At 41.5% G+C, this 55,320-nt stretch carries 45 protein-coding genes and 1 pseudogene; 18 read left to right on the top strand and 28 right to left on the bottom strand.

Annotation, left to right across the window (positions count from 1 at the left end):
- Positions 1 to 276 precede the first annotated feature (276 nt).
- On the top strand, positions 277 to 771 hold the full coding sequence (locus tag H6F92_RS11065) for a hypothetical protein (RefSeq protein WP_190357870.1): 495 nt from the start codon (positions 277 to 279) through the stop codon (positions 769 to 771).
- Positions 772 to 1,302: 531 nt separating this feature from the next.
- Here H6F92_RS11065 and H6F92_RS11060 read toward each other — a convergent pair.
- Both H6F92_RS11060 and H6F92_RS11055 read right to left on the bottom strand, forming a co-directional pair.
- Positions 1,303 to 1,764 (bottom strand): hypothetical protein, encoded by a 462-nt coding sequence (locus H6F92_RS11060; RefSeq protein WP_190357869.1) that lies wholly within the window; start codon positions 1,762 to 1,764, stop codon positions 1,303 to 1,305.
- A 511-nt stretch (positions 1,765 to 2,275) separates the two neighbouring features.
- Positions 2,276 to 3,244 carry a helix-turn-helix domain-containing protein gene (locus H6F92_RS11055; RefSeq protein WP_190357868.1) on the bottom strand — a complete coding sequence of 323 codons (969 nt, stop codon included), beginning with the start codon at positions 3,242 to 3,244 and terminating at the stop codon, positions 2,276 to 2,278.
- A 430-nt stretch (positions 3,245 to 3,674) separates the two neighbouring features.
- Between H6F92_RS11055 and H6F92_RS11050 the strand changes: the two genes are divergently transcribed.
- From H6F92_RS11050 to H6F92_RS11030, 6 genes and pseudogenes are all read left to right on the top strand, one after another.
- A complete protein-coding gene (locus tag H6F92_RS11050) occupies positions 3,675 to 4,337 on the top strand; it encodes a potassium channel family protein (protein ID WP_190357867.1) in 663 nt (220 codons plus the stop codon).
- 32 nt (positions 4,338 to 4,369) lie between these two features.
- Positions 4,370 to 5,146 (top strand): DUF2092 domain-containing protein, encoded by a 777-nt coding sequence (locus tag H6F92_RS11045; protein WP_190357866.1) that lies wholly within the window; start codon positions 4,370 to 4,372, stop codon positions 5,144 to 5,146.
- A gap of 91 nt (positions 5,147 to 5,237) precedes the next feature.
- Entirely contained in the window at positions 5,238 to 5,480 is a 243-nt protein-coding gene (locus H6F92_RS11040) for an AbrB/MazE/SpoVT family DNA-binding domain-containing protein (protein ID WP_002760402.1), read from the top strand.
- Complete coding sequence (locus H6F92_RS11035; RefSeq protein WP_043995641.1) at positions 5,477 to 5,809, top strand: type II toxin-antitoxin system PemK/MazF family toxin; 333 nt, start codon at positions 5,477 to 5,479, stop codon at positions 5,807 to 5,809. The genes H6F92_RS11040 and H6F92_RS11035 overlap by 4 nt, the downstream gene beginning before the upstream one ends.
- Positions 5,810 to 5,865: 56 nt before the next feature.
- Positions 5,866 to 5,995 (top strand): annotated as a pseudogene (locus tag H6F92_RS27190) (YgiT-type zinc finger protein); the annotation flags it as partial.
- Positions 5,992 to 6,885, top strand: a complete 894-nt coding sequence (locus H6F92_RS11030; protein ID WP_190357865.1) for a DUF6515 family protein — start codon at positions 5,992 to 5,994, stop codon at positions 6,883 to 6,885. The pseudogene H6F92_RS27190 and the gene H6F92_RS11030, both read left to right, overlap by 4 nt.
- Here H6F92_RS11030 and H6F92_RS11025 read toward each other — a convergent pair.
- Positions 6,882 to 9,944 (bottom strand): DEAD/DEAH box helicase, encoded by a 3,063-nt coding sequence (locus H6F92_RS11025; RefSeq protein WP_190357864.1) that lies wholly within the window; start codon positions 9,942 to 9,944, stop codon positions 6,882 to 6,884. The genes H6F92_RS11030 and H6F92_RS11025 overlap by 4 nt on opposite strands.
- A 200-nt stretch (positions 9,945 to 10,144) precedes the next feature.
- On the opposite strand from H6F92_RS11025, the gene H6F92_RS11020 reads away from it, so the two are divergent.
- Positions 10,145 to 10,933 carry a pentapeptide repeat-containing protein gene (locus tag H6F92_RS11020; RefSeq protein WP_190357863.1) on the top strand — a complete coding sequence of 263 codons (789 nt, stop codon included), beginning with the start codon at positions 10,145 to 10,147 and terminating at the stop codon, positions 10,931 to 10,933.
- Here the strand turns inward: H6F92_RS11020 and H6F92_RS11015 are convergent.
- Together H6F92_RS11015 and H6F92_RS11010 are read right to left on the bottom strand one after the other, a co-directional pair.
- Complete coding sequence (locus tag H6F92_RS11015; RefSeq protein WP_242030097.1) at positions 10,930 to 11,301, bottom strand: ArsR/SmtB family transcription factor; 372 nt, start codon at positions 11,299 to 11,301, stop codon at positions 10,930 to 10,932. The genes H6F92_RS11020 and H6F92_RS11015 overlap by 4 nt on opposite strands.
- Before the next feature lie 98 nt (positions 11,302 to 11,399).
- Positions 11,400 to 11,570, bottom strand: coding sequence for a metallothionein (locus H6F92_RS11010; protein ID WP_190357862.1), 171 nt, complete (start codon positions 11,568 to 11,570; stop codon positions 11,400 to 11,402).
- Between the two features lie 465 nt (positions 11,571 to 12,035).
- On the opposite strand from H6F92_RS11010, the gene H6F92_RS11005 reads away from it, so the two are divergent.
- The gene (locus H6F92_RS11005) at positions 12,036 to 12,680 is read left to right on the top strand and encodes a Uma2 family endonuclease (protein ID WP_190357861.1); all 645 of its coding nucleotides are present in this window, start codon (positions 12,036 to 12,038) and stop codon (positions 12,678 to 12,680) included.
- Between the two features lie 87 nt (positions 12,681 to 12,767).
- Here the strand turns inward: H6F92_RS11005 and H6F92_RS11000 are convergent, their stop codons facing one another.
- Positions 12,768 to 13,340, bottom strand: a complete 573-nt coding sequence (locus H6F92_RS11000) for a DUF2808 domain-containing protein (protein ID WP_190357860.1) — start codon at positions 13,338 to 13,340, stop codon at positions 12,768 to 12,770.
- Between the two features lie 143 nt (positions 13,341 to 13,483).
- Here H6F92_RS11000 and recF point away from each other — a divergent pair, with 143 nt between their 5' ends.
- Positions 13,484 to 14,611: a DNA replication/repair protein RecF gene (gene recF / locus H6F92_RS10995; protein ID WP_190357859.1), complete on the top strand. Its 1,128-nt coding sequence runs from the start codon at positions 13,484 to 13,486 to the stop codon at positions 14,609 to 14,611.
- Positions 14,612 to 14,955: 344 nt separating this feature from the next.
- The gene (locus tag H6F92_RS10990; RefSeq protein WP_190357858.1) at positions 14,956 to 15,126 is read left to right on the top strand and encodes a hypothetical protein; all 171 of its coding nucleotides are present in this window, start codon (positions 14,956 to 14,958) and stop codon (positions 15,124 to 15,126) included.
- Between the two features lie 541 nt (positions 15,127 to 15,667).
- On the opposite strand, the gene rpiA is transcribed toward H6F92_RS10990, so the two are convergent.
- The 3 genes from rpiA to H6F92_RS10975 all read right to left on the bottom strand — a co-directional run bounded on the left by rpiA (position 15,668) and on the right by H6F92_RS10975 (position 18,309).
- Positions 15,668 to 16,378 carry a ribose-5-phosphate isomerase RpiA gene (gene rpiA / locus H6F92_RS10985; RefSeq protein WP_190357857.1) on the bottom strand — a complete coding sequence of 237 codons (711 nt, stop codon included), beginning with the start codon at positions 16,376 to 16,378 and terminating at the stop codon, positions 15,668 to 15,670.
- 72 nt (positions 16,379 to 16,450) lie between these two features.
- Positions 16,451 to 16,978: an RNA recognition motif domain-containing protein gene (locus H6F92_RS10980; RefSeq protein WP_190357856.1), complete on the bottom strand. Its 528-nt coding sequence runs from the start codon at positions 16,976 to 16,978 to the stop codon at positions 16,451 to 16,453.
- A 44-nt stretch (positions 16,979 to 17,022) separates the two neighbouring features.
- Positions 17,023 to 18,309, bottom strand: coding sequence for an RNA-guided endonuclease InsQ/TnpB family protein (locus H6F92_RS10975; protein WP_190357855.1), 1,287 nt, complete (start codon positions 18,307 to 18,309; stop codon positions 17,023 to 17,025).
- Positions 18,310 to 19,018: 709 nt separating this feature from the next.
- Here H6F92_RS10975 and H6F92_RS10970 point away from each other — a divergent pair.
- Positions 19,019 to 19,219 (top strand): NblA/ycf18 family protein, encoded by a 201-nt coding sequence (locus H6F92_RS10970; protein WP_002739006.1) that lies wholly within the window; start codon positions 19,019 to 19,021, stop codon positions 19,217 to 19,219.
- A gap of 133 nt (positions 19,220 to 19,352) precedes the next feature.
- The gene (locus H6F92_RS10965) at positions 19,353 to 20,234 is read left to right on the top strand and encodes a universal stress protein (protein ID WP_190357854.1); all 882 of its coding nucleotides are present in this window, start codon (positions 19,353 to 19,355) and stop codon (positions 20,232 to 20,234) included.
- A gap of 352 nt (positions 20,235 to 20,586) precedes the next feature.
- Here H6F92_RS10965 and arsC read toward each other — a convergent pair whose 3' ends face one another.
- From arsC to H6F92_RS10945, 4 genes are all read right to left on the bottom strand, one after another.
- Complete coding sequence (gene arsC, locus H6F92_RS10960) at positions 20,587 to 20,985, bottom strand: arsenate reductase, glutathione/glutaredoxin type (RefSeq protein WP_190357853.1); 399 nt, start codon at positions 20,983 to 20,985, stop codon at positions 20,587 to 20,589.
- A 23-nt stretch (positions 20,986 to 21,008) separates the two neighbouring features.
- A complete protein-coding gene (gene arsH / locus H6F92_RS10955) occupies positions 21,009 to 21,656 on the bottom strand; it encodes an arsenical resistance protein ArsH (RefSeq protein WP_190357852.1) in 648 nt (215 codons plus the stop codon).
- A gap of 9 nt (positions 21,657 to 21,665) precedes the next feature.
- Positions 21,666 to 22,811, bottom strand: coding sequence for an ACR3 family arsenite efflux transporter (gene arsB / locus H6F92_RS10950; protein WP_190357851.1), 1,146 nt, complete (start codon positions 22,809 to 22,811; stop codon positions 21,666 to 21,668).
- A 125-nt stretch (positions 22,812 to 22,936) separates the two neighbouring features.
- Positions 22,937 to 23,275: an ArsR/SmtB family transcription factor gene (locus H6F92_RS10945; RefSeq protein ID WP_002737698.1), complete on the bottom strand. Its 339-nt coding sequence runs from the start codon at positions 23,273 to 23,275 to the stop codon at positions 22,937 to 22,939.
- A gap of 175 nt (positions 23,276 to 23,450) precedes the next feature.
- Between H6F92_RS10945 and psb30 the strand changes: the two genes are divergently transcribed.
- Positions 23,451 to 23,570 (top strand): photosystem II reaction center protein Ycf12/Psb30, encoded by a 120-nt coding sequence (gene psb30, locus H6F92_RS10940; RefSeq protein ID WP_002736367.1) that lies wholly within the window; start codon positions 23,451 to 23,453, stop codon positions 23,568 to 23,570.
- Positions 23,571 to 24,063: 493 nt separating this feature from the next.
- Here the strand turns inward: psb30 and H6F92_RS10935 are convergent, their stop codons facing one another.
- The 5 genes from H6F92_RS10935 to H6F92_RS10915 all read right to left on the bottom strand — a co-directional run bounded on the left by H6F92_RS10935 (position 24,064) and on the right by H6F92_RS10915 (position 30,360).
- Positions 24,064 to 25,368 (bottom strand): ABC transporter substrate-binding protein, encoded by a 1,305-nt coding sequence (locus H6F92_RS10935; protein WP_190357850.1) that lies wholly within the window; start codon positions 25,366 to 25,368, stop codon positions 24,064 to 24,066.
- A 497-nt stretch (positions 25,369 to 25,865) separates the two neighbouring features.
- A complete protein-coding gene (gene ctpA / locus H6F92_RS10930; protein ID WP_190357849.1) occupies positions 25,866 to 27,104 on the bottom strand; it encodes a carboxyl-terminal processing protease CtpA in 1,239 nt (412 codons plus the stop codon).
- A gap of 191 nt (positions 27,105 to 27,295) precedes the next feature.
- A complete protein-coding gene (fba, locus tag H6F92_RS10925) occupies positions 27,296 to 28,375 on the bottom strand; it encodes a class II fructose-bisphosphate aldolase (protein ID WP_002744497.1) in 1,080 nt (359 codons plus the stop codon).
- 132 nt (positions 28,376 to 28,507) lie between these two features.
- A complete protein-coding gene (locus H6F92_RS10920) occupies positions 28,508 to 29,635 on the bottom strand; it encodes an aldo/keto reductase (protein ID WP_190357848.1) in 1,128 nt (375 codons plus the stop codon).
- Positions 29,636 to 29,859: 224 nt separating this feature from the next.
- Positions 29,860 to 30,360 (bottom strand): bifunctional nuclease family protein, encoded by a 501-nt coding sequence (locus H6F92_RS10915; protein WP_190357847.1) that lies wholly within the window; start codon positions 30,358 to 30,360, stop codon positions 29,860 to 29,862.
- A gap of 745 nt (positions 30,361 to 31,105) precedes the next feature.
- Here H6F92_RS10915 and rpsD point away from each other — a divergent pair.
- Positions 31,106 to 31,714, top strand: a complete 609-nt coding sequence (gene rpsD, locus H6F92_RS10910; RefSeq protein WP_002737433.1) for a 30S ribosomal protein S4 — start codon at positions 31,106 to 31,108, stop codon at positions 31,712 to 31,714.
- Positions 31,715 to 31,924: 210 nt separating this feature from the next.
- On the opposite strand, the gene H6F92_RS10905 is transcribed toward rpsD, so the two are convergent.
- From H6F92_RS10905 to H6F92_RS10865, 8 genes are all read right to left on the bottom strand, one after another.
- Complete coding sequence (locus tag H6F92_RS10905; RefSeq protein ID WP_190357846.1) at positions 31,925 to 33,769, bottom strand: hypothetical protein; 1,845 nt, start codon at positions 33,767 to 33,769, stop codon at positions 31,925 to 31,927.
- 21 nt (positions 33,770 to 33,790) lie between these two features.
- A complete protein-coding gene (locus H6F92_RS10900; RefSeq protein ID WP_190357845.1) occupies positions 33,791 to 38,314 on the bottom strand; it encodes a DUF6603 domain-containing protein in 4,524 nt (1,507 codons plus the stop codon).
- Between the two features lie 92 nt (positions 38,315 to 38,406).
- The gene (locus H6F92_RS10895; protein ID WP_190357844.1) at positions 38,407 to 41,592 is read right to left on the bottom strand and encodes a hypothetical protein; all 3,186 of its coding nucleotides are present in this window, start codon (positions 41,590 to 41,592) and stop codon (positions 38,407 to 38,409) included.
- A 169-nt stretch (positions 41,593 to 41,761) separates the two neighbouring features.
- Positions 41,762 to 42,052 (bottom strand): Uma2 family endonuclease, encoded by a 291-nt coding sequence (locus H6F92_RS10890; protein ID WP_265795841.1) that lies wholly within the window; start codon positions 42,050 to 42,052, stop codon positions 41,762 to 41,764.
- A 19-nt stretch (positions 42,053 to 42,071) separates the two neighbouring features.
- The gene (locus tag H6F92_RS10885) at positions 42,072 to 42,278 is read right to left on the bottom strand and encodes a DUF5615 family PIN-like protein (protein WP_199308189.1); all 207 of its coding nucleotides are present in this window, start codon (positions 42,276 to 42,278) and stop codon (positions 42,072 to 42,074) included.
- A gap of 51 nt (positions 42,279 to 42,329) precedes the next feature.
- The gene (locus H6F92_RS10880) at positions 42,330 to 42,671 is read right to left on the bottom strand and encodes a DUF433 domain-containing protein (RefSeq protein ID WP_190357843.1); all 342 of its coding nucleotides are present in this window, start codon (positions 42,669 to 42,671) and stop codon (positions 42,330 to 42,332) included.
- A 544-nt stretch (positions 42,672 to 43,215) separates the two neighbouring features.
- Positions 43,216 to 45,711, bottom strand: a complete 2,496-nt coding sequence (locus H6F92_RS10870; RefSeq protein ID WP_190357842.1) for a LamG-like jellyroll fold domain-containing protein — start codon at positions 45,709 to 45,711, stop codon at positions 43,216 to 43,218.
- 49 nt (positions 45,712 to 45,760) lie between these two features.
- A complete protein-coding gene (locus tag H6F92_RS10865; RefSeq protein ID WP_242030094.1) occupies positions 45,761 to 49,621 on the bottom strand; it encodes a hypothetical protein in 3,861 nt (1,286 codons plus the stop codon).
- A 604-nt stretch (positions 49,622 to 50,225) separates the two neighbouring features.
- On the opposite strand from H6F92_RS10865, the gene H6F92_RS10860 reads away from it, so the two are divergent.
- Positions 50,226 to 50,678 carry a DUF29 domain-containing protein gene (locus H6F92_RS10860; RefSeq protein WP_190357841.1) on the top strand — a complete coding sequence of 151 codons (453 nt, stop codon included), beginning with the start codon at positions 50,226 to 50,228 and terminating at the stop codon, positions 50,676 to 50,678.
- Positions 50,679 to 50,807: 129 nt separating this feature from the next.
- Here the strand turns inward: H6F92_RS10860 and larC are convergent, their stop codons facing one another.
- A complete protein-coding gene (gene larC, locus H6F92_RS10855) occupies positions 50,808 to 52,064 on the bottom strand; it encodes a nickel pincer cofactor biosynthesis protein LarC (RefSeq protein WP_190357840.1) in 1,257 nt (418 codons plus the stop codon).
- Here larC and H6F92_RS10850 point away from each other — a divergent pair.
- Together H6F92_RS10850 and H6F92_RS10845 are read left to right on the top strand one after the other, a co-directional pair.
- Positions 52,041 to 52,682, top strand: coding sequence for an L-threonylcarbamoyladenylate synthase (locus H6F92_RS10850; RefSeq protein WP_190357839.1), 642 nt, complete (start codon positions 52,041 to 52,043; stop codon positions 52,680 to 52,682). The two genes, larC and H6F92_RS10850, sit on opposite strands and share 24 nt — an antisense overlap.
- Positions 52,683 to 53,064: 382 nt before the next feature.
- Positions 53,065 to 53,475, top strand: coding sequence for an Hsp20/alpha crystallin family protein (locus H6F92_RS10845; protein WP_190357838.1), 411 nt, complete (start codon positions 53,065 to 53,067; stop codon positions 53,473 to 53,475).
- A 58-nt stretch (positions 53,476 to 53,533) separates the two neighbouring features.
- On the opposite strand, the gene hpf is transcribed toward H6F92_RS10845, so the two are convergent.
- Complete coding sequence (hpf, locus tag H6F92_RS10840) at positions 53,534 to 54,133, bottom strand: ribosome hibernation-promoting factor, HPF/YfiA family (RefSeq protein WP_190357837.1); 600 nt, start codon at positions 54,131 to 54,133, stop codon at positions 53,534 to 53,536.
- Positions 54,134 to 55,320: the final 1,187 nt, after the last annotated feature.

The following is a 55,320-nucleotide window of genomic DNA, read 5'->3' as shown; positions in this document are numbered from 1 at the left end:
TAATCCATAATTTTGCTAATAAACATAGCAAAATTATAGATGATTTCCTGACCTAAGATCACATTTTATTCTTTTTTCCACTTCAATCTAAGAATTGAGAAAAAAGCAAAACCCTCCATTATACCATAAAAAAATTATGCAAGAGGTCTATTATTTAAAACTAAATATTTATATACCTTATCTCCCTATCAAAGAACTCTATTTGTTGATACTGATACCTTTTTTATCAGTGATATCGAATCGGGTTTCGCTATCTTAGATTACTTTGATATATCCATGACTCTAGATCCCCCCGATACTCACTATCCTACTCTATCCTCTGGGGATAAAATTGACTGTAAACCCGTGAATACTGGAGTTATCTTTTTTAAGAAAAATGAAGTAAATAATTATCTTTTTCAAGAGTGGGTGAGGATTTATTCTGAAAAGTTATCTCAAAATCCTTATCTGCGAGAAAGCGATCAAACCTCATGTACGGAAGCCTTAATGTCCTCCCCTTCAAGATTCTATCCTTTATCCACTGAATGGAACACCAGATTTTGCTTTATTAATACTCTTCAAGAACCTGTAAAAATACTGCACGCATACTCTAGTAACATTGAAAAAATCGCTGCTCTTGTTAATTCAGAGCCTAATAAACTAAGAGCCTGGATACCTTATCTAAGGAGATGTATTGTCCATCGCCCTTACACTTGGAGACACAGACTTGGAAAAATTAGAGATGAAATGGTGAAAGGGTGGAGTTCAGTTACCAAAGTAATCAGTAACTAAGGTAGGTTTAGACAGATTGGTCGTTTCTTTTTTAAAAAATCTGCTTGAAGTCTGAATAACTACCAAAAATTTAATCGAGTCGCCATCCTCACTCTTCTCCTGTCATCGAAGTTCGGCGTTGTGGGAATATTGGTGGCAAGAAAGCGTTAAATATCCGTGAGTGGGAATGTCTTTTTTGTGGGACTTTCCATTCAAAAGCTACCTCGACCTTTAGCCCTGGGGGAAAACTTTCCTGTCGGCCAGTGATCGCCTTTTTGATCGCCTCTCCAGAGGGTTATCAATAAGAGCGATCGCTATTTAGAGCTGGCTGAATAATGGTAAAACCCTTTGAAAATAAGGCTTTTGACCTGTTAAAATCCGATGTTAGTGCTAGAAAATCGGATTGGAACCCTCAAAAACCTTGCATTATTCTCCTTGTAGTACATCGCTTGGTACAAAAACCAAGGGCAACAAAGCCTGAAACGACCGGCTACTGACGACCGACGACCGACGACCGGCTACTACCCCCAGGAAAAACTTTTTCAGCAGACCCTATTTACAGGCCATTACCGCGATCGTGTAGGCGTTATTATTCGCTCCGTTAATATTAAAATTAATCTGATAGGGCTGTCTACCCGTGGGTGATTGGAAGGGTAAAGAATAGGTTTCACCCCGTTTCATTTCGACATTTTTCTGGAAGGCACTATTGACTGAATTATCGGCATATTTGAGATTGATCGTCACTCCGTATTTGCCATCGTTTTCGGGAACCATTACCCCCTTAAAAGACGCAAATTTCACCCCCGAGGGAACGGCGAAATCGGTGTTAAAGTTATTCTTTCCTATGGCATCGATCTGTTTGCGGATCTGGGTCTGATTAGTGGCTACTTCCTTGAGGTACTGACAGTTTTTCGGAAGTTCGGTAGCCTTATCTTTAGTAGCGGCAACAACCCCGATCGAGGTCAGTCCCAGGATTAAAACGACCGAGAGAAGGCTGAAAGTTTTTGTCAACATGATAGTTCTTCCCGTTAACTTTTTCTAATACCATTTTTCTTTATTCTTGGCAGGTATCTTACCCCCCCTTGCCCCCCCGACGTCGGGGGGGTTGGGGGGGTGGGGGGTTAGGGCGATTAACCATCTCTGTCATTACTTATGAAAAATGGTATAAAATTGGCTCTTCGGGGACGATTAAAGATAATTAAGCCTTAATTGTCCCGCCCTGACTTTTTCCGTGACCAACGTAGGTTGATTCATGAATCAACAGTTCTCACTAATTCAATTCGGGGCGCGGGACTTGGTCATGATCGCTCGCAGTGGAGCGAGTTCTCCTGTTTCTTCTGGGGTTAATTTTTGTGCGTCAACCCGTGAGATTTTCAGGGAATTGCTCCTCGTTTTTACTCTCCGAACCAAACACAAACCCCGCTCACATACCCAAGAAAGCTAGAATTCAATATTTACTACTAATATTTAACTTTGGCAGGCTCAGAGAAACTATCAAAATTCGGCAAATCTAACTTTTATTTTATTAAGAATTATCTCGCAAAGTTGCCGACGGACACTCACCGAACATTTTCTTATAATCTTTGGCAAATTGACCCATGTGCCAGAATCCCCACTGTAGGGCGATCGCACTAACGGTAATTCCTTTACCCGCAGAGGCTTTTAGTTGTCGTCGTACCCCGTTAAGACGTTGAATTTTGAGATAAGTCGCAGGTCCCAGGCCAAAACATTCCTGAAAACCGTAACGGAGGGTACGTTCACTAATGTGCAGTTCTTGACAGAGATCGAGGATCGAGAGGGGGCGATCGAGATTGTCCAGTAAGATCTCCTCTGCTCGCTTAATGTAGGGATATCGTATGGAAGGGCGCAGCGGCGGATCATTTTGATGGGAATCGAGTACATCTAGAACCAGAGAGATAAAATCCTCTCGGATCAGCGATTGCATAGCTGGCTGTAGAATTGTCTGGGATTGTCTCCAGAAAAGCTCAAAAATATATCTTAAATGAGAGCGGAATCGTCTCAGGACAGTCGGCTCTGGTTGAATTGCAAGGGTTGAATCCGTAATTAAAGATGCTACCCCGGGCCGATCGGTTTGTTCGGCCCGGGAAAACAGAGAATCGATATCGATAGTAACCAGAGCGAGGGGGAAGTTTCCCGAGCGAAGCATATCGATTCCTCTGGAACTTTTCTGCAAGAGAGCGGAATTCGACGACAAGGAATACCCGTGCCACTTGAACACCTGGGGTGTGGACAAGGGTATGCCGACGGTGATTGTGCCGGGAGGAGAATCCCCTTGAGAACGAATTCCTCGATTGTAAATCGGTCGGGCGAATTGTATGCCCCCGACTTGAGCTACGAACAGTTCCCCCTCGAAAGTTCCCGCCTCGATCGGTCGATGAATCATATCCCAACGAAAAGCTCTCATCTGCGACCCTAGTTCATCGATATCGTGAAAAGGAATAGTCTTGATCAGGGGCTGTAAATTGATATCCATTTTGTCTGATTTAGGATAGCGTAATTATTAAAAATTATTAAGTATTATTAAGAGTTATTCTCTTGTCAATAGGCATTATACCTCACCAATCTTAATTGTAGAGTTTTTTGGCTTTTATGGGTTAATAACGTCAGACTCTGACTTTTTTCTTTGATTGAAAGAAATAGGGGTTTCTCGTTATCCGCAATATTTTTTCAAATTTATGGTCAATTCTTAATAAAAAAATTACCGAAAAGTTCTATCTATAAGTCTAAGTTTGCCATTTTTTGATAGCGATCGCTCTTGCCAAGCTTCTATAATAGTCTTCTAGAGGCTAATAGATACAAACTCGCTGTTTATTCAAGCAAGAAAATTCAGAAAGAAGATAGGAGATAAATACCCTTAAAATTGATTAGCAGGAGGAGATATTACCAATTAAAGGTTCGCTGCTATGAAATTCCGTCAATTGACGCGGGCAACAGAAAATAAATACAATCGGCTGCTGGCAAATCTAGTCTTGCTCTACATTATTTACCCATTTTTAGTATATCTACCCCTGGGAGATTGGCTGATTTTCTTTTTCTTCTCCCTCTCCCTGATCATCGCCGTCTATCAGATTGACCGCAGTAAATTGGCTTTAAGATGTAATATCGGTCTGTTTGTAATTGCCCTCCTCCTGCGAGCATTCGGCACGATTATCCCTCTTTATAGCGATTTAACCGGTTGGTTCGATCTGTCTAGTACATTAATTTCTCTCGCTTTTATTAGTTTATGCGTGTACTCGATTTTACGAGAATTAATTCTCGCCGAACAGGTAACATCCGATATCATCAAAGGGGGAATTTGTGTCTATTTTCTCCTAGGATTTTTCTGGGCATCCGCTTATAGTATTGTTCAGATTTTCGACCCCGATGCCTTTAGCTCCGCCGCTAAAACCGTCAACCAGGCGGATATAATTCATTTCAGTTTTACTACCCTGGCCACGGTTGGCTACGGTGATATAGTTCCTACCAGTAAAATCGCTAGAGTTCTGGCCAATTTAGAAGGAATGACTGGAGTTCTCTATCCCGCCGTTTTTATCGCTCGTTTAGTCAGTTTACACAATGGTCGTTAACCAAAACAATCCATCGCCTTGGAGAATATTAGATGATTATGCGTCGCTTTATCCCGATTCTTTCTTTACTTTTGCCTTGGGTCACTGCCGCAGGAGTCTTGGCGGAAATACCGACTCTATCCCAGGAAATCCGCCCAAAAACGGCGGAACAGGTGATCGAGCAACTCTGTGCTAATTTAACCAAACAGCGATCGTTCACCGTCAATATGGATGTCACCTATGACGATGTACTCGACTCCGGGGCGAAAGTTCAGTACAGCGCCTATCAAAACATCTGGGTAGAGAAACCCGATCGCCTGCGCTCGGACTACACTGGAGATGAACGAGTTACCCGCTTTTTTTACGATGGTAAAACCTTCACCCTTGCGGATCTGGAACGGGATCTATACGTTACAAAACCGGCGCCGAATACTCTAGATGAAGCCTTAGACCAAGTAGAGCAAAGGTACGGGATCAGCATTCCCATGTCAAATCTGGCAGCGAACGATCCCTGTGCAGAGCTAATGGCCGATGTCAAGCAAATTATTTTTATCGGCAACGACATGGTCAACCGCGAACCGATGTATCACCTGCTGCTGATCGGTAGCGATCGCGATTATCAAATCTGGGTCACGCAGGATGCCACCCCCCTACTGAGGAAAGCGATTATTACCTATAAAACTCTACCCGGTTCACCCCAGTACACGGCAATATTATCCGATTGGAATTTTAAGCCTAGTACACCCGCCGATACTTTCACTTTCCAACCGGGGTCAGAATCGATCCCTATCGAACTTCTACCCCCTAGGGATAATCAATCCCAGCCGTAAAGCCCGTTCATCAAATGCGATCGCTCGTCGGTATTCCCCTAAATCAGCGTTTTGATATACTTTGAATATCTAACGAATTCGAGGTGGGATCATGAAGTCGCAGATTGGACGCTGGGGTAATTCTTTAGCGATTCGGATTCCCAAGTATGCGGTGGAGGCACTGAACCTCAATCCTAAGGACGTTGTTGAATGTTCTGTGGAAAACGGAAAGCTAGTAATTGAGCTAATTCAAGCCTTGCCTGAGTTAAGCCTCGAAGAACTACTGGCTGAGGTTGTTGAATCACCGGAGCCGGAAGTGGATTGGGGACGGCCAATGGGAGAGGAGGTTTGGTGACATACATTCCAGAACGTGGAGATTTCCTGCGGTTGAGCTTCGACCCACAAATTGGACATGAGCAAATGGGTAATCGTCCAGCACTGGTGGTAAGCCATATTGATTTTAATCGCAAGATTGGTTTTGCCTTTGTCTGTCCGGTGAGCAATACGCAACGCCAGAACCCTTTCTACGTCAAGATTCCAGATGGAGAGGCAGTGACAGGAGTTATCATGGTAGATCAGCTGCGATCGTTGGACTTCCGAGCGAGAAAAGCGAGCTTTATCGGCAAGTGTCCAGAACAGTTGCTCCAGGATGTTCTCAGAAGAATTAAGCCGATTCTGTTCTGACAGGGACATTCTCAAAAGTCCCAGAAGAGCGATATTAATTATGAACCCAACCCAGATTTATTATAGAAAATGTTCCCGCCAGAGTTTGTGTAGAAACAGGAGAGCGTTTTTTTTGCACCAGAAACCGTCGAACGCTTGCAGAAAATAATCTGGGAAGATAAAAAAATCAAGGAGTCTGGGCTATGAAAAGATCTTTACGTCAAAACTTATGTGTTCTTGCCGCCCTCCTCTTGGGTACAAGTTTACTGGTAACGGATTATGTGGACGCTCGCGGTGGCGGTGGTGGCGGTAGTCGTGGCGGTGGTGGTGGTAGTCGTGGGGGTGGTGGAGCTTCCCCACGGGTCAACCGCAGTAGTGATCTGCAAAACCGAGGGAATTTTAGTAATCGTTCCCAACCCTCTAGAGATTTTTCTGGAAGACAGGGTGAACGGCAAACCAGTCAACAAAACCGTCAAGGGGAACGCAGCGCAAGACAGGGAGAACGGCAAACCAGTCAACAAAACCGTCAAGGGGAACGCAGCGCAAGACAGGGGGAACGGCAAACCAGTCAACAAAACCGTCAAGGGGAACGCACGGAAAGACAGGGGGAACGTCAAGGGGAACGCAGCGAAAGAACCGATATCCGTCAAGGGGAACGCACGGAAAGACAGGGGGAACGGCAGCAGCAGGTTAGCGATCGCCAACAGAACCGTCAGAACTTTGTTGACGATAATCGCAACGGTTACTGGCGTGGTGGCGGTTGGTACGGTGGCGGTTATTACGTCCCCCCGGGTTGGGGTTGGGTGGGTTTGACCACCGGCTTAGTCATCGGTTCAGCGATCGCCACTCTCCCCCCCTACTACAATACCGTCTATGTGGGTTCTACTTCCTACATTTACTCGGACGGCATCTATCTTCAACCTAGCGGCAGTTCCTACACGGTGGTGGCCCCTCCCATCGGCGCAATTGTCACCTATATCCCAGACGGCTGCACCACAATTACGGCTGACAATACGCTTTATTACAATTGCAGCGGTATCTACTATCAGCCTCTGTTTGAGAATGGTTCCACGGTTTATCAGGTGGTTCGCTTCTAATCGGTTTCTTCTTCATCAATAATTGCCGATCGATCTAATAATAATAAATCTCGCAGGCGATCGGTATCTAATTCGGTTAACCAATTTTCCCCAGCATCTACGGTTTGTTCCGCTAATTGTTTTTTGCTTTCGATCATCTCATTAATGCGTTCCTCTAGGGTTCCCGTACAGATGAATTTATGTACCTGAACATTGCGTTTTTGTCCGATGCGAAAAGCGCGATCGGTGGCCTGATTTTCTACGGCCGGATTCCACCAACGATCGATATGAAAAACGTGATTAGCGCGGGTTAAATTTAATCCTGTTCCCCCTGCTTTCAGGGAGAGAATAAAAATCTTTGGTCCTTGGGGATCATTTTGAAAGCGCTCGATCATTTCTACCCGATCTTTTGTTTTGGTAGAACCAGAGAGAAATAATATTTCCTCGGTTAATTTTTTCTGGAGATGGGTTTGTAGGAGTTTTCCCCACTCAGCAAATTGTGTAAAAATTAAAGCTCGATCGCCTTCTGCTATCACTTCCTCTACCATGGCTTCTAAGCGTAATAATTTACCCGATCTTTGACTGGTTTCTAAACTATTTTCTTTCAAAAAATGAGCGGGATGATTACAAATTTGTTTGAGTTGCATTAGTAAGGTTAAAATTAATCCATGTCTCTGAATTCCTTGGGTTTCTTCAATTTTTTGGAGCGTTTTCTCGACTAATTGTTGATAAAGTTGTCCCTGTTCTTTCGATAAACCACACAGGACATTCATTTCCTGTTTTTCTGGTAAATCTTCAATAATAGTTTTATCGGTTTTTAATCTCCTTAAAATAAAAGGACGGACAAGAGAACGCAAATTATGCAGGGATTCTTGATCGCCGTATTTTTCAATGGGAATAGCAAAACGACGCTGAAAAAAGGCTTGAGTTCCTAAAAAATTGGGATTGAGAAAATCCAAAATTGACCATAATTCTGTCAGGCGATTTTCTACGGGAGTTCCCGTTAAGGCAATGCGAAATCCTGCGGGTATTTTTCGCACTGCTTGGGATTGTTTAGCCGTAGAATTCTTAATATTTTGAGCTTCATCTAAAACTAAACCTTGCCATTGTACTGCTTCTAAACTGGACAGATCGCGATAGATTAAAGGATAACTGGTAATAACAACCGATTGATTTTTTACCGCTTGAGCAAAAGCTTGACCTTTTAATCTTTTTTCGCCATGATGCACAAAAACAGCCAGGATGGGAGCGAATTTTCTTAACTCATGTTCCCAGTTATTAACCACGGAAGTGGGAGCAACCACTAACACGGGATTAACTAACATATCCTCTTCTTTTAATGCTAGTAAAAAAGCGATTAATTGCGGGGTTTTTCCTAAACCCATATCATCGGCTAAACAAGCACCTAAACCCCACTTTTCTAGGAAAGCTAACCAACTAACTCCCTTGAGTTGATAGGGACGTAATTCTCCCCGAAATTCCCGCGGTGGGTTGATTAATTGAATCCCTTGATTGTTATTTAAATTATCAATTAATTCCTTTAATGCTCCCTCCGCTTGGAAATTGACTACCGGCAGTTTAGCAATTAGATTATTATCTCCTGAACTCAAGCGCAGAGCATCTTCCACCGAGAGATTCAGGGGAGTGATGGTATTATTTAAAATTGCCTGAGCTGCTTTAACATCGCTAGGTTGTAGGATTAACCATTTGCCCCCCACTTCCACCACTGGCGATTTTTTCTCTAATAACCTATCAAAATCTTTGTTCGATATTTCCTGTTCCCCTACCACTAATTTAAGCTGAAAGTTTAATAAACTGGTTAAACTTAATCTTTCTCCTTTTTTGGGAGTTACACTGGCAGCAATCTTAATTCCTAATCTTTGTTCATTACTACCAGCAGTTAAACCCGTTGGCAAAATTACCCCTAATCCCTGCTCTTGCAATTGCCAAGCGATCGAGCGAATAAACTGATAAACTTCGATCGAATCAAGAGAACATTCCTCTGGGTGTCTTTGCTCTAAACTAATTCTAATCGGTTCGTACAATCGCGATGCTAATCCCAATCCTTTTAAGAGAATTTCCTGGGGATTATTGACAACTCTTTGATAACTATGATAACTTTCTTTCCCCTCTAACCAAATCAACTTGGCACTAATGAGAAATTCGGGATCATCTAACGCTTGTAAATAATAGGTGAGTTTCCACGCTGTTCCTAGACTGGGAGGTTGTAAACATAAACAGACACGGTATTGATTCTCGATTAATTGGCGATTATTGCCATTAACTAAACTTTCTTGGATAGGAAACACCCAGTTATTATAAGCATTTTCTAGACGCTGTAAATTCTTGGCTTCTAAGGCAATCTCATGATGATCACCGCTTAAAGATTGTAGCCAGGGTTTCACCATCAATGAGGGGGAAATATTAACAGTACTATCTATCTTTTGTCGCAAACGAGCATCGACAATATTTTTTAAGCAATCGAGAATAATTGTTTGTGGTTCGCTATTTTCTTGATAGGCAAGACAGACTGGGGGGATGGTTTGGATAAACTTAGCTAAACGAGTGCGATCGATGGTACTATCCAGCAGGGGATACCAGCAACTTTCACCCTGATTTATTCCCGCTAAAAATTTCCCCCTTGCTAATAAATCTAAACTCCAACGGTGCAAATACAGCCAAAATCGTAGATCATTGCCGATAAATTCGGCCTTAGCTAGGGGTAATTTCTCCCATAACCGCACTATCATTCCCGCAGAAAAAGTTAATCCCGATACCTGCCATGGTTGCCAAGACAAGGATTTAGCTGTGGGTTCGAGAATTTGCCCCGACAGCAGCGGTAAAAAATATTTTTTCCTTGGGGGGGAATAACTAGGTAAACTGAGCTTGATTGATTCTGGAGAATAGCGGTCAAGCTGAGGAGAAAATTTCTGGATAAATTGGGCTAATGCCCCAGATTCTAGACAAAAAGGATGATTTTCCTTTGTTTCACTTAATTCCTTCCCTTGCCACTGTTCACCCCAAAGAAAAAAAACACTATCCTGCGAACGAATCAGCCAATTACCGTGTAGAGTAGTCATTATAAGATAGGGAAATTCCTCTAAAAAACCTGCTGTTGAAAAGGTAACAAACTACGATTTTGTCGCTTTTTCTGACGTTAAGAGCCTCTATCTTCTATTTTAGTTGACAAGGGCTGATTTCTCAAGCAGAATCTAGTTCAGCGATTAGCCCCGATCAAATGGGTATTATCAGTAATAATAAATAGAGTTATTTTTAAACTATGTACAAATTGATCGCCCTAACCCTCGTCCTCAGTCTTCCCCTTAACTTGTCCCTAGTTGGTCAGACGGAAGATTTAAACCACCTACAGCAATTATTATCCACCCGAAAATGTCCCCAATGCGATCTGAGCGGTTCGGGGTTAGTGCAATCGAATCTAGTCGGGGCAAAATTAAATGGGGCCAATCTCGTCGGGGCCAATCTTAGTCAAGCTAATTTAAGTGGGGCGGATCTGAGTGGGGCAAATTTAACTGGAGCCTCTCTTTTTGGTGCTAATCTGACTGCAGCCAACTTAAGCGGGGCAATCTTGACGGGTGCGGATTTAAGAGGCGCTTATCTCAACAATGCTAACCTCGACAACACCAAACTAGACACTGCATACGTGCAGGGTGCGGTGGGAATTCCCAGTAGTGCCGGTACTCCTGAACTATTCTACGGACTAGGAATGGTGGAGGGAAAACAGGGACGCACCAGCGCTGCTATAGAAAATTTTAATAAGGCCTTGACAATCAACCCAGAATATGCTCCAGCTTATCTGGCCCGGGCCATGGCTCACTATCGTCTGGGACAAAATGCTCTAGCGGCCCAGGACGCTCAAATGGCTTCGACTCTCTTTGAACGACAAGGTAATACCCCCGGTTACGAAGCGGCAGAGAATTTTATTAAAGGCATGGAAATCGCCCTAAAACCGCGAGAACAAGGTGGTGGCAACGCTCAATTAGACCAAATGGTGCAGGGGATTGGTTCTCTGCTCTTACAGTTTGTTTTACCCGCTTTGGGACTGTTTTAGTCCTCGTCCGCTGGCTCTTCCAAATGTTCCGAGACCGCGTAATAAAGGTCAAGAACATGATGATCGGCAAGGCGATAAAAGACTCTCCGTCCCTGTTTTTGGTATTTAACTAATCTTAAGGCTCTTAGGGTTCTTAACTGGTGCGATACGGCCGATTCACTCATCCCTAAGTCGTCGGCTAAGTCACAAACACATAATTCTTGTTTGGCTAAAAGCGACAGTATTCTGAGGCGGTTGGCATCCCCCAAAAGGCTGAAAAATTCGGCCATTTTTTGGGCTTTTTCTAGTTCTAATCCCTGCAAGTGCTGGAATTTCCCCCCTTGGTGATGGGATTCCCCACAAACCGGTGCTATTTTCTCTAGGGCCATATTTTTTCCTGATCGGTTATTAAGGGAAAGTTGAGAAAGGGAGGTATCGATCGAATCTTCCATGCCGATACTTGTCCCCTTCTCCCCAATAACTAAATTTAAACGCAACCACAGCCCTTATGTCCACAGCCTTTCTCGTTCTCGTTAACGTGACCATTGGCACAAGCTTGGGAACAGTAGTATTGATCGTTTTTTTTGATGGCATCGGCGATCGATACTACACACAAACAGGATTCACAAGCACATTTCATCATGGTGACAGCGATCATGGTTACTACCTCTGAACTTCTTTACTGACTTTAGTATAACACCTGAACAGATGTTCATGGATTGAATAAAGTTAAATTTTTCTAAAACTCAGACGGGAAAGTTGAGGCCGTTATCTCATACTAAATCCAGTTATTAAAGGCTGATTATCTATTTCTCCTCTTGCCCCTTGCATGAGTAGAAAACGGGTTTCTCCGAGAAACCCGTTTTCTGTGCGTTACTCAACGGATTTGGTATCAAGGGTAAGGTGGGAAGTTCTCCTTGATCAGTGATCAGATTTGAGTTTTCAGTTTGCATATAGAGCTTTTCACGTTACTGAGGTATCGACAAGTTTTACCAACAAAGAGTTTAAGCCCCTTGCCCATGCCTCATTCTGATGAAAACGGCTATATAATATAATCTAAGGTAGAAAAAAGTTAAATACTGACTAAACCGCCCAATTATAACAACTGAGCCGACAAATTCTGATGTTATTAGCATTAAAACAACTAACTGTTACTCCAGGCGATCGCCTGTTGTTAACTTCACTCACTTGGCAAGATTATGAAACAATTCTTGACGAATTGGGAGATCGACGGTCAATTCGTCTATCTTATAGTCAGGGAACTTTAGAAGCAATGACTCCTCTTTTTATTCATGAAAATACCAAAGTTTTAATCGGGGATTTGGTTAAAGTTCTCCTAGATGAATTAGGGTTAGACTATGAACCCGCCGGATCAACAACCTTTAAAAATCAACAAATGGATCAAGGAATAGAACCAGATGAGTCTTTTTATATCGAAAATTGTGCTGCTGTCAGGGGAAAAAAGCGCCTTGATTTGGCCATTGATCCCCCTCCCGATTTAGCAATTGAAATTGATATTACTAAGCGAACCCGATTTAATAATTATGAGCGATTGGGTGTTCCTGAATTGTGGCGATATAATGGAGAGAGACTGGAAATCAGTGTTTTGCAAGGATCAGAATATGTTGAATCTTCCCAAAGCCGAATATTTTCTCAATTTAATCTAATAGAAAAAATTCCAGAAACGCTACAAAATAGTCAAAAAATCGGTAGTGCCATGGCATTAAAACAATTCCGAATTTGGGTCAAGCAAACGCTTAATCCTTGACCTCAAATGGACAACGAAGTCAGGGAACTGAGGTTTCCTACTGTCTTTTTACTGCTCACTGCTCACTGTTTTTAGACGCAGAACAGCCTACCAACGATCGCCAGCATCGTAAATTGTTAAACGTCCGACTCCTAGAGCTAATCCGGGAGAATTGTCCCCGGGGGGATAAGCAGTAATTCCAAACTGATAGACACCACCATAATCGGGATTTCGTACTGGTTTCAGACCGATGGAAACGGTATTACCGGGGGGGACAGGAGGATCAAAAATGACCGTAATCGTCTGAGTATTGGGGTCAAAAGTAGTGGATTTTAGGGTTAATTTTTCGCCTCGCTGATTGCGATCGCCAAGAAAAGCAAAGGTTTGATCAACAAAAAAAGCAATAGTTTGAATATTAGGTTGCTGTTGTATAGTTACTTTGCCCAAGGGCGCCCCGAGAGACGGCGGCAGAGCGATGGTAAGATAGTATTTTGCTCCCCAAGCACGCACGGATTGGAAAGTAGCGAAGAAATTAACCAGAGTGGGAGAACTCTCAAAAAATATTCTGCCGTCGGGAAATTGTCCTGCGAGAGAGACAGAAGCATCAAAAGCGAGTATAGCAATCAAAGCCAGCTTATAGAGACTTTCAATCTGTTTTAAAGGCAAAAAAGGAATTTTCAAAGTAAAAGCTACTATAGAATATTGATTGTCAAGGGGAATTATAGCAAATTCACTTAACCCTCAACCGCTGCCATTATCAGTGATCAGTTATCAGTTATCAGTTGTTTTCTCCCCACACCCCAACACTTAACCCCCAACTTGCAATGTATCTCGAACACCTGCACCTTCACAGTTTTAGAAATTATGCCGAACAGTTGCTAAAATTCGAGTCCCAAAAAACAATATTATTGGGCAATAATGCTCAGGGAAAATCCAATTTACTAGAAGCGATCGAACTTTTGGCCACTCTCAAGAGCCATCGAGTCAGCAAGGATCGGGATCTGGTGCTAGAATCGGACTCGGAGGCGAGAATTTTTGCTAGGGTTAATCGTCTTTATGGGGCATCAGAATTAAGTTTAATTCTCCGTTCTTCTGGTCGTCGCACCGTGATCCGTGACCGTCAACCTCTGCGCCGTCATCTCGATTTTTTGGGCGTGATTAATGCGGTACAATTTTCTAGTCTCGATCTGGATTTAGTGCGCGGTGGTCCGGAAGCTCGCCGAGATTGGTTAGATACTTTATTAATTCAATTAGAACCCCTATACGTTCATATTTTACAGCAATATAATCAGGTTTTACGACAAAGAAATGCCCTCTTAAAAGAGATTCGTAAACAGGAATTAGAGGGAAAAGTTTATGGGGATTTATCCCAGCTAAAACTCTGGGATTTACAACTAGCAGAAACTGGTTCAAGAGTAACGAGAAGAAGGGCGCGAGTCCTGCAAAGATTAATTCCTTTAGCCCAAAAATGGCACGAAAGTATTAGCGGAAAAACGGAATTTTTAGAATTACAATATGTTCCCAATGTGCCTTGGCTAGAAGATGATGTCAATGGGGTACAAAGGGCTTTTTTAGATAAGATTGAAACCCGTCGTCTGGCAGAGAAACAGCTAGGGACATCGGTAGTCGGTCCCCACCGGGATGAAGTGGATTTTTTAATTAACCAAAACCCCGCTAAATCCTACGGTTCCCAAGGACAACAAAGAACCTTAGTTTTAGCCTTGAAATTAGCGGAATTACAGTTATTAGAGCAGATTATCGGGGAACCTCCCCTACTACTCCTCGATGATGTTTTAGCGGAATTAGATATCGAGCGACAAAATCAATTATTAGATGCGATCGAAGACCGTTTTCAAACTTTAATTACCACGACTCATCTCAGTTCTTTTGAGTCTCGCTGGTTGCAATCTTCCCAGATATTTTCTGTCAAAAAGGGACAGATTTTTTATTAGCCTATAGCCACCAGCCTCCAGCCCTATTCAGTTATCAGTTATCAGGTTTTTTCTCCCTATCTCTCCACTCTCTAGTCACCTCAGCAGTCTAGCATAAAGCGACTTGTTCGGTAAAAAGAAACAAAACCCTTAGTCCCCAATTCTGCCAGTTACTAAAGGAAAAGGCTTCTGCTAATCAGTTTGAGGGGGTTTAGGTCATCCATTGCTGTCAATCCTGGTCTTCCTGATTGCTGGCTAAATTATTGCCGTTAGAAAGTCGGTATAGCTCCTTAACCGATTGGCGGGAAAGGACGATAATTGTGAAGACCCCGAGAATGGTACCCAACGGGATGAATAAGCAGAGGATGCAAGCTATCACAAAAGAAAACCAGTATTTCTCGTGGCGGCTGAGAAATCTACCCGAAAGAATCGTAGAAATCGCTAAAGCTGCTCCTAGCAGTGTTATTGTTAAACCTTTTAGAAAGTCTAATAGAACTCGGATGGGTAACTCTTCCGACGGCATTGGGTATGGTTGAGGGAAAGCCATTATAAAAAATTGAAGCAAGAAAAGGCAAGAGAAAAAAAGAATTAAAAAAAGAGGGCCAGCACCAATTATTCCTCCCACAATGTAGTGAGATATTGACAATAATCTTAGGTATTGTCTGTCATTATTTCTGTTCATATAGGTAATTAATCATAGAAATCTACACAACATCATATCGAAGCTGAAAATTTTTTTGGTCAGGGAATTTACTGGAATAGAAATGATTTTAATTCTCCCATAGTTTCTCGATAAAACTGAATTAGCAACGAATATATCCACTTCAGCTATCGAACTATTTTTATTAGTATAGATGAGAAAAGCAGACCGTGATTGGGTTGTCGCTTTTGGGGATATCTCGTGTAGTCATCCTGATATCAACTCCCTTCCCAAGCTTTAGGGAATTCTGATTGACTCGATTCCCACTAACGATGTGTCCGGTAAAACCTAGCTTATTTTGCTCCTTGTCTGTACACACCCATAATAATAAAACAGGCCTGCGGCCTGTTTCACTGTTAGATTAAGAATAATTAATCCTACCTAATCTCGCGGACTACTGGCTTACCGTCGATAATTTCACCGACGAGAATCAGATCAGCAACCCCGACAAATAAACCATTTTCTAAAACCCCCGGTATATTATTAATAGTTCTTTCCAAATCAGCCGGATCATCGATACTATCAAATTTAACATCGATAACTAAATTGCCTTGATCTGTCACCACGGGGCCAGCTTTTTTCACTCCCATGCGGAGAGAAGGTTTACCACCGAGTGCCTCCAATTTTCGCATCACCGGAGTCATGGCCATGGGTAACACTTCCACCGGCAAAAGAAAAGTCGATCCCAACTTATCTACCAGCTTATTGCCATCCACCACCACGACAAAAATATCGGCGAGACTATCGACAATTTTCTCCTGAGTATGGGCAGCACCGCCACCCTTAATCAGGTTTTTCTGGGGATCCACCTCATCGGCCCCATCGATAGCGATATCCATCTTTGCGATGACATCGAGGGTAGTGAGGGGAATTCCGTACTTCCTAGCCAAAACTTGCGCTTGAAAAGAAGTAGGAACCCCGACAATATTGCTGATTTCCCCGCTTTGCAGTCTAGCGCCCAGATACTCGATCGCATAGGCCGTCGTTGAACCAGTTCCCAATCCCACGACCGAATTAGATTGAACTAGATTAGCGGCGGCCTTACCGACCTCCTGTTTCATGATAATGATCGGATCGATTGCTGTCATGATGCACATTCCTAAAAGCGATGTTTTGAACCTCTTAGTTATCGGCTATCCCTTGCCCTCTTGTCAATGGAATTAGGGATTAGTGGCCTGAGCTGCTAACATTTCCTTGAGTTTAGCCAATTCATTGGCCCAACGGGGATCTGGCTGTAAAGCGTCACCATCACCGGTAACTTTCGGGGTACTGCTGCTACCCCGGTCAGCCTTGCGTTTTTTGCCGCCGCCGCCGCCACCACTGGATTTGCGCGGTGCTGCCGTCGTCGGTTTCGGAGTCGGTCTTTCGACTTTTTCCGGGGTTTCTACGCTGGCCTCCGGCCCTTCTGCTTCTTCTCCTTCTTCTTTACCTCCCTTGCTGCGGGGGAGAGCTTTCTCGATTTTGATCGGGTTTTCCATGAAGGATTGACCGTTGTATTTTTCGATAAACTGGTCAGCTAGTTCATCGCTAGGGACGGTAACGAAGGCAAAACCGCGACATTTGCCAGTTTTGCGATCTTTGATGACTTTAGTGGCGATCGTATCCCCTTCATCGGCAAAAAGCGCCTGTAATTTTTCGCGCTCGACGGATTCTTTGGGTAAATTACCAACGTATAGACGAACGGACATGATGGATTCCTCCAAGTATAGGGTGATTTGACATACTCCCACCGTCAAGCTACGCTGTGACGGGGGATTCTTTCCACATTGCTGTTAGAAATTCCTTGTTCAACGAGACAGCTTAGATTCTCAATGTCTCCATTAAGAATCCAGAGGCCGGACTCTCCCAAGGCGTTTGGGTCGGTTTCTGTTTGCCCAACAGTACCGTTGAGATAATTTCCCAAATATTGTAACCCTTTTTTAAGAATATTTATTGCTGCATTATGATCCCTATCTAAGACTGTTTTACAGTTAGGACATTGATGAGTTCTAGTGCTTAATGTTTTTTGCACTCTCGTCCCACAAACTGAACAATCTTGAGAAGTGAAATGCGGTGGTACAGCAATACAGACAATCCGATAAATCTTGGCAAAATAATTCAACCATTCGGTGAATTGATACCAAGAAGCATCACTAATTGACTTGGCAAGCTTACGGTTTTTGACTAAGTTTCTTACCTTTAAAGCTTCATAAACTACCAGATCATTAGACTGGACTAACGCCACAGCGTCTTTAATTGCTTTGTCTTTACGTTGTCTTGATACTTTAAGATGAAGCCTAGCTACTTTTACCCGTTGCTTGTGATAGTTATTAGACTGTTTCTTTCCTTGACGAAATCGTTTTGATAATCTACTTTGTGCTTTTTTAAGTCGTTTTTCTGACTTGCTTAAATAACGTGGATTTTCCACAGTATTGCCTTGAGCGTCAGTATAAAATTCCTTTAACCCTAAGTCAATTCCTGTTATTTGTCCCGTTGGTTTATGGTATTCTTGCCGTTCTACGTCAATCAAAAACTGACAATAATAACCATCAGCACGTCTAATAACTCTTACCCGTTTAATCTGTTGCTCTGAATAATAAACTAAGGTTTTTTGACTACACCATAAATCAAATTCTCCTGCTTTAAAGCCATCAGTGAACTTGATTTTACGTCGATCATCAGATAGTTTGTAGCCTGTTAGTTTGTACTCAACGGAACGGCTATGCTTTTTGAACCGAGGAAAACCCTTTTTCCCTGGTATCTTAGCATGACAATTTTTATAGAATGTACTAATTGATTGCCAAGCTCTATCAGCAGCAGATTGACGAGCTTGAGAGTTTAATTTATTAACCCAAGGTGTTTCTTTATTGTTAGCTAGTACCGCGCAAAGTTTTTGGAGATCATTGCGGGTTGTCCCTTGATTGTCCAGCCAATGACGAACACAAGAATTACGCACAAACTGAGAAGTTCTGATAGCTTCATCGAGCCGGTGATATTGCTCTGGTGTTCCGTTTTTTAGCTTCGCTTCTACGACTAGCATCTAACAATCCTCGACCCTTGCCTAAGTTATTTATAACACAGTTTACCCACAGATGGTGGAATTAAACCGATGCTCCGCGGTTGATATTCTGGTCGGATTTCATCCCCCGCAAAGCTGAGTATCTTGTCGAAAAATGTAGCGGGGGCATTCATCCGACATTTTAGGTAAAAACTTGTGCGACATTCCGTGCCTGTATGCTGATTTTTTTAAGGCAAACAGAGCTAAGGAGGATGTTTCCCAGCGATAAGCTTGTAGTTTCTGCACGATAGCGGCTGTGTCCGTCAATTTTGACTATCCTTAACGATTTCAACGAGAGGGACGGGATCTAGGGGTTACGTTTTTAGCTGTTAACAGGGCTAATCATTCAACTTACCCGATTTATGTCGCTCTCTTCGATTATTACAGAATGTTTACACAATTTGTCAAATATTTTCCCTCGCTCCGGGCTGCCCTAGGGAAAAATAGGTATAACTACTTAAGTATTTGTTCACAGTAAGCAAAATTTTCTGAAAACTCTTGCTAAATGTATCATTATATGCTTCTTTCCTTTTGGCGGCGGGGTATCCTAGCTAACGAGAGGAAAAAAGCAAAACCCTCTTTACAGATACATTGACACTTTGTCAAGTATTTGTTACATTAGTTAAAAAAGGTGATACCAATCACCCATCTCGCTTGTTATCAACCACTGTCTTCATCGAGGAGGAACACCATGTCTCAACCGATCGAACTTTCCTTAGAACAACAGTTCAACATTCGTTCTTTTCAGACTCAGGTAGAAAAAATGAGTCAGGAGCAAGCGCAGGACTTCCTGATCAAGCTCTACGAACAAATGATGGTCAGAGAAAATATGTACAAAGCTTTTCTCAAACACCAGTGGGGTCTAGATTCTAATCCCTGGGCCCCCCAGTAACTCATTTCACCCCTGCGGGCGACCTCTTTCTCCGGCTGGGTTTCTGCGGAAACGAGCTAGGGATGCGGGGCGCATTTCTTCACCTTTTTAGCTATTCTTAGGGAAGAATAACCGAATTGCTAGGGGTTAATTTATGTTCGAGCGCGCTTTGATCTGTACAGATCTTTTCGATGGTCTCCATCGTCTTGTCCATTGTGTGCCACACTTAGCCCTGAGCGGCTTAAAACAAGTTATCTTCCTCCACAGTATTCCGATTTGGGAACAACTCACCCTAGCTGCCGTAGATCAAGCAAAAATTGATGCGGCCAAAGAAAAATTATCTCCAGCTTTAGCAAATATTCCCGACGGTATGACAGTTATTGTCGAAATCTCTAACCGTCGTCCCGTGGATGCCGTGCGGGAAATCCTCGCCCATCATTCTATCGACGTGATTTTGATGGGAAATCCCCGGCGCGGCGCTGTCCAAGAAAAATTATTCGGTAGTACCAGTTTAGCGATCGCAGGTATTACCGATATTCCGCTGCTGATTTTCCGACCGCAATTATTATCAGTTTATACTCACGATGAATTAGCCCTGCGCTGTCAGCATCTCTGGAAACATTTATTAATTCCCTACGATGGCAGTCCCGACGCAATTTATCTAATTGAACAGATAGAAAAATACGCTCAAACTCGCTCCCCTGGGTCTTTTGAGCAATGCCTCCTCGTCCGGGTAGTGGAAAATATCAGTCGCGATCCCGGTGTCACCGAATCTCGTTTAAATGATGCCCGTCGGGAATTAGAATCGGTGCAAGTGCGACTAGAAAAACTCGGTTTGCAAGTACAGAGCCAAGTGCGACAAGGAACACCTGTATTAGAAGTTTTGACGGCAGCAGAAGAAGATGATATCAGTGCGATCGCTGTGGCCACCTGCCATCGTTCCAATATGTTGGAATGGTTAGCCGTGCGTCGGATTAATGAAGATATTCTTCATCAACTGTGGTTCCCCTTATTATTTTTCTCACCGAAGGGATAAGCTAGAAAAAAGACCCTCTTGGTTTAGCTGGGTTGGATAAACCACAAAGGCACAAAGGACACAGAGAGGAAGACAGATTCGATCGCTAAAATCTATCACACAAACGACAAGAGAGCCGAAAATTTTTTGGGGAAAGTTAACTTAAGTAAGTAGTTATAATTAAATTAAAGATAGATTTTGCCTCTGATCTCCGCTGCCCCTCCTAGGGTTGATTCATAGTAGGGTTGATTCATAGCAGGGTTGATTCATAGTAGGGTTGATTCATAGTAGGGTTGATTCATAGTAGGGTTGATTCATGAATCAACCCTACCCAAACTCCTTGATAAGGTGGGGATATGAAAACTTTTAACACCTACCTACTTAACTGCTCGATTAATCCCACAACTTTAGCCTTAATTTCATCGCGAACTCGGCGAAAAGTTTCGATAGGTTGACCATCGGGATCATCAATTAACCAATCCTCGAAAATTTCCTGTAAAACCCATCCTTCCGGCAGATTGACACCGCAACCACATAGGGAGATAACGGCATCGTAATCTTCGGGATTAAAATCCCTAATTGGTTTAGAAGTTTGGTCGGTAATATCGATACCAATTTCTTCCATAACTGCGATTGCACCGGGGTGAACTTTGGCCGCTTCTAATCCAGAACTGGTGACAGCAATTTTACCCGCACCTAAAGTTTTAGCGAAACCTTCGGCGATTTGGGAACGACAGGAATTTTTTCTACAGGCAAACATGACTTTTTTCATGATTTTAACTCCTAGAAATTGATTTAATTAATAGCTTTATGGGCAATTGTGGCTATTTCTTGGGCGGCTTTTTCCTTCCTTTCACTATAGCGATCGGTCAGATAATCTACCTGATCTCGCAGGAGAATGGTAAACTTATAAAGTTCCTCCATCACATCAATAACTCGATCTCGATAGGGGGAATCTTTCATCGTGCCATCCTCGTTAAACTCCTGATAAGCTTTAGCCACCGAAGACTGATTAGGAATAGTAAACATTCGCATCCAACGACCAAGAATTCGCAGAGTATTAACCGCGTTAAAAGATTGGGAACCTCCGCTTACTTGCATAACTGCTAAAGTGCGTCCTTGAGTAGGTCTAACCGCACCAATACTTAAGGGAATCCAATCAATTTGGTTTTTGATAATGCCGCTAATATTGCCGTGAAGTTCGGGAGATGACCAGACTTGACCCTCAGACCATTGACTTAATTCTCGTAATTCTTGCACCTTGGCATGAGTATCGGGAACACTGCCATAAATCGGCAATTCACGGGGATCAAAAAAGCGCACTTCTGCCCCAAATTCAGTGATAATTCTGGCAGCTTCTTCTGCTAGTAAACGACTGTAGGAACGTTCCCGCAAAGAGCCATACAGAAAAAGAATTCTCGGTTTGTGAGTCGATTGGATCATGGTGAATAATTATTTGTAAGAACTCAAGCAACGAGGATCGAGAAGGGTGGCTTTTTCTGTATCTCTGGGAAACCAAAAGGCGGTTTTTTTACAGAATTCTACCAACATTAACATCACAGGTACTTCAATCAATACCCCCACTACTGTCGCTAAAGCAGCCCCCGAATTCAATCCGAATAACATCACCGCAGTGGCGATCGCTACCTCAAAATGATTACTAGCACCAATTAAAGCAGCGGGAGCGGCATCTTCGTAAACTAAATTGAGTTTGAGAGCGGCTACATAACTAAGTAAAAAAATCAGATTAGTTTGAATAAAGAGGGGAATAGCAATCAGGAAAATATGCAGGGGATTACTAACAATTAAATCGCCTTTGAAAGCAAAGAGGAGGATTAAGGTTAACAATAAGGCAGTGATTGCCACAGGACTGAGATAGTGAAGAAAACGCGATTCAAACCAGGCCCGTCCTTTATGTTTAAAAATCCAGTGACGGCTATAGATACCGGCAATAAGCGGTAAACCAACGTAGATTAACACAGAAAAAACAATGGTCTGCCAAGGCACTACAAAATTATTAGCTGCCAGCAACCATTTACCTAGAGGAGCGTAGAGAAAAAGCATCGCTAGGGAATTGACTGCTACCATAATTAGGGTATGACCCTGGTTACTGTAGGAAAGATAGCCCCACATCAAGACCATGGCCGTACAGGGTGCAATTCCTAGTAAAATAGCTCCAGCAGTGTAGGAACTAGCTAAACTTACCGTCTGTCCTCGGATAATCTCCGTTTGACTCAACCAAGGCAGAAACAGCCAGCCGAGAAAAAATTGAGCCAGCGCCACCATGGTAAAGGGTTTGATCAGCCAATTAACCACTAAAGTTAAAATAACTGGTTTGGGAGTACGGGCAGCCCGAAGAGCTTGAGAAAAGTCGATCTTAACCATGATCGGATACATCATGAAGAAAAGACAGATGGCGATCGGAATAGAAACGTTATAGACACTCATGGCATCTAAAGTCCGCGCTACGTCCGGAAATGACCGACCGAGGGCAATTCCCGCCAAAATACAGAAAATAACCCAAAGGGTAAGATATTTTTCAAAAACACTAAGGCTACCACCAGCTTTGGCGGCTTTAGGATTGATTTGATTAGTCATCGCACAAAGGTGGAAAGGGAATGATGGGAGATTGGGTAATCCACCTTTATTATTTCAAAAAAAGTTGATATGTCAAGGGTAAAAGCCAGTCATAAAGCTTTAATATTTCTAAAAATCTTGATCGGTTACTGATTTTCCTCGCAGAAACGAGCGGGGACGAGGGCGGCAAAACGACGATATTCGGATAGATATTCTTCTAGGAGAAGAAATTGAGATAGATTTAGGCTGTAGTAGATCCAACGACCTTCTTGACGACTGCGGACTAAATTGGCTTCTTTTAGCGTTTTTAGGTGAAAAGATAATTTAGATTGGGCGATATCGAGATGGTCGCGCAATTCACAGACGCATAATTCCTGATGTCGCAACAGTTGCAAAATTTGCAGCCGTAGGGGATCCGAGAGTGCCTGAAAACCAGTGTAAATTTGGGTTAACGAGTCGGGAGATGTGGTCAGAGAGTTGAACATTGAGATAGTCCCTCGGTGGGAAGGAAATAGGAAAGCGGGAAAATTCAGAATTGCAACAAAACTTTATGTATTTTTGTATCGAATCAGGAAAACCAGCGAATCATCCCCTGTATGATAGACAATGGTTTTGACCAGATTAGCCCTTAAAATTATTGTAAACAGGTTAGGAGACATCATGGAATTATTTGCGGCTCTCAATTTAGAACCCATTTTTCAACTCACCTTCGTGGCGCTAATCATGTTAGCTGGCCCCTTTGTCATTTTCCTACTAGCTTTTCGTGGTGGTGACCTATAAAAACCACCTCTCCCCATTGTTATTCGTGCTTTTTTGACTTCTCTCCTCTTTAGGGAGAGATTTTTTGTCTAAAAGACAGGATCTTAATCGGAAAAGGTATAAGCAAAATTTATTCATTGACTCCAGAAAGTTGAGAATATTTAAATTAACATTCCGCAATATTTACAAATTCTTAAAAATTAATTGAGAAAGATTTTTATTTAACAACGATGTTATGATGGTTACAGCGATTTTACTGAATTTCATAATGGGCTATTCTGTGCTTTTTTGGGCAGCAGTGGCTGAAACCCTTGCCACACCTAGAAGGTAATCCTAATCAAGACGGGTAAATGAGTCAATTTCACCCACAACGATGATCTTTTTTTTGTGTAGTTTTATTGCAAAAAAAAAGTTTTTTTGACAAAAAGCACAAAGTATGATAAGGGTAGTGGGGAGAATAAATAAAAGCAATCTCCTGATTACTGATTACTGATTACTGATTACTGATCACTGATTACTGATTGGGTGTCACCTTATCAATAACCTTGAGAGTGCCGTCATCATTAACAGTCCAGACATCATAACTACCGACTACATCGCCATTTTCATCTATATCCACATTGCCACTGGCCCCTTGATAGTTAATATCCTCGCCTTTGCGAATCATTTCCATAGCTTGACAAGCATCGGTTACTTCCGTCCCAGGACCATTAGCCACCTCACGAATCTTGCTTTGAATCCCTTCACCAGTGTTAGATTTAGCCGCCTCGGCCGCTAACATCAATAAAACCGCCGCATCCCAAGTATGGGGAACAAAAGCGGTGACATCCTTGCCGGTTTTTTCTTTCCAGAGAGTAGTAAAAGCGCTTAAAGCTTGACCGTTGGCCCCGGGGACCGTGCCTAGGGCGCCGGCAATAATTGACTTACCATCGGTTCCTTTCCCCACCTGTTTGGTGAAATCTTCCGAATAAACCCCATCGGTGAGGAGGACAGTAACTCCTTTGGTCAACCCCTGTTTATAGGCCGCTTGTAGTAATAAACTGCCCGTTTCAGCGTAAAGGACTGCCGCTACAGCATCCGGTTGGTTAGCGAAGGCAGCCGCCGCTTCACTATCGAGAGTGGCAGCTTTCGGGTCATAACGGACAGGATTCTGCTTATTAGTGATCGTGCCGCCTAATTTATCGAAAGCACTCACGAATTCCCGTTCAAATCCGACTCCGTAATCGTTATTGATCACGACGGTGGCCACATTTTGAAAACCCTTTTTCTTAGCTAGGACAGCTAAAGCTTGAGCTTGGTAGGTGTCCGGGGGAGCGGTTCGCGCCCAAAAACCTTGAAAATCGCCTTTTTTCGCCCTGTCAGTAAATACAGGACTGGTGCTACCCGGAGAGACTAACATAACGTTCTTTCTCACCGCCACATCGACGGCTGCTCCTGAGACGCTACTGGCAAAGGAACCGATCACACCGGCTACTTTATCCACCTCCGCTAGTTTCGTCATCGCCGAAGCACCGGCGGCGGGATCGGTTTGGTCATCTTCTTTCACGAGGGTGACGGGTTTGCCATTGACTCCACCACAGGCATTGATAGTCTCTACCGCTAGGGCAGCCGCTTCGGGCATATTTTGACCAATAGCGGCTAAATCTCCGGTAATGGGCAGTAAAGCCCCTAATTTTAAGCCTTGATCACCGGGGCCAGTGGTGGTGGGACTAGAGGCGTTGTTATCGGGGGTTTGGGCATTATTACAAGCGGTTAAAAAATTAGCTAAGAGGCTGATGCTCAGGGTTAGGGCTAGGGGCGATCGAATATATCTCTGCATGGCAGTAAAATCAAGGATGAGTTAAGGTTGCAAGGCTGAAAAACCCTGACTGGGAAAATTCTAATCGATGTTAGCATTCTCTCCAAATCAAACAGGTTTTCATCTTAATTTAGATATTGATCGAAAAAATGGCTAATTTGTTCGATTTATGCCGTCGGGTGTGGTGTGTGGGAAGTTTTTTCAGTGTTGCCAAAGGCACGGCGTAGCCGTCCAGTAAACAGTAAACAGTAAACAGTAAACTGAAAACGGTTCTTTTTGTTTGTCTTAGGCAATAAACGGGGCTATAAGGGATAAAACCCTTATATATAAAGACATTGATGCGATCTTTGTCAATTGTTTTCCCTCTCTAACGAACTAATCAATTAAGTCTCTTGCCAGATAAGGATTTAGTCGATTTATGCCCCCCGATCGAACTATACCAAGTAACGAAGAATCCTGAAAACTCGCATCTGATAACTGATAACTGATAACTGGTAACTGATAACTGAAAACCCCACTTAGGAAGCTTTGGCTAAAACGGTCTTCTGGTTTAAAAACTGAATTGCCGTTTGGTATTGACTATCTTTTTCGGTGCCGATTTCCTCATAGGTGATCGGTTCCTGTGCCACCACTTGATCCGGGATAATTCCTAACTTATGAATATCATGGTGGGCAGGAGTTTCATATTTAGCGACGGTAATCGCTAATCCTGCCCCATCGGGTAACTCGAATAGGGACTGAATTAATCCCTTACCGAAAGTCTTTTCTCCCACTAAAACCCCCCGTTGATTGTCCTGTAATGCTCCGGCTAAAATCTCGCTGGCGCTGGCGGTTCCCTGATTGACTAAAACGACTAAAGGCGAGTCGGTTAAAGCATTACCAGAAGCGGCAAAACTATCGGCAATTCCCTCGCGATTAACCGTATAAACGATAGTTCCCTGATTAATCCACATCCGAGCGATTTCTATGCCCGCTTGCAGTAAACCACCGGGGTTATTTCTTAAATCTAAAATATAACCCTTTGCCCCTTGTTTTTGTAAATTCGTCACTGCCTCCGAGACTTCTTTGGCAGCGTTAGCACTAAATTGATTTAAGCGCACATAACCGATCGGCAAGGAACTAGAATTTTTATCCAAAACCGCTACCACTGGACTTAAAGAAATGCGTTGACGGGTTAAAGATAGGGTTTTTGGTTGACTTTTTTGATAGGGAAGAATAACTAAGGAAACTTCTGTTCCGGCAGTCCCGCGCATTTTTGCCGCCGCCGCATCGAGGGTTAAAGTAGTGGTATCGATACCATCAATAAACAAAATGCGATCGTGGCTAGTCAAACCAGCGGCCTCAGCAGGAGAACCAGCAAGGGGGGCAACTACTTCTAAGTAACCATTATCTGGATTGATATTAATTTGCAGTCCTACCCCCGATAATTCCCCCGTGGTGCTAATTTGTAGGTTATGGTATTGATCCGGTCGCAAGAGACGGGTAAAGGGTTCATCGAGGGTGGCTAACATCTGTTCGATCGCATTGTAGGCCGCCGTCCGGTCGTTGAGGGGTTTTTTGATGAATTGTTCCCGCACCTGCCACCAGTTTTGATGATTAAATGTGTCATCATAATAAGATTGGTTGACTAATCGCCAAGATTGTAGTAATAATTTTTGTTCTTCGCTAAAGGCGGCTGCTGTGGGTGTCCATGCCATCCAAGTCAGACAAAACCAAAATCCCACTAATAATCCCACCCACAACGATTTTTTTCTCATCTTGCTTCTCTTATAAATCAAGTGCTGATCTGCTGATTATTTTCAGTATAGTCTTTTCTCTGAAATCGATTCTTATCTGGTAACTCTTTCCCTTGAAGGCATTCCCATAAAAAAGAGGGTAGTTATGGTTAACCACCCCAAAAAATTCTGCTAGATCGGTGCTATTAAGCGATCGCTTAATAGTTCAGCTACTAGACAGCCACAACTTTTTTGCTGACTTGGGTTAATTGCCCTTTAGCATATTTGGCTGCGTAGTCATCGAGGGACATTTGTTTGATTTTGCTGGCGTTACCGGCGGTACCAAATTGTTGATAGCGATCGGCACAAACTTTCTGCATATACGTGATCGAGGGTTTCAGGAAGAAACGGGGATCAAACTCTTTCGGGTTGCTGAATAGCGCTTCCCGAACTGCGGCGGTAATTGCTAAACGGCAGTCGGTGTCGATATTGATTTTACGCACACCACTCTTGATGCCTTTTTGGATTTCTTCCACGGGAACACCGTAGGTTTCAGGGATAGCGCCACCGAATTGGTTGATTAATTCGAGGAGATCTTCGGGAACCGAGGAAGAACCGTGCATAACCAAGTGAGTATTGGGTAAGCGGTTATGAATTTCTTCAATGCGGCTAATAGCGAGAATTTCGCCGGTGGGTTTCCGGGTAAATTTGTAAGCGCCGTGGCTAGTACCAATGGCTACTGCTAAAGCATCTACTTGGGTTCTTTCGACGAAATCCACCGCTTCATCGGGATCGGTTAACAGCATCGAGTGATCTAATTCTCCCTCAAAACCGTGGCCGTCTTCCGCTTCTCCTTTACCGGTTTCTAGGGAACCTAAACAACCGAGTTCTCCTTCCACACTAGCACCGATCGAGTGGGCAACTTTTACCACTTCAGCAGTAACGTTAACGTTGTACTCGTAGGTGGCGGGAGTTTTAGCATCCGCTTCTAAGGAACCATCCATCATGACACTGGTGAAACCGTTACGGATCGCCGAGTAGCAGGTGGCGGGTTCATTACCGTGATCTTGGTGCATCACGATGGGGATATGAGGATAGGTTTCCACCGCGGCGGTGATCAAGTGACGCAGGAAGTTTTCCCCTGCATATTTGCGCGCACCGCGAGAAGCTTGTAGAATAACGGGGCTGTCGGTGGCTGCCGCCGCTTGCATGATCGCTTGGATCTGCTCCATATTATTTACGTTAAAAGCGGGGATGCCATATCCGTTCTCAGCCGCGTGATCCAACAATAACCGCATGGGGACGAGTGCCATATCCTTTACTCCTTAATCTATTTCTTGTTTTTTGTCTCTTTAAATTCAAGAAAGTTAATTCTCTTACCTGTTAATCTTAAGATAGTTTTTACACTTTGACGATCCCCAAAAAAAATTTTTTCGGGTTTCGTCCTAAGATGACCACAATCTCCGTCGCGGCGGGCCGTTAAGTAGTTCGTGTGTATCAAATAACAGCCGGGGAATCGGCAATTTTTCCGGGCAGCGAGGTAAACAATCACCGCATTCAGTACAATTATTCGCTTTGCGTCCGGGGAACCAATGACCGGCATTTTCCAGCATTCGATAGCGATACTGGCCAAAATCGGTCATTTCGTAAGCTACTGCCAGATTCCGCAGTCTCAACACTTCAGGGATATTAATATTTTCGGGACAGGGTAAACATTGATAACATTGGCTACATAAATCTGTAGCCAATTTATCGGTTAAATGTGCCTCTAAACGCTTAAAAACGGCAATTTCTGCCGCATCTAGGGGCTGATCTCCTTCGCATACGTTAATAATTGTCTCTAATTCCTCTGGTATCGCTGCCCCGACGCTGAGGGTAGTAATGCGCGGATCGCTCAATAAAAAGCGATAATTTAGCTCTAAGGGTGAAAAAGGAGCGCATAATTCCTCTAGCTTCTTGGGAGGTCTGTGGAGACCCCCTCCCTTATCAGCAGGGGAAATAATAAACACACCCATGTCCTTTGCTTGGGCTAAAGCGATCGCCGGTTGCTGTCTTTGCCAAAAAAAATAGTAATGGATATTGACAAAAGCGAAGAAATCTGTATTGATCGTCTCCAGAATAATTTCTAGGGGTGCATGGGTAGAAAAGCCAATATGACCGATTTTTCCAGCTTCTTGGGCCAGAAAAACGGCTTTCATGCAGCCTTGCGGGTCTTTAATCCAGTTTAAATGCTCGCGGGTGTTAATACCGTGAATTGCTAGACAATCGAGGTAATTTAATTGTAATCGTTCTCGGGATTCGGCGATCGCTTTTTCCATAGTTTGGCGATCGGGAGTGGGGACTAATTTCGTGGTCACATAAACTTGCTCCCGCACCCCTTGACGCTGCAGATAGCGACCGAGAAAAACTTCGCTATTACCGTAACCTCTGGCTGTTTCTAGGTGATTAATCCCCAATTCTAGGGCGCGATCGACTGTTGCAGTAAACACCGACTCTGAGGACAAACAGCGCATTGTCCCCAGGGAAAACAGCGAAAATTGCCAATTAGTACGGCCAAATCGTCGATAACGCATTGATTCAGTTATCAGTTATCAGTTATCAGTTATCAGTTATCAGTTGTCAGTTGTCAGTTAGAAGGTATTGGGGGATGGGGTGTGGGGTGATGGGGTGATGGGGAAATGGGGAAATGGGGTGATGGGGAAATGGGGAAATGGGGAGAATAAATAAAAGCCATCTCCTGACTACTGAATCCTGTCTCGGAGTCTCCTGTCTCCTATCTCCTATATCTCCTGAATTTTCACTGATCACTAAAATCACCGCGACGTTGGATCAGGTCTGAGGGGCTAAGATTGGAGACGAAATTGCGAAAAGCTTGACGTTCCTGCTCATCCGCGTCACGATCGACAGGGATAGAAGCGGAAGCGATCACTTCTTCCATTACCCAGACAGGACTGTTGGTACGCAGGGCAATGGCGATCGCATCACTGGGACGACAATCGATTTCTTTTTTGACTTCGCCGCGCTGGAGACAGAGAACAGCATAAAAGGTATTATCTTGGAGAGAATGGATGATAATCTTTTCTAAATCCATGTCCCAAACTTTAAAAATATTAGCGATCAAATCGTGGGTGAGGGGACGAGGGGGTTTTTGTTGTTCGAGGACGGTGATAATGGCCTTAGCCTGATCTTGTCCGATGTAGATAGGTAGGGCGCGACGCTCGGAACCATCCTTCAGCAGTACAATGGGACTGCGAGTGATAGCGTCTAGGGCAATTCCAGCGACTTTCATTTCGATCATGACTATGGCTTCTCCAATATAGAGATTCAGCTAGGGAAGGAGTGGGAAAGCAACCTGAATAATATGGTGCTTCGTTACACTCACAGTATGCCCTAAGATGGCAGGGATTAGCCTCATCTTTATTGACATCCTCGCCGCCCTAAAAGTGCGGCGATTCCTAAACCTCACGATTTAAGTTTCTGCTTCCACCACCGTCGCATACCACAGTTAAAAAACCATGTACTGTCTTACACAGAGTCCACAGACTTTCGCCCCATTTCAGAAGCCCGATTCCGTGTGTCCCACGGTACGTTGACCGCCTATAGCTTCTTGTACTTGTTGCGCGCGACTTTTTACCCGGCCAAGCTTTTCTGGTCGGAACCCCCTAAGCCGAGTTTTCAAGGTGCTGCGCCGTCCACTTGGTTTTCGAGACTGGCCTTTTAATTCTAACGTAAAGCCAACCTAGAACGGCGGGGTTTCAGACCCAAAATTTCCGATGAAAAAAATACATCAGCTGCCGTCAGGCTTGAATCAGTGATCAGTAATCAGTAATCAGTAATCAGTGATCAGTATTCTCCGAGTCGGGAGTCAGTATTCAGGAGATTGCTTTTATTTATTCTCCCCACACCCCACACCCTACACCCTACACCCTACACCCCACCTCCCCACTTTCCCACTACCCCACTTCCCACACCCCAAATAAATTACTTAATTTGTGCTATGATAATAGTTTTGGGATAAATTTAAATAGGAGCAGACTGTCTGTATGTCTCGTTATAGAGGACCGCGCTTGCGCGTTGTGCGTCGTTTAGGGGAATTACCGGGCCTAACCCGTAAAAATGCCCGTCGTGCCTATGCACCGGGGCAACATGGCCAGGCCCGCAAAAAACGTTCAGAATATGCCATTCGTCTAGAAGAAAAACAAAAACTGCGTTTTAACTACGGTGTCAGCGAAAAACAATTAGTTCGCTATGTCCGCAAAGCTCGCCGGGCTACTGGTTCCACTGGTCAAGTGCTGCTGCAACTCCTAGAAATGCGTCTTGATAATACCGTTTTCCGCCTCGGTATGGCTGGGACAATTCCGGGGGCGCGACAATTAGTCAATCACGGTCACGTCACCGTTAACGGTAGAGTTGTGGATATTGCCAGTTATCAGTGCCGTCCGGGTGATGTGATTGGAGTTAGAAATCAAGAGCGTTCCCAGGATCTCGTCAAAAGAAATATGGAATACCCCGGTTTAGCCAATCTGCCGAGTCATTTGGAATTTGACAAAAACACCCTTGTGGGCAAAGTGAATGGCGTTGTGGAAAGAGAATGGATTGCCCTCTCGATTAATGAACTGTTAGTAGTGGAATACTACTCTCGGAAAGTCTAGGAAAAAAGCCTTTTCCAGATACCTTGAGGACGCAATTGGCAGCGTCCTTATTTTATTGGTTAAATTTAGGTTGAAAGATAGCAAAAATACGATGCTAAGTAGCTGGTTATAATTAAATTTAAAATGGATTTTAGGTTTGATCCCCCCTTAGTCCCCCCTTAATAAGGGGGGCATCTGATAATTTTTAATGCCTACCTAGTTAATAGGTTTTTAAGAACCAATAAATCTCACTTTTTCTACTCCTTCAATCATCTCTAAAGCCAATTGAGCAGAGGTAAATGAGCTACTATTTTTAATAGCTATAGCTAGGTTGTTAATATTGATGACCTTTTTATTTTCATCCCTCCAAGGAAAAACATGAGAATCAATGTTTTTACCACTTCTCAATTGTTTGTAGGTTTTCTTCTCATCATCCAAGTCTAGTCCGAAATGTAAGGTTTCTGGTTTTTGGTGAATATCTAATGTTTTGATTTCTCCCTTAAATAAACAGATTAAAACATTAGCAGAAAGACGTTCCATCCGTAGTAATTCAATCTTGTTTATATCATCTTCATTATAACCATCAACGAGTAAACCCGGCCAACCTGACACCACATCTGAACGGAGTAAAAAACCAGTTACTATGGGGTAATTGTTAACAGCAGGATTTGTTTTATTTTCTTGATCCTGTTTATGATCTGATGTAGTTACTCGACCAATACTAAAGGCTCCATCTAATAGGCATTCTATCCAAAGGGAATCAAGATAGAAGAAACGAATTGATTCTACAGGTAACATCTGTTCATCGGGAACGAGATAATTAAAGGGTACACCTTTAAGAAGACTTAAATCTCTAAACCAATTAGAAATACTATCAGGAAGTTCCGTATTAGGTTGATTATAAACAGGTAAATGAGTTTCTACATTTTGTAAGCTTTGTCTATGAGCGCGTTTCCAATTATAGAGACTAACGGATAAATTTTTACTCTGTAAAGCGAGTAATCTTCCTAATTCCCAAGCGGCAGAGTATGAAACATCAAATATACCATTATCAGGATTATAAATGATTAATTCATCTGCTGTACGAATGGGTAAGGTGATGTTATTGTTAGGGTTGTTTCCCGTGATTAAAGGACTATGATACCAAGAGAAGGTTTTACCTCCTTGTCGTAAAAAATGGGGTAGGGGAACATAACCCATAGATAGATATTTTTCGGCTTCAGTATTATTAACTTGGGGCAATCTTAGGGTACTAGGTTCTCGGTTAAGATGGGTCAAAAGTCCTTTAAAACTTTGCTTTTCATCAACACAAGAAAAACTCCAACTTTTTAGGCTAACTAAACGAATCTTATCATTATTTCCTGCTCCCTGAAAATCAAAACCGTTATTATTATAACGTCCTTCTAAGGAAACCAGATGGACGATACTTCTGCCACTTTTTTGAGGGAGTCTATTACAAATAATAACGGCTAATTCATCGCCGATTAATTTTCCTTGCTCATCTGTTCCTTGACGAACATGAGCAAGATAAGTTAAGTCTTTTTTAGTGGGTAAAATTTTTTCTAATAACTGTTTCTGGACATCAATAATTATTACTTTATCGTCTTTATGTTGTCCACTTTCTAGGGTAAAATTAGGAAATTTAGCAGTATAACTATTAATATCTTTTAAGATTTCTAGGGTAATAATTTTGGATTCGGGGTTTTCTGTTTCTTCAAATAATAATAAAGCTAACCAAGCAGTATCATTATTATTACTAACAGATTGACGTTCCCAAGGTAAGGTACTACGGTTTAGGATAATATGGGGTAAAACATTGGAATGTTCCCCTAAGCTACCATCAGGGGGAAATACAGCGTGGATGTCTGTAGGTTTTAATTCAAAGCGTTCTCCTGATACAGAAAATTTTCTAGTAATACTAAAGGAGTTATCGGTTGTGATTTTTTCTCCTTTTATTTCTTGTGTAACTTTTATTTTTTGTGTAACAGTAATCTCATAATCACCATCTTTTAAAGCTCGTTGATGATACTGAATAAATTCAATTTTCGTGGGCTCAGTGGTGGTAGTTTCTGGCATTTTTGACTCCTTTAATAGTGGTTAATTGGCTAAAACTTCAATTTTAGGCTGACCTAAGAAATGATCGGCAATTGTTTTACTGAGATTAATTTCTTCACTGTTTAAATTGAGTGCTTTTAGTAAATTATCTCTGGTGTTTTTGACTGTGTTATCTACAATAGTGCTACTAATATCTTTAGTGGTTTCCTCCTGAAAAGTGCCAATTGTCTGCCAATGATAAGCATTATCAATCGAAACAGGGCTAAATTGTAATTCACGGCGATTAATGGCTTGAGTTGCTCCTGGTTTTGGTTGTTTTTTAGGTTTAATTTCTAATCCAGATAGGGTATTTTCAATAAATTGATTACCATTCAAACTAGGGGTTAAAGATTCGCCCCAAAGTGCGATGGGAACTTTTTTAAATAGGGGAATACAAGCAAAATCTTCGTCAAATTCTGTTGAGTTTAGCGTTGTACCATTTTTATTAATACTAATCGTTAATTCTGAGGTTAGCTCAGAGGCTGTTACTGCCATGGGGCCAATGCCAAACTTGGTATTAATTCCCTGAGTATTAAGATTAACATGACAAGTTTTAATGGGAATGACTGAATTAGTGACTAAGCAGAAATCATTAGGATTAATGATCCCTAAATCTGTTTTATCATCTTCATTAACTTTCCTGACTAAACCATCTTTAACAGCAATGCTACAAATAGCATCATTAGCAGGGAGAAAAGAGGGTTTAAATTCTTCCCATTTAATGGCTGTGGGTTCTTGCGAAGCACTGCTACCAAAGCGCACATCAAAGGAAATAATCCAAAGATGAATATGGGCAATCCCTGTAAATTCGGGTCCCCAGATGTGTAAATCTGCCCCTAATTGAACGGTAATATGCTGAGTCCCGAAAGATTGGAAAGTATAGGAAACCCCCATATCAACATAGATAGGAATACCATAGTGATAGGGTTTCCAAGACATGAGAAAGTCTGCCCCGGCGTTAAACCAAGCACTCAGAGGACCACTATTCCAAGTGGCTTGGAGGTGTCCCCCTGCCATAATAGCGGAGGGAGTTAGAGCAAAATAAGCATCGGCTTTGAGGAAAAGTTCTGGGCTAACTTGCCAATTAAGCCCAAGGCGAGGAACTTTCGGATAATGGTCTGGGACTTTAAAGAGGGGATGATAACCTCCTAAAGTGAGGACAAAATCACCGTCATGTTCGTTAGGGGCAAACCATGTATAAAAGGCAAAACCCCCAGTGAGATGACAGGCTTTAGAGAGGATATAGGAGTTGGGGGTAAGTTGGGCGATAATACCGAGGAAACCTTCCGCCGGCAGGAAACTGGCTTTGAGGGCAAGTTGTACCTCGGCAACCGGGGAGACTCCTGGGCCTGGATTGGGGGGGGCGATGAGGGTGGCTAAACCCAAGATATTCAGTTCAAAGCGGTTGCCAAAGGCGACGGTAAGCAGAACAAAGGCATCAATGGTTTTGAAGGAGTTGAATTTAACGCCAATGGCGAGGAATATTTGTCCGGTTTCGGGAGGAATGTAGTCTCGAAGTTTGTTTAGTTCTTCCGTCAGTCGTGCAGCTTTGTCTAAGTTAGAGCCTTCAGCAGGAGGAGGGCTAATGGCTTCGGCAACGAGGGGGAAGGTGGCAACTTGGTCAATGGTGGGGACTTTGAGGGCGCGGTTATAGCCAAACCCGGCGGCTAATCCAGTGACGAAGAAGAAGGATGGTCCACCGATGGGATAGTCGAGGAGGGCGTAGATAAAGAGGGAGGGATGCCCATCAACATAAGCATAGGAACCAATGGCAGAAAGGGTGAGGTCTTTGCCTTTCGCTTTGAATTTGATGACAGCCGCCCCATCGTATTCGTCGTAGGTTTTTCCGTCTTTGGTGACTTGGGTTCTGAGGAATGCGCCGCCGATTTCTAGGGTATCGCTGCCTTTGTAGTCGATGCCGATGCCTTTAAGGTCAAATTTGGGGTCAAATTGATTGAGGGGGGAGTTAACGCCAAGTCCATCGAGGGAGAGGGAAAGTCCAGCTAAAGATAAGCCCGCATCCAGCAAAACCCAGATTTTTGAGTATTGGTATTTAATACCAACTCTCTGAAAGTGAACAGGGCCAAAGGCTTTTTGCATTTGAAACCATTTAGTTCCATCATCAATGGGAGTAGGAGTCGCTGAGGGAGTGACAACGGAATTGGTGTTATTGGAGGAGGAACCGGTGTCTTGGATTTGACCCGTATTTTTATTAATAGCGATGGGGAGTTGTAATTGTTGGATTTCGCTTCCCAGTTGAATCGAAGGGGTTAGGTCTAGGCGTTGTTTAATCTCGGTGGTGGGGAGTTTAATACCACCGTCAGGATATAAAGTATTGAAAGTTTGTAGTTCTGTGGCTGTAAAATTCGCTTTAGTTACTAAGACTTGTAGGGAAATTTTAAGGGTTTCATTGGGAGGAAATTCCTGTCCGATTAAGGGAAGGTTAGACAGGTTAATGCCACCACCAATATTTAAACCAAAGAGAAAGTTAGTTAAGCTTTGTTGTTTAGCATACACAAATAGGGCATCTTTGAGGCTTATTTCTAGCCCTTCGGGAATTTCATCTTTGAGTTGGGGGTCAAGATAACCAATTAAGTCCTTAATTTTGACCGTTTTTTCATCGTGGTAAGCGGCGAGGAAATTAGTAGAGGTTTTATCTGTCTCGAAAATGAGGGCAAATTTTAAGCTGCCAATGGTGATATGTCCGTCAAAGTGTTTTTTATAAGAACCGTCTAATTGTTGGATGATATTAATTTGAAGAATTACATCAATTATTTCTTCTTCGATCTCCAATATAGATTCACAGGTAAAGTAGAAATTCTTTGTTTCAGTATTGAAATAAGTTGCTATATTTTCAACTACTAATCCCTCAATAGCTTTGGGAAAACCTCCATCTTTTATTCCAAAGGTCATTACTAAATCTTTTATTAACAGTCCGATGGGAATTTGCTGTCCGGGTCTGGTACTTCCGGCAAAAGTCCAACCCCCACTTTCGTTGGCATTAGTCGCCAGCAGAATTATATCTACCCCGGCAATAGTCAGAACACTGTTAATTGTAGCAAAGCTACCACCAAGATTCTTTTCTATCTCTAGATGCAAATATTTAAGGGGTAAGATAGAAGTTCCTCCCAAGTTCAATTCCCAATCACTAGCCATCTCTATTTCAAAGGCGTATAACCCTTGTTTGATATCAGCACTTATCGCAAGGTCTAATATAGAGATGTGTGGCAGGTGAGCATTGGGGATTATTTCCTCGATGATTTGGTCTAGGGCGATGGTTTGATATAAGCCAAGTTCACCATAAAAAGCAAAGTCAGGAAAGACGGCTGAAGCGTTTACTAAACCCCCTCCCACCTTCCAAGCGGATAGAAGATAAAAACGAATAGGAGTCGGATCTCCGGGGCTAACTTCCCAGCGTAATAATAAACTTTCAATTGTTAATGCTTTTCCTAATAAGGGTTGATTCCAGTTTGCTGTGGTACCGATACTTAAGACAATATAAGATACCTTCAGTGGACTTAGGGATAAGTGTAAGGATAATTCACGAATTTCTAGGGTACTTAATGAGTTTATTTCCAGAGGAAAGGTATCGCTATTGTTGGGTAAATGACCACTTAATAAGTTAGTAAAAGTATCGAAACCGGGAAAAGGAATAGGTTCTGCATTTTCGATGATGAGTTGTGTACTCCCTACGGGCCAGACTATCTCTACGTTTTTAGGTGTTTTTGAGGTTCCTATGGTAACTCCCCCTAAAAAGCTAATCCCCGATCCTATATAGTTAGCATAAAGAGAGATGCTGGTATGCAAGACAAGTGAAGAAATCCCAAAACTGAAAATATTTTCATAGGTTTTAGTAAAATTTAGTTCTATCTCTAAGCGTATTTCTTCGTATTCAGGTTGTTGATTTATATATCCATAAAAAGGTAAAGATGAATCTTTATAACCCGCAAATTCTATTAGTGTATGTAAAAGTGGCATCTCTGAAAGTGCTATCTCTGAAACAAAATTTAGCCCCTGATGAATTTTACTAATATTTAAGGTAGTATCTAGTAATGTGAGATAGGATTTTGGGGTTTGATCTTTCTGAAAATTGTGGGAAGAAAAAACCAGTACCATCGGCTTATCAGAGGGAAATCGTAAGTCGTAAAAAAGTGAGGGTTGATTGCCCGCATCTGGATCTAAGTTGCCAAAATTAGTATAATCGGGAAGGTCGGGATAAGACCAAGAAAAATCCCAAACTTTCGGGAGTGTGGCTTTTAGAAGGTATTCTAACTGACCATTATATACAAAAAAGATGCCTTCGACAGCTTGCAGTCTTACTCCCAGTAATGAAGGTATTCTTGCTTGAAAATGCAAGGAATCATCCGTTTCAGTGATGGGTTGTTTTACTCCCTCAAGTTGTAATATTTCTCCAGAAAAGGCTTGTTGAAGTTGATTAGCTAAAGCTGAACCGATGGCATTCTGATCCAGTGTCAAATGACCTAAGTTGAGTTGGTTTTTGATGGATTGAAGGTGGGGATTGCTCATGTAAGTAGGTTGGTTTTTTAATGGGATAGATGAATTTTAAGCAATAAATTGTTAGACATAATTAATAAAATTATGACCCTTATTTACTCTTCTCAGTTCTCATCACTAATTTTATTATAATTTTCAAGCTCACTTTTTTGTCTTTTCACGGGGCGAATCAATTTATTCAAGTTTGATTGAGCTTCTTCTGTTCTTTTACGCTTTCCCTTAACTCCTTCGGCTTGTTCCCCAATGCTGTCAACTTCCATTGCTTCTCTATTAGGGTTGGGTTTCGCAAGTTCTTCTTTCATCTTATTAATGTTAGTTTGTATAGTTGCTTGACTTTTCTGCATGTCCTCAACCTTTGTCTTCAAATCCTGAATTTTACTCCCCAAACCTGTGTCTGTAATAATCAATTTAAGTTGGCTTTGATTTAGCTGTTCTACGGTCATCTTGTTAAAATCTTTTTTAATTTCAGTGTAAGTAGTTATTTGGGATTCAATGTCAGTATTGGCCGTTTTAAGCGCTGTTTCTAGGTCGCTGCAATTTGTCTCTAGTTGCTCTAGATTTATGTTTAGAAAATCAGGAGTAGAATTTTGTAGAATCCTCTTTATTCTAGATATTTCCGTTACTATTTGTTCTGCAAACCCGTCTATTGACTTCAGGTTATTGAATATTTTATGAAGTTTTTGATCTAAATCTAAAACTTTGCCGATAATACCCGCTTCTTCCGCGCTAGGTATCAGTTTTTCTACACGGCTTTTAATTTTTTGCTTGTACTTAGACTCTTTACCCATTGCTATATACAACGCTCTTTCTACCATGTAATCAAGGATCTGGCATTCATGTAAGTTTATGCTTTCACTTTGAGCATCGTAGATGTGGTCAAACACCTTTTGCCCATTATAATAAAGCTTGTAGCGCATCCAACGGGCTATTGGCAGATACATGAAAAAATGTCTTTCTAAATTGTGCCGGAATTGGAAAAGCTGTTTCTTTTTATTTGCATCAGTAGCAGGATTACTAATTTCATCTGACAAGGCTTTAAAAGCTGTTCTAAGAGCCTGATCATCTATGTTACCAGAACCATCTGTTTTTAATCTATATTTAACTGGCTTTGCTAACGGCACGCCTTCAAAAAATTTATCTCTTTGTGTTACTAAGTCCAGCTGAGGATTTTCCTTGTCAATACCTAATTTTTCATTTAAACTTTCTTGCGTATAACTTCCTCCTGTTACCCATGTACCCGCATTCGGTATCAAATAAGCCGTAATTCGGGCTTTTAATTTACCTCGTTCATCTTTTGTAAAATCGGTTGTATTTTGACTGACGCGACGTTGACCAGTTTCAATTGCCAGTTGTTCGGTGTTGCAGTGTTTGCTACCAGAAACAAAATTACCCAATTCTTCTGGACCGCCATCCCCATGACCAAACAGGTGACACCATTCTTGATCGGTTTTTAAACTAGAAGCATCAACAGTAGCATTTGCATCTAGTTTATTATCTTTGCGCCATTGCTTCTTAACATCATCATCATTAAGCTGTCCTAGTACATATTTAGCAAAGGAGGTAGCCGATAATTTAGAATCAGTTATTTTAGGCGTGATATTACTGGCTTTCATCCCAGGATATACATGAAAATCACTCAAGGCTTCTGCCATCGTTTTCCCCGCATCTACTCGTTCATTTTCGTTAAAACCTAAAGTGAGGTCTTGTCCACCAGCGTTGAACTTTTTCCATACCCGGTAGCCAGTATTGTCTAACTTTACAGATATTTCAATTTTTTTGATATCAAATTTATAATCATAACCAGGAATGCTCGGATTCGTAACGCGAGGCGGAAATGGGTCTTTTAGAGGCTTATTTCTCTTAGGTTCTGACGGATTAAATGTTTTATAATATTGAATCAAACTATTTATACTACCAATGACAGGATTTTTAAATCCATCTTTTTTGACTTTGTCGTAAGGCCAATTAGTAGGGTAGAAAGCATCAGATGTGTTAGTTGTGCGGTTTTGTTTAATTGCTGGAGAATTAGCTGATGTTACTAAAAAGTCTGGATTTAATTCAAACAAATAACTCCATAATTTTGCTAAGGGAAAATTTGCATCTCCATCAGGCAAATTAATTAACCATTTATAGTTTACCTCATTCACCTTATCGGCACGCATAGGATAGCCACTACTTCCACGCCCTCCCTCGCCTATATTTACGGCGGAGATATGTCCCATTAAAGTTTCCCCGTTATTGTGGTAAAAACAGTGATAGTTTCCCTTAGGAAGCTCGCAAGCCGCCTGATGTGCTAAGGCTTTAGCTTTTTCTGTTTCTTTATCATTTCTTTCAGTATCATCTTTTCCATCATCCTTTTTGAAATGAATTCTGTCTCTCAATAACTTATTCTCCGCGTCATCCTCTTTTTTTGGTAGTGTAAAGACATTTTGTCTAGTTGTAGTTACAGTATTCTTCCCCTTCTCCTTATCACCCAACTTATTGATTTGACCTCTTAATTCCCACAAATAACGATATTGCTCATTTCCTTTTCCTAAAAAATATTCAGCGTCTTCGTTATCACGCTCTTCATCTTTATTTTTTATTTTTTCATCATACTTGTAAGTTCGCTTTATCTCATAATCATTAGAACCATCTTTTTTTCCGTATTTATATCTTTGGGTATCTTCACTATTATCCAGAAAAAGCAATCTAGCGTTAGGATTTACATAAACACCGTAATATAAGTCAGTGCCATTTGTATAAGATCCCTCTGGGCTGATAGCAATGGCTGGCACGATTAAGGTTTGATCCTGAAGGGGTTTTTCATTTGTTATCCAGTGTTTTCCTCCTATCTTATTACCTGTACTATTATCAAATCTTACAAAAATTTTATTGAGCAAATTTGCATTTACAATGCGTAATCGGTTCAGTATTATTTGATTGCCAGCAGTATCTTTTACCTCATTGTTACCGTCGAGCCATTTCCAGTAGTATTTATTTTCTTCATCGGCTATTCGAGCTAAAAGTGTGTCAACATCTTTAGAAAGATGGGTGTCTTGTAAGATATAGCCAATGAGGTAATCATTGAAGTTGCATTCCTTTCCCCAGAACTCTTTCATTGAAGTCTCAAAGTCCGAGTTCCCCTTGGTTTTTGGTGTGTTTTTAGGCGTAAAATCGGCTTTAGGCTTAAAAGTTGTTAAAGCCGCTTTGAGTATAGATTGATAGTAATTTGTAATGACATCAATAGCATTGTCTTGAAACTCAACTCGCTCATCTGTTTCGGTCTTTATAGCTCGGAAGTTTCCCATGATTTGACCTACCTGTTAATAGATTAATAAGTTGTGAAGAAGGGTAAGATTTGTGTGCGTCCGCTCTTCATTTTCCTTGGAAGCTGACGAGCTTTTAAAAGTAATTTAATCTGAGCTTCTGTTAATGTCATCATTAATCCTCCTTTTGAGATTTATTTTTGAGAAGATTTTACCCTTCATCTAATTCAAAATCAACCCTTTCATACAATTTTTGAAAGGAAATTTCAAACTCATCTGAAGCTAATTTTAACACAGATTCTTCTCCTTTATAATCATTAAAAATCCATTGCCCATTCCCTTGCTTAAAATATTGAGTTGCATAAAAGCGATATTGATCAATTAAAATATATTCTTGAAACTCGGGAATAGAACGATAAAATTCAAATTTATCTGTCCGAACGCCTACGGCGCTGCGAAGCAGATCATAATCTCTGTTTGATCGAGAAAGAACTTCTACAATAATTCATCGCTGTTAAAATTTACTTTTGAGGGCGTTTTACTCTAATTAACTTATTTGCCAAAGATTTCTCTTTAGTAATTGCGTCATTAATCCGTTGAGCTAGACCGTTTAAATCTCGATCTTCACTACAAACAATAATACCATAATGATTGGGTTTTTCAAGATGAAGTTTTATGAAATGACGACGATTTAGGGTTAAAACATTATGTCCGAAATCTCTAAGCATCTGCACAACTAGCAAGGGAAATTGTTCATCGACATAAAGACATACAATCCCTTATATTTCTAGCTTCATTACTTCCTCCTCCTCTTTAATCGCTGTTTCAATTTCTTCTGGATATGCCTTGGCATAAGCCCAAGCATTGACTAAATCACCCGCATTAAGTTGAGGATAAAAAGACAGTAATTCAGCATCGGTTGAACCCTGATGACGTAAACTAACTAACAGCCATACTGGAATACGAGTATTTTCAATACAAGCTTCTCCACCACATACCCCCGCCGTTTTAGTAATTCTTGAAGAATCACTATTAATCATTTTATTGAGCATTTCTATAGCTTCAGCTTGTTCGGTAGGGGTTAATGCTAAGAGTTGGGTTTTTAGTTCTTTCAGAGTCATAGTGTTTCCTCATGCTTGTTGAAAGATTTGAGAGGGTAGGTGTAATTAGGGGCGTGCCACCGAATGCAGATCCCTTCGGGATCGCTTTTCCTATTTTAACATAGGGCTAGAATAAAGAGCGATTTTTTAACCATTTTTTAATTTCTTAACCCGTCCTGTTTATGATCATAATTTTAGCAAGTTGTTTGAGAATTTGCAAGATATCCTCTAACTGATTTCTCCGGGGTAAAAGCAGGGAAAAAATGTTAGAAAAATCATATTGAGGAACGCCTTGGGTCAGCATTTTAATAAACATAAATTCATCGCCGTTACCTATCAAACCATTCCTGAAAGAATAGCTCATTATCTGTAGGAGATAATTTAAACTTTTGTTCAAGAGCTTCTAGGGTGGTGATAGTTTTAGACATAGGGTAAGTCTGTATCATAAGAAATTCCTCTGAGAATTGGGAGTGGGATGAAGTGCGATCGCTTTTAATTTTCCATGAGTCATTACCTCTGAGAATTGGTGTGGAATGGGGTGCGATCGCTTTTCTTTTTTCATGACTTAGGTTTTCATAATAAAAGCCATCCTGTAGTAAGGGGGAAGATTAGAAGCTGAATTAATGGTGTGGTTATGATCAAGGGCTTCATATATGGTTGTATTTCCTGCACTAGTATTAAGTGACATTGTTCCACCACCACCGAACCCATGACTATGCTTTCCAGCATTACCCATTGAATGAGTGTGTGAGGATTCTCCACCTGTTTGTCCCCTTTGTGAGTTATCAACAGTTCCCAGAATAAACCGATCTCGTAAATCAGGTGTACCATTCAGTCCATTACATAAAGCCCAACCCGTAGGAATAGAATCTATACTTCCAGACCACATAATAATCATGCCAGTGACAAAAGCACCTTCACCAACGAACTTGTTCGCCGTTACCGTTCCTTCGACTAAAAGATCATCGGGAGGAGCCGTTCGTGTTCCCGCATAAGTCGAGCCAATAACGGCATTACCTTTAACCTCTAATTTGTTATTAAGTCCATTAATACCAGTACCAATCCCAACTTTCCCGCTATCAAGGGTCATTGTCGGAAGTGTACCTATCCCATCCGCAGAACGATTATCCGGATCCCAAACATAAAAGTCGATCGCGTTTCCACTGCCTGAACCAGAACTATGTCGAGTCCTAATTACATGAGATATTGGGGAATCTTTATGAGTGAGGATTATTTGACGACCCCAAGCATTCCCGGCAGCATATTCGCCATTTCTGACTCGCAAGCTATGAACGTCTAACGGAAACTCTGGCGTAGAAGTGCCAATGCCAACATTACCATTTGTATCAAAGACAATTGGAGATTTTTCAATGGTACAAACAAAAGTTCCATCCCAATAACCCGGAATATTTTCATAGCGTATATAAAGATTGGTCTGACCGAAAACACTAGAAAAATCAGGAATCTTGAGGGTAATTTGAATCGTGTGTCCTGCCGCTAATACTGGTTCTGTTACATTTTGATGAGTTAGAACCCAATAAGGAGCAGACAATCCTTCAATTGCTACGGTAGGTTGTGCTTGTTTTTCTGGACGGATATCCCAGTCTTTTTCTTCGTTACCTCCCGGCTTCCAATCTTTAACCTCAACGGTTATTGCTTCTACCTGAGATTTAGTTCCTAGCCCCCAATCTGTATCAACATCAAAATAAAGAATAAATCGAGAAGGATTCTTACTATTTATGGGATTAAAATCAATATTTTTACCCTTTAAAACATTATGAATTTGCAAAGTCAAAGTCTGTTCTTTGCCGTCATTTAAAATCCGATTAGAGCCAATAAAAGTAGCATGAAGCGGAATATTTTTCTTCCCTCGATGATTAACAATACTCAGAGATTTTTCGCGGTAATAATTGCTGAGGGTTTCTCCTTCATAAGTAAACTGTGGACACAGAAATTGTACCCGGGTTGTTCTTGCTCCTCCCTCGGCGGTAACGTTAATATTTTGAATGGTTAGAGTTGCGGTTGCATTTGCGGCTAAAGCTTGACTATTAGTTGTCAAGAAATATAGAGAAACTATCCCATCTGCTTGAGTAACAGGAGAACTCATACTCCAATTACTTTGGGGTTTTAAAGCCAATTGCTGTAAAGATTTAGGCGATAGAGTATCAGGTCTAAATCGTAACTCGAAATGGTAATTATCTTGAGTAGCACTGCCACTCTTGGAGGCTAAAGTAATAGGCTGATCTGTATTATTACAGATTTCTAAAACCAGTTCTTGTTCCTTTGTACCATTGTCAATAAAGATAACTGGCTCTTTATCCTCTCCTTGATATAAGTTAAAATCTAAAGGATGGGTTTTATTAAAAGAAGCGATTGCACTTAAATCCTCATCCATATCCCCTTTAATTTCTTCTAAGGATAAAGCCTTATTGTAGATACGAACATTGGCAATTTTACCTTGAAAACGACCGTATGCTTCGCCGCCAATAGTTGCAGAAGGATGAACATTTTTTGAACTGATTGAACCCGTTTTTACCAGTTGACCATTAACATATAAAGATGGTTGTTTATTGGTATAAACTACGGTAATATGACTCCATTTACTAGAACTGAGATTATTTTCCCATACTAATAAAGGAGGGAGATAATTGGCTGCGTGTTCATAAACACTAACCCCATTTGTACCTACAGAAATCCCTGCACCTGCTTCTTGTCCACCATAAGCAACTGTACCCTGATTAGGAAAAATAGCATATCTCTGTCCGCCAGTCCCTGTTTTCCCTACTGTTGCTTGGATGTCCTTAGCAATAGTTGTAGTAGGAATTACCCAAAAACTAATAGTAAAATTATTAGTTACTGAAGCGAATTTTGCCGGGTCAACTTTAACCTGATCATCTATTCCATCAAAGTTAAAGCAAGTCCCAAATGAGTCATCAGGAACAACCGTAACGCCTCCGCTTACTGTCCCTTTATTTTGTGATTTAGAACTGTCTAAAGCTTGATTATTGTCAATGGTATCTAACTTGAGAGACATAATCAAATTATCACTGCTATTACTCATGATTTTTGCTCCTTAATTTTTTTAACTGAGTGAACTTTCTGGATTAATTTTAACTATTGCGATTATTCAGATATGGAGGTTCTTTTTTTCGGCTTAACTTTAACCATCCCTCTCGGATTGACTGTTTTCCTGAGAAAACTGCATTAAGATTAGGTTGGGCAATATTTTCCGAAGCTACTACTAACCATTCCTCTTTTTCTTTGTCTAACCAAGACCATTCATAACCCTCCTCTTCTGGTAAAGGTAGATAAATTTTCTTCTGATCTAAATCTGTTAGATCCTTTAAATTTTTTAGAGGACTAATAAGTGGAGTTGATAAGAAAGTAATCTCTATTTTTGCTAAAGCATCCCTATATTGAGTCAGGGGAATATCAATCGCTTTTACGGGTAAAATTCCGCAGGTAGCATGAACTTTTCCTCTCGGATCAATGAGCATTGTTAACATTTGAGGAGGATCTTCTACGGTAAGATCAATATGCCAAGCATTGGCAGAATCATGAAATTTAATTCGAGAATTATTAACCCCATCAGCATCACTTTGGGGCGCGTAAAACGCCTCACTTAGACTCTCTTTTTCCTCCAACCAATAGCCTAATAAACCATCATTTAATTGCTTATATTCTCCTAAACGTACAGGAATTTTAACTTGTTCAAAACCATCAGTTTCTCTAGTATTTCTCCTTAAATCACGCCAAAATACATCCCAATCTTGGTTAATTCTGGGAAGTCCCTGTAATTCCAGATTGAGAGAAGCCCTCACTACAGCTATGGGTTGTCCTATTAACAGTGCTAAACTTTGATGTTGGGCAAAATTTTCGGGATCAATATTCTCTGAACCCTTATCTAAAGCAGTAATAAAATTGTCCAGAAAATTGCTATCTCCTTCGTTATTACTAGAGATAATATGCTTGACTAATCGCTGCAAATGTGGATCTTGAACATCTCCAACTGCTAGGGGTAAACTATCTCCCGGTGCAGCTTCCCATTGGGCTTGTTGATTAACATAATTAATCGCGCCTAAAGCTTTACCTTGGTTGTCATAAATGGCGAGGCTATTATCTAAATTATTAGGCAATATCCAGCCACAAATAGGAGTTGTCGCAGGATGACTATTCATTTCCTGTTCTCCTTGACTAGCAGATAACCAACGGAAATTAATGCGCGACGGTTGTACCAAACGAGGGGGTAAAGATACTAGATAGGGACTGCCGGGGGTCGTCATTTGTTCAGAAGTGATAACATTACTAATATCTAAATCCTTCACCTGTCCAAAAGTATCCACCAACCGTAACCGCAAAATTTTCATCACCCCTGATCTTATGGGGTTAAAATCATTTAAAGGTTCTGGCGCACTACGGATGCTTTGTTGTACCATTTCTCTTACTGTATCTGTAAAAGATTGATACTCAACAAACCCCAAAGGATCAGCAATCGGTAACTGTAACGTCTGCTTGTGCATCAATAAAGCCTCGTTAAACCCTCCTAAAGCTTGAGATAGACAATTTAGGCTTAAAAGATTTTGATAAGCTCTAATGGCAGTATAAATGGGGTCTTTTGCCTTGTTTTCTGGCGTATTCAAAGAAGCATCATTTGTTGTTTCATACCATTCTTTTATGGCTTGGATATTATTACTAAGATAGTGATCATTTTGCTGTTCTTTAGTAATTTTCTTAGCCTCGTAATAATCTGACAAAATTTGTTTCTTTAAATAAACTTCTATTTTTTCCTTAAGCTTAATTCCGGCATGGGGTGTTAAAATACTCCGACCACTATAAACATTAGCAGCTTTAAGAACAGCCCCCTTTCCGTACTGTAAAGAAAGCTCTGGCTCGTTTTCTTTCAAGGTATAATTACGCGTAATAAACTCAGCATCATATTGATGATTATAGATGCAATGATTACAGCCATTTTGGAGGGGAAAAACTTCTACCTCCCACTCTAGTAAAAACGGATGCCAAGGTTGTTCTTCCCAAGTGCTAAAGCCAATATGTTCCCCTTTTTTATTGTTTTCTATCTGATCAATTTTACCGAGAATAGACGAAAATCCATTGAGAAAAATGTCCTCTTCCTGTTGTAAAATCTCACATTCTAACAGTCCATCATCCCTCAATCTTCCATCTTGTCCATGGCGAATGGTGGGTTTTACACCTTCCCCCACCATCAAGATAACTGGTTCTGTTGGTTGCCAATAACGGGAACCGGCAATAGGTTTCAGGGTGTAAGGTGGTGGAGCTTTTAAAATTAGCTGAGGGAAAGAAACTTCTAAAAGCAGACGATTGCAACGGACTAATTCTTCTTCGTTTTTAGTCAAAATTAAATTTAAGGCAGCTATAATTTCTCCTTGGTTTTTCCCTGCAATTTTACTGGACAAATCGGGGATTAACTGCTTAATTCTTTTAATTGGCTCTGTTGTTCCCTGTTCTAACTGATTAATAAATTTTTCCCAATCTAAAATATCACTAACTTTTAAGTTACACTGGGTAATATTTGCTTGAGTGATCGCCTGTTGTAATTGAGTTAAAGATTCATTCAATAACTTTTTATAATTCTCTAGATCATTCAGTTTTGCCTTTAAAGGTTCAATTCCCTTCTCCTCAATATAATATTTAACTTCATCAATATCAGGATACTGAGCGGTGCTACCTTGGGGGGGATAAGCGCTTAACATATACTTATACCAATCAGAAAAGAGTTGCCGACGCATTGACTCAATTTCATCGCAAGTGCAGTCATATTTCTGTTGAGATAGATTAAGCTGATTCAGTTTAGGAGCTATATTATCGGGTAAAGTAACTTCGCTCTGAGCTTGAGCATCTTCAGCATTTGCTGTTGTAGCGTTTGTGCTTCCTAAAGTAATTGTCCATATTGTGCCAGATGAGACCGCATTAAACCCTTTTTCATGACGTGCTTCCTCAAACTTAGCCGTTAAATCCAACTGCCGATGTTCTAGACTAGAAGATAGGGTTAAAGCTTCTAATTGATCTTCAATAATAGATTGAGAATTGTTGTCAATTTTTTGACCTAAATAAGCAGATAATGCCTCCGTTCCCGTATTTCCTACAGCCACTTCTACCGAAATTTCTCTCTCTGTATTGGTTGGAGACGCAAACTTTAAGCGGGCATAGCAAAGCATTCTTTGAGGTATTTGTTCATTGCTTTTAACGGGAATGTCCCACTTGAATTCTTCTTGTATCGCTTTGATTAATTCTTGTGTAGTTAATTGAGATTTTGATTTGATGAATTGATTGAAATAATCCTTTTCTAAGTCACTATACCACCCAATCACATCATACTGTAACCCATCAGTATTTTCAGGAGAATAATCATCATAAAATCCAAAAACACTGTGACAATTGGGATAAAAAGCGGCAAAAGTCGGTTCACCATAACCTACCGCCGTCAATAAGGGTAAGTATTCAGCCTTGGGATCATTTTCTAACCAAGCTTCTATAGGCAGTTTGCGACCTAAATAGCGAAATGGTTGATGATTACCATTCTTTATCTCAATGGGATAAGCAATACTACCTAACTGCTCCCCTTCTCCTTCCCGATAAAGATAATCACTCTCCACTACCCATTGACGTTTTTTGCCGTTAAGAGTGCGTGTTACTAACCAGCGATTAGGAACTGATGGGAAAACTGTCTTTTTATCGCTATCTTGAATCCCTTTTGTTAAAGCATCGGGTAACGCCCAATGTAAATGGATTCCCGCTTTCAGGTAGAGATTTTGGTTTTGAAAGGGTTGGGAAACAATCTCCTCGCTGATATGAGCAATATTCGGATTTACGTCTCTTTTTCTGTTAAAATAAGGAATTATGCTCAAATCTGCCATCGCCTCTACAACTAGGCGCTCTCTTTTCAGATAGAGAGCATCCAAATGAATAGGAATCATTAAAATACTATTGACCATGTTCTCATTAGGATTACAAGCATTTACTGTTGCTCTGATTCTAATATTTTAAGGGTAGCATCCCACTTTCTCAATAAGCAATTGTACTTAGATGCGAAATACTTATATGGCAAGCCTTTTCGGGAGTTCATAGATTTTCAACGGTTCTTTAAATTGTGTGATTGGAACCAGAATCGTTACTACAAAAGCCTTCTTACCCTTCTGAGCATTTGTACTTATTACATAATTGGGATGCTCCCAATTCTAAGGAAGCATCTCATTTATGCAAGTGAGTGATTATACTTGTCTCTAAAACTGGTTTCTAGCAAGGCTTTCAAAATAGCTTGACATAAAACCTGATTTAGGGGTTACAAAGTTGAGATGCTGCCAATCAGATTGATTTTTTCGGGTGCATCTTAACCTTGGCAGAAATACCGACAATCAGCAATTATCAGTCACTCTTAAACTGGTATAAATGTATGACAACCGCGTGTAAACATCCCATCGAAAAGCTAATGTGCGGGGGAGGGTGGGTTAAACCCCCCAAGAGCCAAGATTGAGTGATAAAATCGCAAGTAACGACCAATTTTGGCGGAGAGTTTCCCTTTAAAAATCCCACATCGACATGAAAAATCAATTATCTCAGCTTTATGAAACTGATTTTAATTTGTGGCTTGAGCAAACCGTAAATCACTTAAAAAAGGGCAATTTACAGGCACTCGATTTAGATAACTTAATCGAAGAAATATCCGATATGGGACGTAATAATAGACGGGAGGTATTTAGTCGTTTAAAAGTTCTCTTGATGCACTTACTTAAATGGCAATATCAACCAAAAAAACGGACTAATAGCTGGATAAATACCATTGATGAGCAAAGAGAACAATTAGAGCTTATTTTAAGGGATAGTCCTAGCTTAAAACCCTATTTAGCCGATATTTTCGCAGAATGTTATCAAAAAGCAGTGCGAGGGACGGTAAATGAAACTAATTTACCAAAAGAAACTTTTCCAGTTGATTGTCCTTTTAGCCAAGAACAGGTTTTAAATTGCGATTATTTTCCTGAAAGTACCTTTTGAACAATGGATATAAGTACCTAAGCAAAATTAATTACACATATCTAACTACCTTTTGCCTTTTGCCTATCCTAACCAAGAAGTTAATTTTGTCCTATTACTTAGCAGTTTTAGTAGAAAATTGCCCTGTTGTCAAGACTGATTTTTTTCTTGCCAAATAGCTAAAGCCATTTGATGAACAAATCGCCAAGGTAGATGATGCTGACGGGCAATAGCGGCACAATCTTCGTATTCTGGTTGTACGGTAATCGGTTGATTAATTGACTCTTTGTAGGCAACTTTTAGCCGAATTTTACCATAGACAGTATCGATCGATTGTATCTCTCTTTTTAAGATCGATCGCTCTTGAATTGTCCTTCTAATGCCTAAAGTTGTGGTTTCCTGAAAGATCATATTTTCACAAATAGCAATTTTATCCAAGTCACAAATTACTGTCAAAAGTATCCCCAAACGGGATTTTTTCATAGTAATTGCTTGACTAAATACATCCAAAGCCCCCGATTGTAATAAAGCCTCGCTTAAATAGGAGATCGCTTGCGGATTTAAGTCATCAATTTGAGTTTCTAAAACTGCCACAGTTTCGCTTTCATCTAGCTTTTCTGGTGTTTTTTTCCCTAACCAAAGCCGGACAAGATTGGGAATCGGTAAATCTTTTGTCCCTGCCCCTAAACCGACCTTTTCTAACTGCATTTTCGGCGGTTTACCGAAACTTTTAGCTAAAGTTGTCACAATAGCTGCCCCCGTGGGTGTTACCAACTCCGCTTCGATGCCATTACTATAAATTGTGACTTGTCGCTGGCTGAACAATTGTACTACTGCTGGCACGGGAACCGGTAAACGACCATGGGCGGCCTGAACTGTACCGCCGCCGGTGGGTAGAGAAGAACAGTATAATTCACTCACCGATAGCCAATCCAAACCCAAACAAGTCCCGACGATATCAATAATGGCATCGGTTGCCCCGACTTCGTGAAAATGCACCTTTTCCGGTGCGATCCCGTGAACGGCTCCTTCTGCGATCGCAAGTTGTTGAAAAACCGCTAAACTCCATTCTTGGACTTTCTGGGGTAAATTTGCCTGTTTAATTAAACTTTCAATCTCCGGTAAATGACGAGCGGGGGTATGATGGTGATGGTGGTGATGATCAGCGGACTTCTCGGCAGTGACATCGACGTGAACCTTAGTAGCAATTTGACCGCGACGATGCACTTTTTCGGCCCTTAACTGATATTCATTCTCAATTCCTAAAGTTTTTAGTTGTGCAATCAGGTATTCTAAGGGGACTCCTAAATCTACTAACGCCCCTAAACACATATCCCCGGCAATTCCCGTGGGACAATCCCAATAGGCGACGATTTTGCTATCATGGCTACTATTTACTCTCTCCATCCGGAAAATCCCCAACAACGTTCTATCCAAGAAATCTGTCATGCCCTGAAAAATGGGGCAATTATGCTTTATCCTACCGACACCGTCTATGCGATCGGTTGCGATCTCAATGTGAAATCCGCCGTCGAACGAGTTCGCCAAATCAAGCAACTATCTAATGATAAACCCTTGACGTTTCTCTGTTCTTCTTTGTCGAATATTTCCGAGTACGCAGTGGTCAGCGATTATGCCTATAAAATTATGCGACGAGTCATACCCGGTCCCTACACTTTTCTCTTACCGGCGACTAAATTAGTGCCGAAAGTGGTGATGAATCCGAAGCGGAAAACCACCGGTATCCGGGTTCCCAATCACGTTATCTGTCGCACTATTATCGAAACCCTAGAAAATCCCATTATCTCTAGTTCTGCCCATCTTCCCGATGAGGAGGGAGATTTTCCCACCAAGGGATTAGAATCCGCTAGGTTATTCGATGCCCTCGATCATGTAGTTGATTTAATTATCGAAGATGGTTCGGCTCCCGGTTCGGAAGTGTCAACAATTGTTGATTTTACCGGCGATCAACCGGATATCGTGCGTCAGGGTTTGGGTTGGCCGGAATTACAACAATGGTTTTAACGAAGGCAGGAGGCAGCAGTCGGGAGTCAGTATTCAGGAGACAGGAGACAGGAGATAGGAGATAGGAGATAGGAGATAGGAGATAGGAGATTATTTTTATTTATTCTTCCCACACCCCACACCCCCACTTCCCCACTTCCCCACTTCCCCACTTCCCCACACCCCACACCCCACACCCCACACCCCACACCCCACACCCCACACCCCACACCCCACACCCCACAACTTCCCACTGATAACTGATAACTGATAACTGATAACTGATAACTGTATCGGTTATTGCGACTTTTTATTTCCTGAAAACCGCCTTGTGGAAGTCAAGTTAGTTGCTTAAGATAGAGGTAATCGCAGTCAGAGAAAACCTCTCAAGGAAATTATTACTATGGCTTTCACTCTTTATTCTCCCTTCCTAGAAATTAATTCTGTCCAACGTCAAATCGATCAACTTTTTCAAGAAGTATTACCGACAACTTCATTGGTGTCTCGTCCCCCAGTGGAAATCTCTGTTAACGAGGATTCTGTGGAATTAAAAATCGAATTACCCGGCATGGATATTAAAGATATCGATGTGGAGGTTAGCAAGCAAATGGTGGCTATTAACGGGCAACGTGAGTGCCCTGCCGAGGTAGGAAACAGCGAATTTTATTATGGTAAATTTAGTCGCTTGATTACCCTACCAGTGGAGGTGCAAAATAGCCAAGTTACCGCTAACTATCAAGACGGTATTCTTTATCTCACCCTCCCGAAAGCGGTGGCAGAAAAAAATAAAGTGGTTAAAGTTAATCTTGGTTAGATGAGAAAAAGACTGGAGAAATTCTCCAGTCTTTAGTTTTATTTGTAGTCGCTAACTGTTAATTGGATTCTTTACCATTTAGGTTGACGGGACGGGGTTGAATAACACCAAAACCGCCGTGATTGCGTTGATAGATAACATTGATTTCGTTAGTGTCTTTGTTGCAGAACATAAAGAAATCGTGATCGACTAATTGCAATTGTGTTAGTGCTTCCTCAATAGTCATCGGTGGCATGGCAAAGTATTTCATCCGCACTACTTCCGCAGGTAATTCGGGAGTGCGATCGCCAATTAGGTTATCATCTAAGGGTTTCTCTTGCACCACCTCGCTAGTTTTAACGGTGGCGTGGGTGCGATGATCCACCAATCTCTCTTTATACTTGCGGAGTTGACGAGCGATTTTATCAGAAACTAAATCAATACTCGCGTATAAATTTTCGCTTCCTTCTTGAGCGCGAATCACTGTTCCATTAGCATAAACCGTTACTTCTGCTTTGTGGCGATCAGGAATGCGAGCATTCTTTTCCACGGAGAGGTGAACATCGACCTTTGTGGTTATGCCGTTAAAATGTTTCACCGCTTTCTCCAGCTTTTGTTCCACATAATCATGAATAGCTTCGGTGACAGCGATATTATTGCCCTGAATCAATAGCTTCATACTCACTACTCCATCTAAAAATTTTGCTATGGACTGCCCACATCAACTATTTTTAAGGGGTGTTGATGCTAGGAATTTAATCCTCAAAAACCTGCTTGATTGCGCTGTTGAGTGAAAGTTAATTAGAGGTCACAGTCTAGATATTGTCGGTGTTCTCGTTCTCTTTTTTTTGTCGGATCGCGCGGAAAATTCATCGGGTCGAGCGCCTATTTGCAACTGGATTTATCTACCTCTATTCTAACAAGTTTCTCTAAACCTTCTCTTAACAGAAGTGCAAAGTTCTGTTAACTTTTATTTAAAGAAACCGATTTTCGCCGCCAGCAAGGGAATCTGGTGATTGTTTCTCCTGTGGGACGGTTAACCTCGGAATAGATGGGATAACCCTAGATTAGCACTTAGTATTCTCCCCAACATCTATATCTTCCCTTCTTTTAATTTTCCTTTGCGCTCCTTCACATTTCTTAAATAGGGTCTGCTGAAAAAGTTTTTCCTGGGGGCAGGGTGTGGCCCCCCCAACCCTACACCCCCCCGCCCCCCCTAGGGTCGTTTCATTCTCGCAAATGTCATTCAATCAAATCCTTATCTGGCAAGGTTTTCAGTCAATTTCTCAGAACAAATATCTGAAAAATTTTTAAAATGCCTTGCTTTGCTTGCCCCGTAAGCGATTGAAGACAGACAAACAAGGAATCAAACTAGAGAATGAATCAGCCCTAGGGGCAGGGGGGGTGTAGGGTTTTACCGATTTTGAGGTAGTCAGTTACCTAATTTTCAGGGAAAAAGTCCCGGAATTTTACCCCCGATCACTCCAAGGGTCGGCACTTTTTGAGGTCAAAAAAGTCTAAAAGCCTTATCCAACAAGGTTTTTAGATTTATTCAGCCAGCCCTAAATAATTTGACAAATCTCGCAATAAATGCTCAAAAAATACCTCGTCCCTGTGGGCTAAAAATTCGGGCAATTACTCCCGCTGCTCTCGTGGCCACAGCGATCGCTGATAGAGGCGAGAAATGCTAATCCCGACTTAAGCTGTTCAGCATCTAAATAGCGTATAATAGAAACAGTAACCTATTCAAATGTCAATAGCTATGCCAGCCCCTAATCACTTGAATTGCGAACAAAAAGAAAAGTTACAAAAAGCACTAAAAAAAGAAGAAAATCCTTACATTAGAGAAAGAGTTTTGATATTGTT

The sequence above is a fragment of the Microcystis wesenbergii FACHB-1317 genome, from assembly GCF_014696875.1.
Classification (GTDB): Bacteria; Cyanobacteriota; Cyanobacteriia; order Cyanobacteriales; family Microcystaceae; genus Microcystis; species Microcystis wesenbergii_A.
Note: the sequence above shows the minus strand (reverse complement) of the source record. Positions and strands in the feature narration are given on the sequence as shown.

Excerpts from the sequence above, each read along its gene's own strand:
- H6F92_RS10945 (WP_002737698.1), bottom strand. The coding sequence starts at position 23,275 with ATGTTCAACTCTCTGACCACATCTCCCGACTCGTTAACCCAAATTTAC.
- H6F92_RS11040 (WP_002760402.1), top strand. The coding sequence starts at position 5,238 with ATGAAGTCGCAGATTGGACGCTGGGGTAATTCTTTAGCGATTCGGATT.
- H6F92_RS11025 (WP_190357864.1), bottom strand. The coding sequence starts at position 9,944 with ATGACTACTCTACACGGTAATTGGCTGATTCGTTCGCAGGATAGTGTT.
- H6F92_RS10845 (WP_190357838.1), top strand. The coding sequence starts at position 53,065 with ATGGCTTTCACTCTTTATTCTCCCTTCCTAGAAATTAATTCTGTCCAA.
- H6F92_RS10935 (WP_190357850.1), bottom strand. The coding sequence starts at position 25,368 with ATGCAGAGATATATTCGATCGCCCCTAGCCCTAACCCTGAGCATCAGC.
- H6F92_RS10880 (WP_190357843.1), bottom strand. The coding sequence starts at position 42,671 with ATGACTCTGAAAGAACTAAAAACCCAACTCTTAGCATTAACCCCTACC.
- fba (WP_002744497.1), bottom strand. The coding sequence starts at position 28,375 with ATGGCACTCGTCCCCATGCGGTTATTGTTGGATCACGCGGCTGAGAAC.
- H6F92_RS10975 (WP_190357855.1), bottom strand. The coding sequence starts at position 18,309 with ATGCTAGTCGTAGAAGCGAAGCTAAAAAACGGAACACCAGAGCAATAT.
- H6F92_RS11055 (WP_190357868.1), bottom strand. The coding sequence starts at position 3,244 with ATGGATATCAATTTACAGCCCCTGATCAAGACTATTCCTTTTCACGAT.
- H6F92_RS11005 (WP_190357861.1), top strand. The coding sequence starts at position 12,036 with ATGTTATTAGCATTAAAACAACTAACTGTTACTCCAGGCGATCGCCTG.
- H6F92_RS10870 (WP_190357842.1), bottom strand. The coding sequence starts at position 45,711 with ATGAGTAATAGCAGTGATAATTTGATTATGTCTCTCAAGTTAGATACC.
- rpsD (WP_002737433.1), top strand. The coding sequence starts at position 31,106 with ATGTCTCGTTATAGAGGACCGCGCTTGCGCGTTGTGCGTCGTTTAGGG.
- H6F92_RS10865 (WP_242030094.1), bottom strand. The coding sequence starts at position 49,621 with ATGGTCAATAGTATTTTAATGATTCCTATTCATTTGGATGCTCTCTAT.
- H6F92_RS10980 (WP_190357856.1), bottom strand. The coding sequence starts at position 16,978 with ATGTCCGTTCGTCTATACGTTGGTAATTTACCCAAAGAATCCGTCGAG.
- H6F92_RS11030 (WP_190357865.1), top strand. The coding sequence starts at position 5,992 with ATGAAAAGATCTTTACGTCAAAACTTATGTGTTCTTGCCGCCCTCCTC.
- H6F92_RS11045 (WP_190357866.1), top strand. The coding sequence starts at position 4,370 with ATGATTATGCGTCGCTTTATCCCGATTCTTTCTTTACTTTTGCCTTGG.
- H6F92_RS10965 (WP_190357854.1), top strand. The coding sequence starts at position 19,353 with ATGTTCGAGCGCGCTTTGATCTGTACAGATCTTTTCGATGGTCTCCAT.
- H6F92_RS11015 (WP_242030097.1), bottom strand. The coding sequence starts at position 11,301 with ATGGCCCTAGAGAAAATAGCACCGGTTTGTGGGGAATCCCATCACCAA.
- H6F92_RS11065 (WP_190357870.1), top strand. The coding sequence starts at position 277 with ATGACTCTAGATCCCCCCGATACTCACTATCCTACTCTATCCTCTGGG.
- arsC (WP_190357853.1), bottom strand. The coding sequence starts at position 20,985 with ATGAAAAAAGTCATGTTTGCCTGTAGAAAAAATTCCTGTCGTTCCCAA.
- H6F92_RS11050 (WP_190357867.1), top strand. The coding sequence starts at position 3,675 with ATGAAATTCCGTCAATTGACGCGGGCAACAGAAAATAAATACAATCGG.
- H6F92_RS11010 (WP_190357862.1), bottom strand. The coding sequence starts at position 11,570 with ATGATCGCTGTCACCATGATGAAATGTGCTTGTGAATCCTGTTTGTGT.
- larC (WP_190357840.1), bottom strand. The coding sequence starts at position 52,064 with ATGGAGAGAGTAAATAGTAGCCATGATAGCAAAATCGTCGCCTATTGG.
- H6F92_RS11020 (WP_190357863.1), top strand. The coding sequence starts at position 10,145 with ATGTACAAATTGATCGCCCTAACCCTCGTCCTCAGTCTTCCCCTTAAC.
- psb30 (WP_002736367.1), top strand. The coding sequence starts at position 23,451 with ATGGAATTATTTGCGGCTCTCAATTTAGAACCCATTTTTCAACTCACC.
- H6F92_RS10990 (WP_190357858.1), top strand. The coding sequence starts at position 14,956 with ATGCAAGCTATCACAAAAGAAAACCAGTATTTCTCGTGGCGGCTGAGA.
- H6F92_RS10850 (WP_190357839.1), top strand. The coding sequence starts at position 52,041 with ATGGCTACTATTTACTCTCTCCATCCGGAAAATCCCCAACAACGTTCT.
- H6F92_RS10920 (WP_190357848.1), bottom strand. The coding sequence starts at position 29,635 with ATGCGTTATCGACGATTTGGCCGTACTAATTGGCAATTTTCGCTGTTT.
- H6F92_RS10900 (WP_190357845.1), bottom strand. The coding sequence starts at position 38,314 with ATGAGCAATCCCCACCTTCAATCCATCAAAAACCAACTCAACTTAGGT.
- H6F92_RS10860 (WP_190357841.1), top strand. The coding sequence starts at position 50,226 with ATGAAAAATCAATTATCTCAGCTTTATGAAACTGATTTTAATTTGTGG.
- H6F92_RS11060 (WP_190357869.1), bottom strand. The coding sequence starts at position 1,764 with ATGTTGACAAAAACTTTCAGCCTTCTCTCGGTCGTTTTAATCCTGGGA.
- arsH (WP_190357852.1), bottom strand. The coding sequence starts at position 21,656 with ATGATCCAATCGACTCACAAACCGAGAATTCTTTTTCTGTATGGCTCT.
- arsB (WP_190357851.1), bottom strand. The coding sequence starts at position 22,811 with ATGACTAATCAAATCAATCCTAAAGCCGCCAAAGCTGGTGGTAGCCTT.
- H6F92_RS10970 (WP_002739006.1), top strand. The coding sequence starts at position 19,019 with ATGTCTCAACCGATCGAACTTTCCTTAGAACAACAGTTCAACATTCGT.
- H6F92_RS10905 (WP_190357846.1), bottom strand. The coding sequence starts at position 33,769 with ATGCCAGAAACTACCACCACTGAGCCCACGAAAATTGAATTTATTCAG.
- H6F92_RS10915 (WP_190357847.1), bottom strand. The coding sequence starts at position 30,360 with ATGATCGAAATGAAAGTCGCTGGAATTGCCCTAGACGCTATCACTCGC.
- H6F92_RS10895 (WP_190357844.1), bottom strand. The coding sequence starts at position 41,592 with ATGGGAAACTTCCGAGCTATAAAGACCGAAACAGATGAGCGAGTTGAG.
- hpf (WP_190357837.1), bottom strand. The coding sequence starts at position 54,133 with ATGAAGCTATTGATTCAGGGCAATAATATCGCTGTCACCGAAGCTATT.
- H6F92_RS10885 (WP_199308189.1), bottom strand. The coding sequence starts at position 42,278 with ATGCTTAGAGATTTCGGACATAATGTTTTAACCCTAAATCGTCGTCAT.
- rpiA (WP_190357857.1), bottom strand. The coding sequence starts at position 16,378 with ATGACAGCAATCGATCCGATCATTATCATGAAACAGGAGGTCGGTAAG.
- ctpA (WP_190357849.1), bottom strand. The coding sequence starts at position 27,104 with ATGAGAAAAAAATCGTTGTGGGTGGGATTATTAGTGGGATTTTGGTTT.
- recF (WP_190357859.1), top strand. The coding sequence starts at position 13,484 with ATGTATCTCGAACACCTGCACCTTCACAGTTTTAGAAATTATGCCGAA.